Raw genomic sequence first — 57,671 nt, 5'->3', positions numbered from 1 at the left:
AACAAAATTTCAGAAGAGGGACAAAAAAAAGCGCCTCAGTCTCTAAACTGGAAATAGCCCGCGATAATTTTTTATCGCAACAGCTGTCCCTTACCGATGCACAATCAATTAAGTTCTGGCCAATATATCATAAATATCAGGAGGAGCTTAAAGCGGTACGCATATTAAAACGCTTAAATAATTCAAATGCCCAGGCTAACGGCACCGAGCAAATTGATAAGGAGCTATATTACGAAAATCAACTCCTCTCTATACGCAAACGCTACCGCGATGAATTTTTAAAGATACTGCCTGCCGAAAAGGTGAGCGAGCTTTATAAAAGCGAACGTGAATTTACCGATGAGTTGATAAAACAGCTCAGCGAACGTAGTGTACGCGCAGGTAATTAATTACTCTCCCTTAACATAAAGGGCTGTAAAGGTCATATATTTAACCTGCAGAACTTTACCTTTGCTCTTTAATTCCTTATATAGTATGTTAACCCTGCGCCAGCTTTTTCTTAACCACAATGCACAAACTACCGGTTTCCCTCTTTTACTTGAGTTTGAACGTGCGCAGGGGATCTATTTATACGATAAGGCAGGCACTCCGTTTATTGATCTGATATCAGGTATCGGGGTAAGTAACCTGGGGCACGGCAATCCGCAGATAATTAATGCCATAAAACAACAGGTTGATAAATATATGCACCTGATGGTGTACGGCGAATATGTGCAGGCACCGCAGGTACTATTCGCTCAAAAACTTACGCAAGTATTGCCTGATAATCTGCAATCTGTATACTTCACCAATTCAGGATCCGAAGCGGTTGAGGGGGCGCTGAAACTGGCCAAACGCTTTACCGGCAGGCAGCAGATCATTGCCTGCAAAAATTCCTATCACGGCAGCACACATGGTGCTTTAAGCGTAATGGGCAACGAGGAATTTAAGCAGGCGTATCGCCCGTTATTGCCGGGGATAAGCTTTATCAATTTTAATAATACCGCCGACCTGCAATATATCACTAAAGCAACAGCCGCAGTAATAATTGAAACTGTACAGGGCGAAGCGGGTATTCGCGTACCTGATGTGGCTTATATGCAGGCGCTGAGAGAACGCTGCACCGAAACCGGAACACTATTAATACTTGACGAAATACAAGCCGCATTTGGCCGTACAGGCACGTTATTCGCCTTTGAACATTTTAATATTGTACCTGATATACTCTTATTAGCCAAAGCGCTGGGGGGTGGTATGCCTGTAGGTGCATTCATAGCGTCGAATTATATGATGGATATGTTAAAAGAAAAGCCTATATTAGGGCATATTACAACATTTGGCGGGCATCCGGTTAGTTGCGCGGCAGGCTTAGCAGCTTTAGAGGTTTTACTCATCGGGCAATTACATCAGCAAGCAACCCAAAAGGAACAAATTTTTAAACAACAACTCACCCACCCCGCAATAAAAAACATACGCGGCAAAGGTCTTATGTTGGCTATTGAGTTCGAAAGCTTTGAACTGAATAAAAAAATAATCGACCGCTGTATACAAAATGGAGTAATTACCGACTGGTTCTTGCATTGCAGTAACTCAATGCGCATAGCGCCACCATTAATTATCACTGCTGAGGAAATCATAAAAGCATGCACCGTAATAACGGAGGCCATTGATTTTCATACACATGCACTGTAACTTTTAATTCAACCCGGTTTAAGGTTTGATATCTAACAAAAATATTACGATAAAATAACCATCGTCATTTTTTAGCGAGGTTAATTGGTATAATTTGTGCACTGTGATGCTTAGTTGTATAAATTATATCATACTGATTAAAAAAAATTCACTTATCTGGTCAGAAGTGCACACTTTTCGGGTCAGTAATGTTTTTTTAATCAGGCAATAATTACTACAATATTAACTATTAACAACTTCTTATCTACAACATGAAAATCGCCTATATTTCTACTTATCCACCGCGCGAATGCGGAATTGCTACTTTTAACCAAAACCTCATGCGTGCTATAAACGCAAACTTCCCTAACAGGAGCCTGCACGATGGTGGATATGTTGTTGCATTAAATGATTCTGAAAACCTGCAGGAGTATGAATATCCGGAAGATGTTAAATACGTTATACGACAAAATCACCAGAAAGACTATATAAGAGCCGCAAATTATATTAATACCAGTACAGTTGATGCCTGCATATTGGAGCATGAATTCGGCATTTACGGTGGCGAAAGCGGTATTTATATTTTACCGCTGATCAATCGTCTCGAGAAACCTTTGATATCCATACTACATACCATATTAAAAGAACCAAGCTATGTACAGCGAATTATTATTCGTGAAATTGCCGAGCAATCTTCTAAAATTGTGGTAATGAGTAAAAGGGCAGTAGAATTTTTAACTACTATATATGATATCCCGGCCGAAAAGATACAGATAATTGAGCATGGCGTACCTGATTTGGAAGCGCCGGAGGTTAATCCTGTAAATACGCTAAGTACATTTAAAAACCGCAAGGTAATGTTAACTTTTGGTTTGCTGAGCCGGAATAAAGGGTTGGAAACCGTAGTACGCGCATTGCCTAAAATTGTAGCCAAACACCCCGATGTAATGTATGTGGTGTTGGGTAACACACATCCGGGAGTAATAAAAAACTCCGGAGAAGAATATCGGGATCATTTAAAATCATTAGCGGCTGAATTAAAGGTTTCCCAGCATTTATCTTTTATAAACAAGTTTGTTACCGAAGATGAATTGATCAATTACCTTACTGCAGCTGAGGTGTATGTAACTCCTTATCTTAACGAGGCACAAATTACCAGCGGAACTTTATCTTATGCCGTTGGCGCCGGGGCGGCGGTAGTATCCACCCCATATTGGCATGCTACAGAATTGTTAGATAATAACCGCGGCAGATTATTCGACTTTAAAAATGCCGAAGCATTAGCCGATACCGTTAATGAATTATTGGATAATGATGAACTGCTTAATGAATTAAAGCAAAACGCCTATGAATATGGCCTGCATCTGCGCTGGCCGGTTATAGGTGCCGAATACATTAAAATTGCCCAGATAGCAGCCGCCACGCATGATTTTAGCGACAAGATATTAAAGAATAGCATAGTTGATCCTGAGATTTTGCCAAATTTTAGTTTGACCCATGTATTACGATTAACTGATGATACCGGCATTGTGCAGCATGCTAAATATGGTATTCCAAACTTAAAAGAAGGCTACTGCCTTGACGATAATGCCCGTGCGTTAATTATGGCATTAATGGCGTATCAGCGTAATAAAAGTAATGAGGCTTTTGAGTTATTACCAGTGTATTTAAGCTATATACACTACATGCAAACCGATGATGGTAATTTCCGTAACTTTTTAAGTTTCAACAGGCAATATCTTGATGAAGTGGGCTCCGAAGATTCCTTCGGGCGTACCATATGGTCATTAGGTTATTTGATAGGGTGCGCGGCAAGCAATTCTTATCGCGAGTTCGCCATGGAGATATTCCAAAAATCAATACCGCACTTTAAAGCTTTAAAACACTTAAGGGGGATGGCTAATACAGCAATAGGTTTAAGCTTGTATTTACAGGAGTATCCAACTGATGAAGGATTGGTGAACGAACTGGTAAGACTAACGCAGCCGTTAATTGATGCGTATGAAAATAATCATTCGGATGACTGGCATTGGTTTGAAGAAAAAATGACCTACGATAATGCCATATTACCTTTAGCGCTTTTGCATTCCTGCGAAATTACCGGCGATGAAAATGCAAAACGGATAGCATTAGAGAGTATGGCCTTTTTAGATAAGCTCACCCTGTCTAACGGTTATCTTAGCCCGGTTGGTAACGACGGATGGTATTACCGTGGGGGTACCTTCCCTACTTTTGACCAGCAGGCTATAGAAACAATGGCGATGGTATTGATGCATTTTCAGGCTTATCAGATATTCCGCAAGCCAAGGTATATTGAGAAAATGTTCCTGAGTTATAAATGGTTCCTGGGAGAGAACACGCTGCGTGCGCCATTATACGACCACGAAACAAAAGGATGTTGCGACGGCCTACTGCCAACAGGCATAAACCGTAATCAGGGTGCAGAGAGTACACTTGCATATTTAATATCTCATTTAACCGTGTTAAAGGCGTTTGAGCTGGAATATGAATATAATAAGGTAGCAACACAGGTAAAGGTTTGCTAAGTATGAAGGTGGCGGTTTTAGCCCCCGTTGCCTGGCGCACTCCGCCGAGGCATTACGGCCCTTGGGAACAGGTTGCATCAAACATAGCAGAAGGCTTGCTAAAACTGGGTGCAAATGTTACTCTTTTTGCCACAGGTGATTCTTTAACTGGTGGCAAACTGGAGTCTGTTTGTAGTATGGGTTACGAAGAAGACCGTACACAGGATGCGAAGGTACTGGAATGCCTGCACATCAGTCATTTAATGGAAATGGCTGATGAGTTTGATATCGTACATAACAACTTCGACTTTTTACCTCTTACTTATTCGGGACTTATTAAAACGCCTGTTATCACCACTATTCACGGTTTTTCATCGCCCCGCATCATTCCGGTTTATAAAAAGTATAATGATAAAGGTTATTATGTCTCTATCAGCAATGCCGACAGAAACCCTGAGTTGGATTATATGGCTACAGTTTACAACGGCTTAAACACTGCCGATTTTAAATTTACTGAGCAACCTAAAGATTACCTGCTATATTTTGGGCGCATACACCACGATAAAGGCACTGCAGAAGCCATTGCTATAGCCAAGAGGAGTAACAGAAAATTACTCATAGCAGGAATTATTCAAGACGATAGCTATTGGAGAGAAAAGATTGAGCCTGAACTGAATGATCAGATCCAATATATTGGCCATGCAGGTCCCGAAAAGCGCAATGAACTTTTAGGCAACGCAATTGCGCTACTCCACCCCATAAATTTTAACGAACCATTTGGAATGAGCGTAGCAGAGGCTATGCTTTGCGGCACCCCTGTTATCGCGTTTAATAAAGGATCGATGCCGGAGTTGATACAGCACCAAAAAACCGGCTTTTTAGTTAACACCATTGATGAAGCAGTAACTGCAGTTAACGACCTCAACAAAATCAATCGTAAAGATTGCTTTGAATGGGCCAATACGCAGTTCTCCGCAGAAAAAATGGTAGCGGACTATTATAAATTATATCGGCAAATATTAGCTTAAACGCCGTCCTGCTTTAACCTTTCCAGCAATTTATCAAGATCTACCTCGGCAAATGAAGTTGATGAATCGGATATACCGTAAGGGATGATCAGTTTATTATTATGAACTATAGCACCGCATGAGTATAAAACGTTAGGAACGTACCCCTCACGCTCGTCACTGTTAGGTGTTAATAAAGGCTCTTTTAACCTGCCTATTTCTACACCCGGGTCATCCAGTTTTAACAAGCTGGCACCAAGCACATAGCGCCGCATAGGCCCTACTCCGTGGGTAATTACTATCCAACCTTCTTTAGTTTCAATCGGCGAGCCGCAATTACCTATCTGTATGAATTCCCATGAAAATTTTGGCTGTTGCAATAATATCGGTTTTTCCCAGATGTTTATCTTATCTGAATACATGATGTAATTGTTACAACCATCAATACGCGATATCATTACATACTTACCGTTTATTTTGCGTGGAAACAGCGCCAGATTTTTATTTTGCGCGCCATCGCCGTATAAAGGCATTATCTTAAAATTATAAAAGTCGGTAGTTTGCAATAGCTTGGGCATAATAAGCGATCCGTCATACGCCGTATAGGTTGCATAATAAACAGATGTGCCGTCATCATCAGTAAACTGTACAAAGCGTGCATCCTCAATACCTTTACGTTCATACTCCGAGATAGGGAATATCACACGATCCGAGATATCAGTATCCAGCGAAAAAACTATCTCGTAGTACGAATCAGCCAGCCACAATACTTTATCATACTCCAACTTTTTAATGTCGCTCTCCTGCAGTTTCTGTGAGTCGATAATTATGCGCCGAAGATTTGAATATTCAAAATGGTGGTCGAGTTTTGATTCCAGCTCACTCAGCACGTCAATATTAATTTGTGTTACCGCAGCTTTATCAAAAAACAGCTTTTTATTATAAACAGCGTTGCGCACTACTTCGGCCTCGTCGATATAGCTACCTGCGGGCAACACGGTTATATTATTAAACTTATCAATTAACGCGCGGCGGAAAGTAATAGATGATATGTGGCCCTCGCCTACTGCCCTAAAACTAATAATTACCCTGCGTTCCCCATCTTCCAATTCAGTTTGATCCGGGTCTTCCACCACAGACGGGTTAAAAAAGGCTGCAGATTCTATGGAATATTCATGTGTAAAGTACGATCCTATTAATAGTTTACGATACACCGTAAGCGTATCAAAATCTATATTTAATTGCCCGAACAATGGTTTTAACTTGCTACAATGCCTGTTTAAAACCCGTGTTATATTACGATGCCTTTTTGAATATTCCTGCAGTAATGGCGATACTATACCAAAAGCTATATCTTCGCTTAAACTCATTACTTTTTGAATAACTTCCTTAGCTCTGTCGTTTCCGTTAAAAAAGAAACGAGCAATAACTCTTTTTGGATCAGGATTTACTCTTATTGGTTTTCGCTCTATAGAAAGTTTCATATAATCAATTACATTTATTCACTAACGCTATACGCAGTAAATTGATTTGGGCAAATTAAAAAACCTTTCACCAAACTGAAAGTAATTATTAATATATACGTAATTAAAAAGGCTATAAATCAATTTTCAGATTTTTTATGGATATTGTTATAGCTAAAAGGAGTATAAAGAAATTTAATTATAGCATACTCTTCCTCTTGACCAGATAAGCTTTTAAAATAGCGTTATAATCCTGATCAATATCTGTCTCAATTATATCAATATGATATTGCGCGCATTTCAATTCAAGTTGATGGCGGTAGTTGCGTAGTGCTTCGCGATAGCTATCGCGTATTTTATTAGGATGTACGCGCACCTCTTCTCCGGTTTCTATATCTATAAAATGATGCGGGCGGTTATCAAAATTAAATTCCAGTTCTTGTTGTTTACTGGTAACATTAAAAATAATTACCTCGTGCTTTTTATATTTAAGATGTTGTATAGCAGCAAACAGATCCTGCATTTTTTGCGGATCAAGGCTATTCTCCAGCATATCGCTGAAAATGATCACCATTGAGCGTTGGTGTATATCCGCTGCCAGATGATGCAGTACCTGTGCTATATTTGTAGTTACATTTTTAATCGGATTAGTGTATATGCGCTCTAATTCCGCAAACAAATAAAACAAGTGTTTAGTTGTTGACCGTGCAGGGCTCATCCAGTCCATCTTATCCGAAAACAAACACAGGCCAAAAGCATCCCTTTGCTTTTTAAACAGATACATTAATGAGGCAATGGCATATGCCGAAAATTGTAACTTGCTTAAACCTTCAGCCGGATAATTCATGGATGAGGAGGTGTCCAGCAGCAGGTAACAGCGCAGGTTAGTTTCCTCCTCATATTGCTTTACAAACAGCTTTTCGGTGCGGGCCAGTAATTTCCAGTCGATATTTTTTACCGACTCGCCGTTATTGTATAACCGATGTTCGGCAAACTCCACTGAAAAACCGTGAAAAGGACTTTGGTGCAACCCGGTAATAAAACCCTCAACTACCTGTCGGGCAAGCAGTTCAAGATTGGCCAGTTGCCGTATTTCCTGATCGGTATTTAATTGAGGCATATGCCAAGTTAGCAATTCGGTATATAAACTCCAATGCTTAATTATAACCCGGTATTTATTAAAACCGGGTATAAAAAGCTGCCTGTAAAATATGGTTAACGGTGTGCGTTTCTGCCTGTTTCAGGTACTGATTCAGGTAACCAAACTCCGCGTCAATACCTTTACTGATACGATAACCCAGAGCCACATAAGCCCAATTCTGGTCAAAAAAGTGTGTGTTTGTTTTATTTTTGTTTTGTACATTCACAAACACTTCGTTTTGCAGGGCAACAAAAGCTCCTTTTACAAAGTTTTCTTCGGCCTTAAACGGAATTACGCTTCTGGCAAAATACCTGAGTCGTTGCGAAAAGTAATGATCATTGCTGACGGCGGACGAATTCCCTTTATAGATCTGCTCTAACCGGAAACGATGCGCCAGCCCGATATTTTTGCTGATAGGATGCGAAACTATAAACTGCTCCCATGTACGGTTTTCCGGCCTGAAGGTTTTCTCCCCTCCGGCTCTGCCGTAAGATGCAACATATGCGTAACCTAAAGCTGCGGAGGTATTCTTACTAAAAAAATAATTTACCGAAGGGCGCAGCAATACGGTGTTTACATAATCGTAATGGTTTGCGGTTCGCAACTGCCCGTCAAAAGCAACGCCCCATTTTGGCGAAACCTTTTGGCTGTAAAAATATGCCGCCCAACCCGAGAATTGGTTTTCCTGAGCTGATGCGATAATGGGTAATAAAAAGGTAATAACAAGTAGTAGTAGGGGTTTTTTGTTCATGTTATATAAAATTGATGTTAAAAATTATTCTTTGAATTTCAGCAGCCTCCGTCTGCCGATGTCATAACTTAATCTGAAAGCTTCCTGATTACTGCTGTAACCGGGCGTTTGGTGCAGGCTCAGTACAAATTGCCCACGCAATCCCTTGTAAAGGAAAGGGGTGTAAATAATATCTAAACGGTTATACGTCTTTTTTTCATAATAAGCGTCGCCAAAAGTAATATGGTGCCCGTCGCCTTTGTAAAATTCATCGAACAGTGCAAAGCGTTTATAGCTTAGGTATGCATTGGCAACAAAACCCTTGGGTTTTTGAAAGCCATCTACACCGCGCACCCGTTCCAATGACAGCATGCCTCCAGCTTCAAAATTTAACGAATCCAGAAAGGTTTTATGACTAAAATTAAGGCCCAGTTTAACCTGTGCAGCGCCATTATCCTGTATATGATCGTCAGGAACAGGGATAGCGGGGCCAGCATCATGCAATAAAAAAAAGTAATGCGCCAAATAAAACGGACCGTTCAATACCGGTTGATATTTACCCGAAAATCCGAAAAGGAATTGCTCGCGATCAACATTGGTTTGGCGGCTTACCCAATCTATCCACACCGTTTCTGATACATGTTGATTATGAAAAGTGGTAAGTAAGCCTTCTATATTAGGACGAAAATAACGAAGTGTATCATTCAATAAAGCACGCGGATAATTGGTTAACAAACCTTCGCGCGGAAATTCACCCGCATTAAACAACCATTGTTTGCCCGTAAAGCTGTAATAGGCAACCGGGTTAACCCTTTTAAAAAACGGATTCCCGCCAAACTCATGCAATGCATTTACACCCACAATAAAATGGTTCAGGCTGTCCAGATTAAGGCCAACGTCAAGTGCCAGGCGTGTGCCCGAGTAGGTGTGCGATCGATTTATAAACTCCTTGTATTCACGGTTATCAAAAAAAACTGAGCCGTTAAAATGCACATCAACATCCTGCGCCATAGCAGCCGCAGATGTAAAAATAGCCAGTATTATAAAAACGTATATTTTTTTCAGCATTTGCAAATGGTTACTCTACTACAAAATTAATAAGCTGGTTATTTTTACCACCAACAAACGGATCGGTACGGATAGAAAAAAACAAATCGTACCGTGCACTTTTTTCTGGCGCGGTAACTATAAATTTATAATGCGCGGTTTCGCCGGGTTTTAATATTATATTATAAAAATCGTTTCCCGCTTTCTGCACTTCCATTAGTTTTTCGCGAATAAAAAAGCAAGCTTCAAGCCTTACTTTATGTCTCCTGGGCGAATTGCTGAAATTAATAGTAAATGGATAAGGGTTTGTAAAACTGAGGTCAAAAATTGTTTTTTGCCCCGGTGCTGATTTTATGCGGTAATTTGGCACGCTGAATTTTATTTTTTGATACGTACGCACATTGTCTACCCAGCCGCCATACCATGTACCGGCGGCAGTAATAATAGTATCAGTAGTTATACCCGGCTCCCATCCCTGCAAAACATAATAAGCTCTTTTGTGCTGTAAACTATCTTCAATAGGCCATATATCATATTGTGTACGGCGGTAATAGCGCGAATCATATGCAAATCCCTTTACCGTATTATTATAAAAATTATACTTGGATGGGTTTTGAAACCCTTCGTTAAATATCACATAATTATTGCCCGCTTTGGTATAGATAGCCTTAGCCCAATCGCTAAAGCCAAAATAACTCTTTATAGCTCCGGCCTGTTTTATAGCAGGCAATCCGCTTATAATACATAGGCGTAACAAAACAATTAATATGGTATTAGCTATCGCCAGTTTAATAAACCAGCCGGACAATTCTTCAGATCGCTGAAGATGGATGAGTGCCAACATAGCCAGCGGTACATAAGCGATAAGCGTCCAGTGGAGTTGTACCTCGCCTTTAAAGGAGGTGAGGAAGAAAAAAAACAAGATCCCTATACTGTTAAACAGCAGAGCGCGTATAAATGCATCTTTAACCTTTGTGGTAAAACCCTTATAAAATACAAACCAGCCAATAAGCGGACCGGCCATTAGCAACTGCCCCAGGGGATATTGATAAGAATAAGAAAGATCGTATTTCTCTGACGATCTCTCGCTCAAATGATAGGCAACAGAGGGGTATCCGTGGTTCATTTGCCATAATATATGGGGGATGTAAAGCACAAACGCCAACATCACAATACCCCAAAAAGAACGGCGCTTTAATAACTTCAGGTTTGATATTAAAGTAAAACCAACCAACAAAATACCGTGATACTTACTGTATAGCAGGCACGCTACTACTACCCCTAATATTAAGGTGAGCAATAAGCTGTCCTTTTCTATATATTGCTGATAAAAGAACAGGAAAAGTACCGTAAACAGTAATAATGGCGAATCGGGAGTAGTGGTAAAACCATAGATATGAAATACCAATATACCCGAGCAAACCAATATAAAACTGATGGCGGTTACGCTGTACCTTTTCAACATCAGCCACATTACGTATAACGATGCCGAACTGCTTAACACCGTAAGCAGGCGCAATCCCAATTCGTTATGTAAAATACTATAGCCTGCTTTTATGAATACCGCAACCATAGGCGGATGATCAAAATACCCCCATGCTAAAAACCGGGAGTATACCCAGTAATAGGCCTCATCGGCATGTAGTTCTAATGTTGCGGCCTGTGCTATGTTAAATACCGTCCAGCAGAACAGGAAAAGCCATACCGGCTTATCATTACGAACGTTATTACTTACACTATTTCCAACCATTTATCCGCATATAAAACGCAAAGGTAAAATAAAACAGGCAAGCCTGTAGCCGATTTAAAACGCTTTGCTATTTTTATAAACTCAATGCATTAATTGAATTTTAACATGATAAACAAAACCATAACAAACATTAAAAGCACGCGCCAACACCTGCTTGGGCTTATTGAAGGGTTAACTACCGAACAATTAAACAAAGTTCCGGAAGGTTTTAACAATAACATTGTATGGAACCTTGCCCATATGATCTCGGCACAACAGGGCATTTGTTACTTGCGTGCCGGTACAGAAATAGCTGTTGATGACAAGTACTTTAGCCCCTATCGCCCCGGCACAAAACCCGAGGGTTTTGTTGACAGCACGGAAATAGAAAACATTAAAACCTTATTGTTAAGCAGTGCAGATAAAATGGAAACCGATTATAATAACGGCATATTTGCTAATTATACCCCATGGATAGCACGGTACGGTGTTAATATTAATAACGCCGAGGATGCGATCAATTTTTTGCCTTTTCATGATGGCTTACATACCGGTTATATTATGGCGATCAAGAAATTTGTGTAGCAAATTACTAAGCACATAAAAAATGCCCGGTAAACCGGGCATTTTTTATTTAGATCGTTTTCATATCGCTTACACACCTAACAATAACCTTGTTGGGTCCTCAAGTAGTTGTTTTACTCTTACTAAAAAGCTAACCGACTCGCGGCCATCCACAATACGGTGATCGTATGACAAGGCCAGGTACATCATCGGGCGGATAACTACTTGTCCGTTTACAGCAACCGGGCGCTCAATAATATTATGCATACCCAATATAGCCGATTGTGGTGAGTTAATGATAGGTGTAGACAGCATAGAACCAAACACACCACCGTTGGTAATAGTGAATGTTCCGCCGGTCATTTCCTCAATACTCAGTTTATTTTCGCGGGCCTTACCTGCAAGCACCACAATGGCTTTTTCAATTTCGGCCAGGCTCATGCTTTCTGCATTGCGGATAACCGGAACCACCAATCCTTTGGGGGCGGATACCGCGATAGAAATATCAGCAAAGTTGCTGTATACCACTTCTTCACCTTCTATACGGGCGCCAACAGCAGGCCATTCTTTTAATGCTTCGGTAACGGCTTTAGTGAAGAACGACATAAAACCAAGACCAACACCGTGCTTATCTTTAAATTTCTCTTTGTATTTACTACGTAGTTCCATTATAGGCGCCATATCCACCTCATTAAAGGTGGTTAGCATTGCAGTTTCGTTTTTAACAGCCACTAAACGTTTAGCCACCGTTTTACGTAACGACGACATTTTTTCCCGGCGGTCGCTTCTCGGACCAGCGGGTTGAGCAGGTGCCGCAGGAGCAGCCGTCGGTTTAGGGCTCGCGGCTTTTGGCGCTTCGGCTTTAGCATTCAGCGCGTCACCTTTAGTAATTCTCCCGTCAACACCACTACCACTAACAGCTTTGGTATCAATGCCCTTCTCGGCTAATATTTTTGCAGCAGCAGGCGATGGTGTGCCCGATGCATAGGTAGTTCCTTTTGACGGACTGGTTTGCGGCGACTCGTTAGTTGCATCTGCAACTGATGTACCTGCAGGTGGTGCGCTTGGTGCAGCAGCTCCGCTACCTTCAATGGTGCATACCACAGCACCAATGGCTAAGGTATCCCCTTCTTTAGCTATAGTTTTAAGTGTACCTGCCTTTTCAGCTGTAAGTTCAAAAGTAGCTTTATCTGATTCCAGTTCGGCAATAGCTTCATCCATTTCAACAGCGTCACCGTCATTTTTTATCCAGCGTGATAAAGTAACTTCAGTGATCGATTCACCAACAGCAGGCACTTTTATCTCTAAAGAACTCGCTTCCGTGGCAGTATCTGCAGGAGTTTTTTCTTTTTCTTTTGCGGGTTCAGGTTTTGCCGCCGGGGCTGCATCAGCAGTCGCGGCAGGTGCTCCTTCGCCTTCTTCAATATTTGCCACCACAGCACCTATGGCTAAGGTATCTCCCTCGTTAGCTACTCTTTTTAAAGTACCTGCTTTCTCGGCAGTAAGTTCAAAAGTTGCCTTGTCTGATTCCAGTTCAGCTATCACTTCATCCATTTCCACATGGTCGCCTTCTTCTTTTTTCCAGGCAGACAGGGTTACTTCGGTAATGGATTCGCCTACCGGCGGAACTTTTATTTCTAAACTCATATGTTCAATTGTTGTGGTTTTATATTTTTCCCGGCTGTGAAATTAATTGAATTTTTCAAACCCGGATATTAAATGCCTTTAGCTTTTATTATCAATCTGCTCCGGCGTTTGCCATCTTTTCTGTTTCTCTTTTAATTTTTTCTTTTACCTGTTTACCGGCCGGTGTTTCAAATGCTTTGGTTACAATACGTAATTGCTGTGCCGCGTGTTGTTTTGCGAAACCGGTGGCAGTACTGCTGCCCTCTAAACGAGATATTACTGTTAATCTTAAATATTTATCATCGTGGAATTTACGGCATATATATGGCCATGCACCCATATTCTCAGGCTCTTCCTGTACCCAAATAAACTCGGTTGCTTTTTCGTATCGGGCCCTTACTTTTAAAATTTGCTGTACAGGTGTAGGATAAAGCTGCTCTACACGAACTATTGCTACATCCTTACGTTTATCTTCCTGTTGTTTTTGTAACAGGTCGTAATATATTTTACCGGTACAAAGCAGCACACGTTTTACCTTTTTAACATCAGCGTAACTATCATCTATCAGCTCGTGGAACTTACCATCGGTAAATTCCGTTAAAGGCGATACGCATTCTGCACTACGCAATAAGCTTTTTGGGGTGAAAACAATAAGCGGTTTACGGAAATCGCGATGCATTTGCCGGCGTAAAATATGAAAGAAGTTAGCCGGGGTTGTACAATTGGCTACCTGTATATTATCATCAGCGCAAAGTTCCAAAAAGCGTTCTACCCTTGCAGACGAATGCTCAGGCCCCTGCCCTTCATAACCATGCGGCAATAGCATCACTAACCCGTTGCCCCGCTGCCATTTGGTTTCGGCACTGGCTACATATTGGTCAACAATTATTTGCGCACCATTAAAAAAGTCGCCAAACTGGGCTTCCCAAATGGTAAGCGCGTTGGGGTTGGCTAAAGCATAACCGTACTCAAATCCTAAAACACCATACTCTGATAACAGTGAATTGTAAATGCTAAGCCTGGCGTTGGCGTTAATGGTTTCTAAAGGGGTGTATTCATCTTCCGAATCGGCAAGAGTAAGTACCGCGTGTCTATGCGAGAATGTACCCCGCTTAACATCCTCTCCGCTTAATCTAACCGGGAAACCATCTTTTAACAATGTACCGTAGGCAAGCAATTCGCCCATGGCCCAGTCAAATACCTGGGTTTTGTTCACCATATCATTACGATCCTGAAACAACTTTTCAATCTTCTTAAAAAATTGTTTATCAGCAGGTAAGGTGGTTATCTTATTTCCTATCTCTATTATTTCTTCTTTACTTACTGAAGTGTCAACCGAGGTGATCAGTTCTTTATGCTTCGCTATGTGCAGACCTTTCCAGGCGCCTTCAAACATGGCAATGGTCTCGGTAAAGCGCTCTTCTGATTTTGACTGATCCAGCATTACCTGTAATTCCTGGCGAAATTCCTTCTCCATTTTTTTAGCCAGCCCGGCATCAACACTGCCCTCATCTACCAATTTCTGGTTATAAATTTTCAGCGGGTTGGGATGTGCTTCAATGGCTTTATATAGCAAAGGCTGTGTAAACTTAGGCTCATCCGCCTCGTTATGGCCGTATCTGCGGTAACATAAAATATCAATAAACACATCAGCATTAAACTCCTGACGGTATTCCATGGCCAGATTTATTACATATACCAAAGCTTCCACATCGTCGCCGTTAACATGAAAAACAGGCGCAAGTACTGTTTTAGCTACGTCAGTACAATATGTACTGGAACGGGCATCCTTATAGTTGGTGGTAAAACCTATCTGATTATTAATAATCAGATGTACGGTACCGCCAGTGCGGTAACCGTCCAGTTTTTCCATTTGCAACACTTCGTAAACTATTCCCTGTCCTGCAACTGAAGCATCGCCGTGTATTAATATCGGGGCAATTTTAGAATGATCGCCATTATATTTAAAATCAATTTTTGATCGGGTCAACCCTTCTACAACCGGGTCAACCGCTTCTAAATGCGAAGGGTTAGGACATAGGCTAAGGTGAACCTTTTTACCTTTGGCAGTTTCAATATCCGTTGAGAACCCAAGGTGGTACTTTACATCGCCGCCAAATGGTGATTCTGAATCAAAATTCTTTCCTTCAAACTCCGAGAAAACTTCTTTGTAAGTTTTCTCCATGATATTAGTAAGCACATTTAAACGGCCACGGTGCGCCATACCTATAATAAACTCTTCGATACCCAGATCTGATCCGGTTTTTATAACAGAATCAAGCGCGGGTATAAGTGCCTCAGCTCCTTCTAATGAGAAACGCTTTTGCCCTAAGAATTTAGTGCCCAAAAAGTTCTCAAAAAGCACTGCTTCATTCAGCTTTTTCAGGATCACCTTTTTTTCATCAATGCTGAAAGAAGGTGTGTTACGGCGGCTTTCCATCCGCTCCTCAAACCATTTAATTTTAATGGGGTTGCGCATGTAACGGTATTCGGCACCTATCGATCCGCAATAGGTGTCTTCTAATAATTTCCGGATATCGCGCAAAGTAGCGGTACCCAGGCCAACCTCAACACCGGCATTGAATACCGTATCCATGTCGCTTTCGCTTAAGCCGAATGTTTCCAGCTCCTTACCGGGATAATACTTCCGGCGCTCGCGTACCGGATTGGTTTTGGTGAATAAATGACCTCGTGTACGGTAGCCATTTATCATGTTAAGTACGTTAATTTCCTTAATAAAATGCTCCGGGGTGTCACTAACTGCAGCTGCGGCAGGTTGTGAATCTTTGCCAAAATCAAAGCCCTCAAAAAACTTCTGCCATCCAAAATCCACCGATTCAGGGTCTTGCTGGTAGGCTTCATATAGGGAGTTGATGTAGGATGCGTTGCCGCTGTTAATATAATTCATGCGATCCATGAGAAAACCAATCTTTAAAACGGTACAAAACTAAGCATAATAGTAGAATATGCCGAAAATATATGCTATTACTTTCAATCACTTTTATATAGAATGACAGTTAGTAGATATAGTTTTAAAAAATGGCAATTAACAGCTACGTCCTTGCATATAACAAATTACATTTATTATATTTAGCTATAATAAAATATAGTGAACAATCATCCTAAAACTTTACCTGTAACGGAAACCGTATGTGCTTCTTGCGGAAATTTGGTTAATAATAAATTTTGCGCTGTTTGCGGCGAAAAACAAGTAGAAAAACACGATTTTGCCTTAAAGCATTACCTGGAAGAATCGTTAGAGGGTTTCACACACTTCGATAATAAATTTTTCAGATCAGCCAAACTGCTGATAACCCGGCCCGGCCTGCTCAGCACCTATTATTCAGAGGGACGACGGGTTAATTATATCAAACCCTTTCAGTTTTTTTTAATATGCAACTTGCTTTTCTTTTTGCTGGCGGGTAAGCTTAATACTTTTTCAAGGCCCTTTTCCACTTATTATTCCTTTGCTCCTTATAATACTTTTGGCACCCGCCCGCTTATTAATAGCATGGCGCATGATGAAAATTCGCTTATAAACATGGCCACGACATTTAATGAACGGATGGGCACCGAATCAAAGATCTATATCGTTATTTTCATTCCGGTTTTTGCTGCGGTATGCGCACTGCTTTTTATCAAAAAGAAGAAGTACTTTACGGAAAACCTTATATTTTCGACACATTTTTTTTCCTTTTTGCTGTTATTTTATTTGTTGTTTACCCTTTTAGTAGGAAAACCATTTTACTGGATAATTCACGGTAATTTTTCGGCCATGTTTGATACTGTTGCCAGTATTTTAAGCTTACTGATACTTGGTGTATATTTTGGTATAGCAGCACGTCGTTTTTATGGAGTCAGTAATTGGTATACCGCATTTTGCTCTGTACTTGTTATGGTCATATTTACAATTACGCTAATTGCTTACCGTATGGCACTGTTTTACATGGTTATATATACCATGCATACCACCTGAATATAACACACAAAAATATTTAAGAAAATTTCTGTTAACTGTTAAACTAAATAAACAATAGATAGTCTATACACAAAATGCTACCCAAACCCTATATTCATCTATGAAAAAACACTGAAGTTTATTGTTATAATGCTCTATTTATATAAGGTAGATTTTTGATAAGCTTACCCGGTTGTATTTTATACAATTGTGTGAGCTTATTTAATTAGCAGGCAATCTAAATAAACAAGCAACATCACTTTTCAATTATAAAACCAAACAGATTTACCTGTTAATGTTTATGCAATAGCTTTTGCAGAAAAGTACGCACGTATCCTAACCCTTCAAAAAGGATGGCCAGCAGGCCAATTATAACAGTAAATTGTTCAAAAGGGTTCATTACACAAAGGTATATAATACATAAACGCTTATTGCAAGATTTTGTTACGTTAGCTAACTGTTTCTGTGGCTTTTTTTATTTCAGGGCTTGCTGGCAACCAGGTAGTTATATAATCGCTTTTTGTATCTAACTGATCTGATGGCTTTGCAGCATTAAAAAAACGGTTGCTTTTATTATCGTTACCAACTCCTGCAATAAAGGCCCAGTTACCCCAATTACTTGCCGGCGAATAATCTATCAGCTTTTCCTCAAAATAAAGTGCGCCTTTTGTCCAGTCAACCTGCAAATCGTGGGTTAAGTAAGCAGCTACTGCCTGCCTGCTGTAATTGGTAATATATCCGGTGGCATTTAGCTGGTGCATAGCGGCATCAATAAACGGCACGCCCGTTTTCCCGCTTTTCCATTGCTCAAATAGTTCATCCTGATTTTCGGCCGCCTCTGGTGCTTCTGCGCTGAAACCTTGCGACCTGAAGAATTTCTGCCCATGTTTTTTAAACATAAAACGAAAGTAATCGCGCCACAATAACTCCAGCATTAATGGATCGGTATGGTTACTGGGGTGTCGGTTATGATATTTAACCACCTCCCAGTAAACCTGGCGAGGGGATACGCAACCAATAGCCAGTAAAGGCGACAACCCTGACGAATTAAACACGGCACCCCGTACATTCTTTTGATTGTTACTTTCCTGATCGGCAAAAAACTGGTGTAATTCCTGTAAGGCAACAGTTTCCCCACCTTTAAATTTAACTACAGCACGCGGGTCATCAACCGGCTCGGGTACACCTAATTCCTCTAGAGTAGGTAGTTTACCGGCATCTTTTATTTCCGGAGAGTTAATTTCATCAGGTGCGGGTGTGCAGGGCCTAACCATACTATCACGTTCTACCTTTTTTTTAAAGGTCACAAAGCTATCGGGAATATCCTTTATCGGGAAAGGCAGATCCTCTTTATGATAAAGTGTATGCCCTATAAAATGCTTCAGATTAAGCTGCAATTTCCACAAAGCTGTTTCCACCCTTTCAGATACAGCTGTTTCTTCGGGGGCAACTTCTCGGTGATGGTATACTTCGCTTATTTGGTATTCTTCAGCAAGTGCCGGCAATATTTCGGCAGGATCGCCAATGCGGATAATCAGGTCAGACCCATACGCTCTTAAGTTTTTACGAAGATCAGCTACCGCCTGCAGTAAGAACCTCACACGGAAACTTCCCGTTTTTAATATTCCTGAAAAACCAGTTGTGAAGTAATACGGATCGAAACAATAAACCGGTAAAACTTTATCAGCCTTGCGTATTGCTTCTGATAATATTTCGTTATCATGTATACGCAAATCATTCCTAAACCAAACCAGTATCGTCTTTTCACTCATATGAACAATCTAACCCAAACTTATTTGGGGTAGCCACAAAAATGCTAAATATTTACTTTTTATACGTGTATCAGTCCAATATTTGACATCGTGCCAACATTTACGGATGTTTTTGCCAATAATTTTAACAAACACAACCAAATATACTCTGTTTTACGCGTAAAATAAGCATAGGTTACAGGCGTTAATAATACATAAGCATGATATTTGCTTATTTAAAAAAACGTACTTTTATATTGCAAATCATATATATTATGGCAACCATACAGTCAATTCAAAAGGCTTACATAGATCATGTATTAACCCAGGGCGAGCAGCCAAAGTCGGTTTATGTATTCGCTAAAAAAAATAAAATGACCGAAGAGGACTTTTATCAATTTTTTGGCTCCTTTGACGCGGTAGAGCAAACCGTTTGGGCGGATATTACTAAAACCACCATTGCAGAAATAAAAACGCAGGAGATATGGATGCAGTACTCTGCCCGCGAAAAAGCACTTTCATTTTTCTATAGCTTTTTTGAATTATTAAAGCGTAATCGCAGTTTTGCTATATACAGCATAAAAAAGCACAGTGGTTTAGGCACGCCAAAAGTATTATATACTACTAAAGATATTTTTGAAGAATTTGCCGCTGAAATACTTAATGAAGGCATTGAATCGGGAGAAATATCCGATCGTAAGTTTTTTGCCAAACGTTATAAGGATGCTTTGTGGATACAATTTGGCTTTGTGTTAAATTTTTGGATAAATGATAACTCCGCCGCTTTTGAACAAACTGATGAAGCGATAGAAAAAGGGGTTAACGTAACCTTTGATCTTTTCCAACGTTCGCCAATAGATAACTTGTTTGAATACGGTAAATTTTTGGCAAAGAATGGCGGCATAAAAGAGAAAATGGGATTTTAGCTACCCCCGCTTCTTCTTTAACTTGCCATCATTTAATTTATAAAATTACATTTAACTTGAGCAAAAGCACATCCGCAACTGTTACCGGTAAACATTACTTAGATACAAATCTGGCAGCTATTGCCGTAATATTTGACATGGACGGCACTTTAATTGATAACACCCCTTTTCATTATAAAGCCTGGGAGTTATTGTTTAAAAAACATGATCTGGGTACTTTATCACGCGAAAAATATTTAAATGAAATAAGCGGGGTACCTATATCAACCACCGTAAACCGCCTTTTTGGTGATATTTATGACGAGTCTGCAATAACTGCACTGGTGCATGAAAAGCAACTACTTTATCAGCAGGAATTTAAACCTTACTTACAACCTGTAAACGGTTTAGAAAATTTTCTTGCCGACTTAAAAAATGCCGGTATTAAAATGGCGGTGGCTACCTCGTCAGACATGGCCGATGTTAATTTTATTTTTAACGGCATTCCGTTAAAGCAATATTTTGATATTATAATTACCGGTGACAGGGTAAGCCGGCCTAAGCCCGATCCGCAGATATTTTTAAAAGCGGCAGAAGAATTAAACACTCCGCCACAAAAATGTGTGGTGTTCGAAGATTCCGTTTCGGGACTTAAAGCAGCCAACAGCGCTAACATGAAAGTAGTAGGCATTACTACGGCCCACCCTGCCAATGTAGTAAGCCAGATGGCAAACCTGGTAATAAATGATTACGCCGATATTAATGTACATAAACTGACCGCTTTATTTGATTGACAGGAGATGAGCGATAACACCCCGAAAGAACAAAATAGTATACCTACCAGCAAGGTGGAACGTAGTGCCAGGTTTGTAAAAACAGGTTTTAAAATAGGCGGCAACTATATAAAACATTATTCCAAAAAACTATTCAATCCGGATATGGATAAATCTGAATTGAATGAGGATAACGCAACAGATATATACCAATCGTTGAGTGAATTAAAAGGCAGCGCGTTAAAGGTGGCACAAATGCTTAGTATGGATAAAAACCTGCTGCCGCAGGCTTATGTAGATAAATTTACACAGTCGCAATATAACGCGCCTCCGCTGTCAGGGCCTCTTATTGTGCAAACCTTTCGTAAATATTTCGGTAAAAACCCCGATCAGATCTACGATAAATTCAACATCCGTTCCAATAATGCTGCTTCCATAGGTCAAGTGCATCAGGCGGAGATGGATGGTAAAAAGCTGGCCGTTAAAATACAATACCCCGGTGTGGGCGATTCTATCTCCTCTGACTTAAAACTGGTAAAACCATTCGCCTTCCGGATGCTGGGTATGAGCGAAAAAGAACTGGATGTTTATATGCGCGAGGTGGAAGAGCGCTTACTGGAAGAAACTGATTACGAACTGGAGGTGCGCCGTTCTATTGAATTTTCGGAGGCGTGCGCCAATCTGAACAATATTGTTTTTCCTAAATATTATCCTGAACTGTCCAGCAAGCGAATAATTACTATGGATTGGCTGGATGGACTTCATTTGCGGGAATTTTTACAAACCAACCCGTCACAGCAATTACGCGATCAGATAGGTCAGGCTTTGTGGGATTTTTATAATTATCAGCAGCACGAACTGCGTGCCGTACACGCCGACCCGCACCCAGGTAATTTTTTAATAACACCAAAAGGCAAGTTGGGCGTTATCGATTTTGGGTGTATCAAAGAAATGCCTGATGATTTTTATTATCCGTTTTTCTCGCTTACCTCTACAAACCTGTTCGACAACAGGGACGAAACCATAAAAGCATTCCGTGAACTGGAAATGATAATGCCAAACGACAGCCCTGCACAGATCGACTTTTATTACACCATGTATAAACAAATGATAAGCCTGTTTGCTCAACCTTACATTACCGATCATTTTGATTTTGGAGAAAAATTATTTTTCGATGAACTATTCGGCTTTGGTGAAAAGGTGGCCAAAATGCCCGAATTTAAACAGGCACGTGGCGTAAAGCACTTTATTTATGTAAACCGTACTAATTTTGGTTTATATAACATATTACACGAGCTAAAAGCCCGGGTAAAAACAGATACCTATAAGCCACATGTTGCGGTAGCCTCGTAGTCAACATTAAGCACAGTAAAACACCCTGCGGTTTGCTTTGTTGCACCTAACATGAAAGTGTTACTTGCCGGTGCTAACGGATACATAGGCAGACGCCTTATCCCTATTTTGCTTGAACAGGGCCACGAAGTGGTTTGCCTGGTTCGCGATAAGCGGCGCTTTCATGATCAGAATGATTACAGCGAAAAGGTAACTTTATTAACCGGCGACCTGCTTCGCGAAAAAACGATTGAAGAGTTTCCGGAAGATATTGATGCTGCTTATTATCTTGTGCACTCCATGTCGCAGGCGGCCGACTTTGCCGCGCTTGAAGCCTTATCGGCCCATAATTTTACCGAAGTTTTAAATCACACTAATTGTAAACAGCTTATTTACTTAAGCGGAATTGTAAATGATGTCGATCTGTCTAAGCATTTACTTTCGCGCCGCCATGTAGAGGATGTGCTTAAGGAAGGTAAGGCGGCATTAACCGTATTAAGAGCAGCCATTATTATAGGTTCCGGCAGTTCCTCGTTCGAGATCATCCGCGATCTTACGGAAAAGCTCCCCATCATGACCGTGCCCCGGTGGGTAAATACAAAGTGTCAGCCTATCGGCATACGCGATGTATTGGGCTATCTGGAGGGGGTAATTCTTAACCAAAAAGCTTTTAACAGAACATTTGACATTGGCGGGCCAGATATACTCACCTTTAAGCAAATGATGCTTACTTACGCCAAGGTGCGTGGTTTAAAACGTCATATTATCACTATACCATTTTTATCGCCAAAAATATCTTCATACTGGCTGTATTTTGTTACTTCTACCAGTTATTCGCTTGCGCAAAGTTTGGTGGATAGTATGAAGAATGAAACCATCATGAAGGATCATGCTATTGACGAAGTGGTAAAACGCGATTGCCTCTCCTACGAAGAAGCCTTAAAGCTGGCTTTCGAAAAAATTGAACAGAACTCCATTATCTCCAGTTGGAAAGATGCCTTGAATAACGGGTATCTCACGGCAGAATTTATGGATCAGATAAAAGTACCTCAGCAGGGAACGCTCGAGTATAAAGTAAAACACCCCTTTAAACGCGATAGCGAGGATGTTTTAAAAAACATTATGGCCATAGGTGGTAAGCGTGGCTGGTATTATTGGGACTGGATATGGAATATACGCGGATTTTTAGATAAGGTTTTTGGAGGGGTTGGCTCCCGAAGAGGCCGTACCAGCAGTGTGAACATAGCTGCAGGCGACGTAATTGATTTTTGGCGGGTACTGCTGGCAGATAAATTGAATAAACGACTGCTGCTATATGCCGAAATGAAACTCCCCGGCGAAGCATGGTTGGAATTTAAAATAATTGAACATCATAATAAAACATTCTTAAGCCAGATAGCTACCTTCAGGCCTAAAGGTTTATGGGGACGCATGTATTGGTATTTAATGTGGCCCTTCCATTTATTTATATTTAACGGGATGGCCCGCGAGATTGTTAATTTCGGCAATGGCGAAAAGAAATAAGATATAATATATATGAATAAAGGCATATTAATAACCGGCGGTTCGGGTTTATTAGGACGCGAGCTTACTGCGCTCCTATTAAGCAAAGGTTACACCGTGAATCATTTAAGCCGGACACCCGGAAAAATAGCGCAGGTTAAAACTTATTTGTGGGATATTAAAAAAGGGGAGATTGACGAAGCCTGCCTGGATGGTGTAGAAACCATTATTCATTTGGCAGGTGCAGGCATAGCTGATAAACGTTGGACCGATGAACGAAAGAAGCTGTTAATAGAGAGCCGTACCAAATCTATCGGCCTTATTTATGACCTGATGAAGAGAAAACCCAACCATGTTAACACTGTTATTTCAGCATCGGCTACAGGATATTACAGCGACCGCGGCGACGAGTTACTAACCGAACGATCTGCTCCGGCACATGATTTTTTGGGCTCCTGCTGCGTAGCCTGGGAAAAAGCTGTGGACCAAGGTGAGGCCCTGGGCCTAAGGGTAGTTAAATTTCGCACCGGCGTGGTACTTACCAAAGATGGCGGCGCATTACCCCAACTGGCATTGCCCGTAAAATTCGGTGCAGGCTCGCCCTTAGGCAGCGGTAAACAATGGATTCCGTGGATACATCACCGTGATGTAATTGCAATGTATTTGTACGGCCTGCAAAATCAAAGTTTAAAGGGTGTATTTAATATGGTTGCTCCGCAACCGGTAACTAACCAGCAGATGACTAAAGCGGTTGCTCGTCAATTGCATAAACCGATGTGGTTGCCCAATGTGCCTGCCTTTATATTAAAACTTATTTTTGGGGAAATGGCTACCGTAGTATTAGGCAGCACCCGGGTATCAGCTAAAAAAATTGAAGACACCGGCTTTAAATTTACCTTTCCCGATATTAGCGCAGCCTTAAAAGCGATATATGAATAAAGATACTGTTACTGTTTTTTGGTTCCGCCGCGATCTGCGGCTTGATGATAACGCCGGACTATACCACGCCCTTAAAAGTGGCAATCCTGTTCTACCCGTCTTTATTTTCGACAAAGAGATCCTCGATAAATTAGAAGATAAAGATGATGCACGTGTTACTTTTATTTATAATACCATTGAGGATATTAACACACAGCTGCACAAACACCACAGCAGTTTGCAAGTAATGTATGATACCCCGGAACATGCCTTTAGCAAATTGATAAAAGAATATAATATAACATCGGTTTACACCAACAATGATTACGAACCTTATGCAAAAGAACGCGATGATGCTATAAAAAAACTACTGTCAGGGCATCAAATCGACTTTAAGAGTTTTAAAGATCAGGTAATCTTCGAAAAAGATGAAGTGGTGAAAGATGATGGCAACCCTTACACAGTTTTTACTCCGTATAGCCGTAAATGGAAACAAAAGTTAAATCCATTTTATCTTAAATCCTATCCTGTTAAAAAATATCTTAAAAACCTGCTGCATGTTGAGGCTGAAAATTTACCGGAGTTAAAAACAATGGGCTTTACAGAAAGTAACCTCTCCTTTCCATCAAAAAACTATGAAAAATTTATTGATCATTACGCGCGCGACAGAGACTTTCCCGCAGTAAATGGCACCTCGCATATTGGTTTACATTTACGATTTGGAACAGTAAGTATACGCCAATGTGCCACTGATGCCAATAAAGCACATGAAAAAACATGGCTTAATGAGTTAATATGGCGTGAGTTTTATATGATGGTATTGCATCATTTTCCGCATACTGCAAAAAACTCTTTTAAACCTGAATACGACCGCATTAAGTGGATAAACAATGAGGAACAATTTAAAGCATGGTGCGAGGGGCGTACCGGTTACCCGCTTGTTGATGCAGGTATGCGGGAATTAAATGCAACCGGTTATATGCATAACCGCGTGCGTATGGTAGTTGCCAGTTTTTTAAGTAAGGATCTGCTGATAGACTGGCGCTGGGGCGAAAATTATTTTGCCCGCAAACTGCTTGATTACGAAATGGCCAGTAATGTGGGCGGCTGGCAATGGGCAGCCGGTTCCGGTACCGATGCCGCGCCTTATTTCCGCATTTTTAATCCCGAATCGCAGCTTAAAAAGTTTGACCCCGAATTAAAATATGTAAAAAAATGGGTTCCGGAATATGCTGATTTCAGCGTATATCCTAAACCCATTGTAGACCATTCATTCGCACGCGAACGTTGTTTAAAAGCTTTTAAAGCAGCTCTTAACAAATAATTTATTGGTTAGTTACCTCGGTTATCTGAAACTCAAACCGCAGGCAGCTATGCACCGGGACGGTACCTGTAATTCCGTAGCCCAACCGGGATGGTACTAAAAGTGAAATAGAAGTACCCTCAGTAGCATAATTTTCTAAACCCTCTCTCACACCTGCAACTAAATCCGCCGGAGAAAAAGACGCGGCTTCGGTTTTAGAAGCATCATCAAATACCACATTATTTAAATAGGTACCTGTATAGGTTGTAGTTATAGTTGAAAGATCGGTAATTATACCCTCTGCGCCGGTGCCGGGCACTAATACCTTATAATATAAACCAGTATTGGTTTTTGTATAACCACTTAAGCTATTAGCTTTCATGTAGTTTTGTATCACCATATCATCATAAACCTGCTGATCGTCTATCACATGTACATAATAATCAAGGCATTGGTTACCGGCAATACGGTTGTTGGTGTTTTCAACGCTACCGGTACCGTAACCATTTGTGCCATACGCCAAATGCGACGGGATAAGCACCCGCATGCTGGCGTCACGATATTTTAACAGGTTATGTATAGCTGTTTGCAAACCTTTTGGTAAATTATCCTGTGCTATGTGGCCCAGGTAATCATCAAAATGGTTAGTAATAGTATCAGTAGATACATACTTGCCGTCAAAAGTGCGCAGGGTGTAAACAAAAGATATACGATCCGAATATTCCAAAGGCACGCCATTGCCACCATTAATTATCTTGTAATACATTCCGGAAGTATCGCCACCGGTAGTATCGCGGCTTAAACCGGTAATGGAATTCGCGCTTATATAGTTTTGAATCTGGGTTTCATCGTATTCTTTAATATCCGGGTCTATACCGTTTTTTTTACACGCGGTTAAACCCGTTGCGGCAATCAGTAAAAAAGTAAAAATCTTTTGTTTCATCTATATTAATTAGTTACATCTAAAAGTTGTATATTAAAATCAACCACCGAGTTTGCTGGCAAACCTATAGAGGGTTGATCAAAGGGTCCATACGCATAACGTGACGGTATTAACAATCGTACCGTTCCGCCCTTTTTTATTTTTGGTATGCCTAACTGCCAGCCTTTTATCACCTCGCTTAAGGCGAATGTAGGATGAAAATTATTGCTTTGAGTAAATACCGTATCGGCTCCTAATATTTTACCGGTATAATCAACCGTAACACGCGTGGAATTGGTAAAAAGATCGTTGCCGCTGCCTGGCGCTATCACTACATAATAAACACCTGTTGTATCAATCCGTTTGGCTTCATCGGCCAATCCTGGCGTCGCAGCAATATAATCGGCAATTATTTGATCATCTTTAGCAGCCTGTGCTCTATAATTCGCTACCTCATCATACCCTTTTTTACAGGAGCACAATCCAACTACACACCATAAAATAAGCAGTAACCTGTTCATGCTGTTATAAACGGCAAATTTATTGTTTTATAATTCAAAAAAGGCAGCTTAACATTTTTTAACAAATAGCGGAGAGAAAAAATTGGCGTCAGGGCTTATAGTTAACGGTGAGTTGATTTATTTTTTTCAGCATATCTGTTAAATATTGCTTGTCTGCCTCGCTGATGTGCGCATTAAGGTAATTATTAAACTGTTTAACCACATCTTTAGCAAGTTGGCGCTTTTCTTTTCCCAATTCAGTCAGGTAAATTTTTACAGAACGCTTATCTCCTTTATTAGACTCCCTGTATATCAATCCGTTCTTTTCGAGCTGATTAAGCATACGCGACAGGCTTGTTGATTTAAGGCCAAGCAATGCCGCCGCGTGTGATACCGTAGTACCCTCAACATCATCAATATTAATAAGTAAATAGCCTATTGACTGAGTTATACCAAATTCTGTAACTAACTGATTATAGCGGTTAGCAACTGTTTGCCAAACAATTTTTAAAAAATAATCAATCGTCTCCTGATGTTTTACACTGCTTCGCATAACGCAACAAACATAATACTTTTTACCTACGTTAGTACATTCCGGTTTATACTGCTAAAGCAATATTTACCAGCCCATAGCCGTATCATCCCCCCGGGGATCTGCGCCCGCCTGGTAATACCCCCATTTGGTTTTCAGTATCCCGTCTACCCGCCCTATTGGGCCGCGCACTACTATTTTATAGCCTTTTTCCTCGAGGTCGGCAACTGTAAGCGTATCTAAAGCGTCCTTTTCTACATATATCTGATCCGGAAGCCATTGGTGATGAAAACGTTTCGCTGCTACCGCCTGTTGCATGCTTTTATCAAATTCAACAACATTTAATATGGTTTGAAAAACTGATGTAATAATAGTTGCCCCGCCCGGTGTACCTACTACCATAAACAACTTTCCATTTTTTTCAACAATAGTCGGCGTCATTGATGACAGCATACGTTTACCCGGTTGTATACTATTAGCCTTACCGCCAACCAGGCCAAACATGTTAGGCACACCTGGTTTTGAACTAAAATCATCCATCTCGTTATTCAGCAAAAAGCCTGCACCCGCAACAAATATCTTCGATCCAAACGAGTCATTAAGTGTTGTGGTAATAGATACGGCGTTACCATGATGGTCAACAATGGAATAATGCGTAGTTTGATCACTCTCGTGCCCTACAAACACACCGGGTTGTATACTGGTGCTGGGAGTTGCCGCGCTCCAGCTAAATGAATTCATTCGTTTAATTATATAAGCTGAATCTAACAGGCTATCTACAGGTACGTCATAAAAATCAGGATCGCCTAAATACTTCGACCTATCGGCATACACTCTGCGTTCAGCCTCAGTAACTAACTGAACTGTGGAGTCGCTGTTATGACCCCATCGTTGCAAAGGGTAATTCTCAACTGATTTTAATAGTTGCACCAGTGCTATGCCTCCGCTTGATGGTGGTGGCATGGTAATTATTTTATATTCTTTGTACTTCCCTGTGATAGGTTTTCGCCAAATCGCATGATAATTTTGCAAATCTGCTTTAGTTATAAGTCCGCCTCCTTTTTGCATTTCTGCCACTACCTTATCCGCCACCGCGCCGCTATAAAAACCGTCCCGTTCTTTATCCCTTATCAGTTCTAATGTGTTACCCAGATCTTTTTGTATCAACAGGTCCCCCTCTTTCCAGTCAGTTTCCTTTAACAGATAATTTTTACCCGGGTTAGCCTTTATAAAAACATCGTGATTACTGTTCAAATCATTAGCCAGATGCGCTGTTATTTTAAATCCGTTATTTGCCAGATCAATGGCGGGTTGTACCAATTCGGCCCATTTTAACCTGCCATACTTTTTATGTGCCTCTATCATCCCATCAACGGAGCCCGGTATACCCGATGCCTGATGGGTATACAGGCTCATATCAGGTATCACGTTTCCGGCACTATCCAGGTACATATTGGTACTTGCGCCCTGCGGCGCTTTTTCTCTAAAATCGAGCGTATTGGTATTGCCTTGTGCATCTCTGTAAACCATAAAGCCACCCCCGCCGATATTTCCGGCCTCGGGCAGTGTTACAGCCAGCGCAAACTGTACGGCTACCGCGGCATCAACCGCATTACCACCCTTTTTCAGGATCTCCAAACCAGCTTTCGCCGCATCGGGATAAGCACAAACTACCACTCCATTATGATATTCGCCACTAATATTTTGGCCCAACTCTCCCTGTGTACAGCCAATGCCAAAACACAGTATGGCAGCAACAAAAGTTATTTTATAACAGATATAATGCTTATTCATTATTTATATTTTTGCCAATTTAAATGTTTTGCAACTAAAATTCCACAAGAAATTGAGAGTTTACTACTCTTGAAAATCAATGATATAGAGGCTTTTTTAAGGTTAATCTTTTTTAAACGAGCATAAAACGCTAATTATGCCGTTATTAGCAAAACTACATTTATGAAAAAGTTCACCTTTGTCACACTAATTTTAACATCCTTTTTACTGATCTCGAAACGTTCAGACGCTCAGGATTATCAAACAGCCGTAGGCTTAAAATTCGGCGGATTTGAGAACGGGCCATCCGTAAAGTATTTCACCCAAAGCAATGTTGCCCTTGAGGGTATATTAGGGATACGCGATCATGGTTTGGTCATCACGGGTTTATATGAGATCCATCAGGAAGCTTTCAACGTCCCTTTACTTAAATTTTATTATGGCTTTGGTGCACATATTGGTTCAGTAGGTCGTGGAAATTATAAACGATTTAACGGCGACGACCAATATTACGGCAACAGTCACATTTTATTAGGTGGTGACGCAACTTTAGGTTTGGAATATACCCTTCCGGATGCACCCATTGCTATAAGTCTTGATTTAAATCCCAGGCTTGAACTGGCAACCGGTCCCTTCTTTGATCTTGCGCCGGGCCTTGGCTTAAAGTACACTTTTAAATAAAGTTCTACTTTACTATAATTATTTTTTTAGCATACACCTTTTGCCCCAAATTTACCTTTAACAGGTAAGTGCCGGGCAATTGGTTAGTTACATTTAATACAGTACTGAAGTTACCGGCACTTATAGCTTGCGATTGCTGATATAGTACAGTTCCCGCAGTATTCACTAAAGACAATTTGAGTAAGCCCGCGTCTTTAGCAACAAAAACCACGTTTATTTTATCATTTGCAGGTACAGGGAATATAGTTAAACCAATATCTGTAGACTGATCGGGATTCTTCGCTATTAACGCGTAAGAGTAACTATCCGATGTGGCAACACAGCCACCGTTCAATACTACCTGCACGATATAATTACCGCTTTGCAAGGGTGTATAGCTTTGGCCGGTTGCTCCCGGTATTACTACACCATCTAATAACCACTGGTTGTTTGCAGCAAAACTGGAATTTAATATTTCGCCGTTTTGGGTAATAACCGGTGTACTTAATTGCACAGGTTGCCTGGCTGCTGAAGGGCAACCGGCACTTTTAATATGCATGTCATAAAAATAATAATAGAAGTTTTTATAATAGGTGGTATCACTGGTATTAGTACCGGATATGGCATTGTTAGAAGCAATGCTAAATATGTTACCAATATTGAAAGGATAACCGCTTACACCACCATTATTACGATAAATGGTAGCATTTTCATAAGTTGGAGTTATGGTATATTTTCCCGCTGCCGGAAGTAATAAATTAAGGTTATAAACCTCCCCCTGATCCGCAGGATCATCAACCAACGCCCCCGCCTGAGGATTACTGCGTGTAGCAGCAACATTTAACGTTACTGATGATACCACCTCTCCGTTATCCGCTGTAACGGTGAATGTTATTTTACCGGGGTTGCCGATATATAAACGCGCTGTTTCTATAACAACGGGTACTTTAGTAGTTACAATTACCGAAGGTGTGAACTGATTATACCCACCCGTGCTGAAAACATTCTTATTGACCGGCCCTACATTTCCGCTAAAGTCATTGAGCCCTGCATAATAGGTATTGTTAACCGGGGCATCTGGCACAAGTGCTGGTGAACCATAGGTAAATGGCAAAGCATCCGCAAGGTTTTTATACCAAAATAACTGCCCGTCTCCGGCACCTGTTAACTGATATAGTTGGGTATTGGTACAATAATAAGCCGAAAGATCGCTTATCTGTGGCGGTGAGCTTATACTGATAACTGCCGATGTTTGATCATTTATTGAAATAGGATCGCCGGATAAATGGGTTTGGGCTGTTATACTATAGCTTGCTCCTGCAACAGTGTTGAATTTTTCAGTAAAGGTAAAATCCACCTCATCCAAAGGATCAATGGAAGCTTTATAAACTTCATTAAAAGTAACAACGGTATTATTTGCGCTGGTAACCGTTACCGTTACCGGGATGTTGCTTATAGGAGCACTGCCGAAATTTTTGAGCCTGACTACTGGGGCAGTGGCAACGGCACATAGCGGCCCCGTTTCGGTATTAACAATTTCAGTTACACCGGCATCAGCTAACGGTTTTAAAAACTGCACACGGTAATCTTCCGTCTCACCCTTTGCATAGCTTCCGCAAGCAGTGATTGATGCAGTATCTGTAGTTTCGGTTAGTACTACCCGCAGCAAGCCAAAATTACCGGGAGTAACCGTTAAAGGCACTGTAATGTTGCCGGTAAAGGTACCGTTCCCATTTATAACGCCGCTGGTAGCAACCAATTCGTTGTTATTAAAAACACCATCGGCATTCCAATCTATAAATATTTTTGCGGCTTTATTAAAATTAGCACCACAAGTACCAAACGCGATGCTGAATGGATATGTTTTTGCCTGTTCCAGCTGTAAGGTAAGGCTTGTAAAATCGGAATACCCGGCGCAACCTGCCGCCGGAGTATTATTTACATTAGCCATGGTAAAATTAGTTATTTTGGAATCAGCTGTGGATGTTGGAGCCGACGCGCAATACGCCGCACCACCTATGCCGGTAGCGATAATGGAATACGGCTGGCTACCCGATTTTAGCGTCCCTTTATGGCTGATGGTTATGGTATATGTTTTACCCGGAATGGCATTCGCAATATAAACCTGTTCTATATTATCACGGATATTATCGCCTGTAGTTGCCGGAGCAGAAGGGTTGTCCGGATTTAATACCCAGGGGGTATATGTAATTGTACTATCGCTTACGCGGATATCAAGGTCATTAACCAATTTTGGTACGCGACTATTAATAACACCTTCGGTTGTTGGTGTACCCTCCGGATCTGTCCATGATATGCTTACCGATAACGGCCCATTACCTGATGCAGTTACCTTAAATGTTTTAACCTCGCCCTGCTGCAATACATTTTCACTGATAAGGCTTTTATCTTTATTATCGGTTATAGCCTGGGCAGCTGCACGCATGTTAAGCAGTCCCCATCCATAAATGTAATCAGGACCTACGTTACCAGCATCAAAGGCTGTATGGCATGCCAAACCCTTTAGAGTTGCAGCACGCATAAAAGTGCCATTATTTTTTTGCGCATAATATTCCTGCAACAAGTATAAAGAGCCCGCTACATTTGGCGATGACATGGACGTACCTGAAAGCCTTAAATAAGAAGTCGGACTATTAACACCCGTAGATAACACATTCTCACCGTCGCCCACAATATCCGGTTTTATTCGGCCATCGTCCGTAGGGCCCCAACTGCTGAAGTAAGAGATGGCTACATCCTGCCGATTAACCGGTCCGTTGGGCAAAGGCCCAACAGAACCTACGGTAAGTATATTTTTGGCATTGCCGGTAGTGCTTATAATATCATAACCACTGTTATCGCTTATAGTAGCCGGGCGTGCGCCTTTATTTATTATGGTTGCATTATTCCGACTACTGTATCCATAATACGTTTGACCTACTGCAGGGCCATTGCTGGCACGACTATTACCCGCAGATTCCACAATCAGGTAATAGGGCGCGTTATAAGCTATCTTATCCCATGATTGCACCCGCGAATCATAAAAACCGAAGTTATAATCTACTGAGTCACCCGGAAGGCCATACCATTCCCATCTTGTTTGGTCTGGGTTGTACTCCCATCCCGCAACATCACCATAGGAGTGATTAGATATCAGCAGACCCGCGGCCGCGCCGCTCATTTCAGATACATCATTATTAAAATCCCAGGCAAGTAATGTCGAAGCATTAAAAGCCATTCCCTTTGCAGGATCATACACCCCTTTTGCTATCATGGTACCTGCCACATGTGTGGAGTGGTCAAGTATTGATGCGTTATCTTTTGCTGTAATAGTTTTTCCGGCAAATTCAACATGCTGCTGGTATACTTGGCCGCCATCCCATATGGCCAGTTTATTAGCCAAAAAACTGCTGGAACCCGAAAGATTTAACCCTAAAGCGCCACCAGGTTGTACCGTATTAGTACCCGTTGTGGCTGCTGCAATTGTATTGTTATGAGTAGTGATGTAAACCGGAAACCCTAACGCGTTTACCCCCTGCAGCACAATTATATTACCATTTGGTGTTACCCTGAGGGTATCCCATCCATAAGTGGGCGCTAAAGAAAATGCTTTTTGCTTATTGATTAAAAAAATCCGTTGCGAATTCAGAGAAATTTGATCCAAATTTTCTGTCTGCCTGGAATTAACTAAAGGAACCTGGCCAAATGCAGTTGTTACGCAGCATAAAAAAAACAGTTTAAAAAAAAATGCCGCGTAAAATTTCTTCATAAATATGGATTATATTGATATAACAAGTTTCCGTATTTAAAAGCGAATTATAAAATAACTGGCTTAAATTTTGCATCTTTTAATATAAATTCTTTTATACGTCAACAAAAACCTTCCGGTTATAATATAGAGCAATAAATTCCATTTTTATAAACCTATAATTAAAATTCTCAATTACCCATATCGGGGAATAAATTACCCATATAGGGGAATTTAATTCTCACTATAAAACACTTCTATTTATAGTTTTTTCCATAAAAAGGCAAACCGTTTGCGTTATTAATTCGTATTTGGTGTGAACTGATTAAATTCATTAATAAATAGCTGATTTTATTGCATTTGCATTATTTTTGCTATTTTTTCTGGTAAGTGAAATATATTAACCCCTTTTAAACTTTTCTATTGAAAACACATTTACGCCGATATTTAATTCTTGTAATTTCCATCTACTTTTTTTTCATACAAAAAGGGGTTGCTCAAACGGTGACTTTTACCGATGCAAATACTCCAGCAAATGGCATTTCTTCGAATAGTTTAATAAGTGGTACTAACAACGCGGTCTTATACGGTGTGAAAATTTCCGCTGCAGGATCGGATCTAAATATTGGTGTCTTTCATTTTACAGCAACAACGTCAGGATTTTTTACAAATGGGCGATTATATCGTACAACAGGTAGCACTTTCTCAGGTGCAGTTCAGGTAGGTACTTTCAATTTCGGCACATCAATTGACATATACTCTAGCCAAACCATTAGCGCTGGGCAAAGCGCTACCTTCTTTTTAGTTGGTGATTTTACAACTGGAAGTGCAAGTCTTCCGTCTAATTTTCAAGTTAATTTAGCAAGTAATGCTGTAGTGCAATATTACCCAAGCATATCAACAGGAGCAAATTTGCCCGGAGTAAATTTTTCTTTAGCAAATATTAATTACACTTTAACTAGTGCGAATTCAGCAGGAAATGGAATAACACAGGGCACATTAACACCCGGGCAAGCAGGTATTGTCTTTTTTGGTTTTGGGGTAAGCACAAATGCAAGTGCCACAGTAAGCGGATTTAATTTATATAACACCAATTCTTCAAGCGCGGCTCAGGCATATTTTAATAATGGTAAGATATACCGGTCAAGCTCCAGCACTTTTTCTTTAGCCACAGCCACACAAATAACGAGCGCTACCGTTAGTTTTGGGTATAATTCCGCTACGGGCATAAGTATCTCCGGTTTAAACGAATCCTTTACCAATGGAGCATCACCCGTATATTATTTTATTGTTGGCGATTTTAATAATGGGTATTATGGTACAGTTCCGGCTACATCCCAGTTTAGCCTTTTAACCTCGCAAACCAATTCTATAGTTCAAAGCAGTCCGTTAAGTGCTAATTTACCTGCAGGTAGTAATATCAACGGAAGTAATTTTTCACTAGCGCTACCAACACTTACCATTACAGGTTTAAATAGTGCGACAACAAATAATATAACTACTGTTGTAAATCCGGGCGATGTGCAGCAGGCATTTTTTGGCTTTAAAATCACCGTTAGCGGTATTATAACTATTAATAACATCAATGTGGATTTTCCGGCTGGAAGCAACGGCACTTATTTTGCCAATGCAAAATTGTACTACTCAACTGATGATGTATTTTCACCCACAACCGACACGCAAATTGGCACAGTAGCTTTAAATGGGGGTAATGTAGCCATAACCGATGTTGCACAAACCATAACTAACACTTCGCGAAGTTATTTTCTGGCTATGGATGTAAACACTTTTAATAACTCCAGCAGTCCGTCATCAGTTTATTTCCGATTTGCCTCCGGGCAAGGGCAGCCTGCTTTTATACAATCCTCACCTTATACCACCTTTAACACATATAATGTAACCGGAGCCACTTTAACCATGCCCCCCAACAGTACCTTTATATGGACGGGAAACGCCAACAATACCAATTTCAATAACAATAGCAATTGGGCAAATTATGGTTATCCAACCAGTACATCTAATATAACTATTCCAGGTGGTCGTACTTATTATCCAGTACTCACTGCAAATACATCTACAGGTTCTATAACCTTTAGTGGTATTAATCCAAAAATCACCATTAACTCTGGCTATACACTTAGCCCCGGAGGCGGCATCACAGTTACAGCTAACGCAACACCTTCAATTTTAGGACCAGGGGCGGTAAGCTCTGCCTCAAATATAGTTACCAATGCCGGTTCAATACTTACTTTATCTGCACCTGTTACATTAACATCGACCGGTGCAGTTACTAACGCCGGAACTATTAATGTTTCTTCTTCTGCGCTAACCGTTGCAGGTGCTTCAACAAATTCGGGTACCATTAACCATACAGGTACCGCAGCGCTTACATTTTCGGGCACACTGGATAATACCGGTACCATAGCACAATCGGGCGGCGGAACTTTTACGGCCACCGGAGCTTTTACTAATACCGGAGGTACTGTAACACAGTCAGGAGCTGGAAATCTGAATTTTGGCAGTACTGTTAATAACTCCGGCACTATTTCACAAAACAGTACCGGTACAATTACTACCACCGGAACATTTACAAACAGCGGAACGGTAACGCAAGCAGCTGGCGGCAACTTAAATTTTGCAGCAGTAACTAATACCGGAAATATCTTGCAATCAGGTTCAGGCACCATAGCCGCATCTGGTACTGTAAATAATAATTCGAGCGGTACTATAACGCTCGGGGGTGGGTCAAACACCTTTGCCGCACTTACTAATAACACCAGCGGAACGGTAACATTAGGCTCGGGCGATGTAACGTTTAGCGGTACACTTAACAATAAAAATGTTTTTAATGCCGGATCCGGCACAATTGATTTGAATGCTAATTTAACCAATACAGGTACTTTTACCTTAAGTAGTGGCGAATTGGATATGGGAGGGGGTACATTTAATAATACCAATAATGGAGTATTTATAAGTGGTAGTGGTTTAGTAAATTTTGACCGTACTAATAATCAAAATATCAATAATAATAACTCATCTACTCCTGTTACTTTTAACAAAATAACTTTCAGTAACACTGGTGGATCAACCAAGACCAAAACACTTGCAGGCACCGGCAGCGGCTTTATTTTAAGCAGCACAGGCATACTCACCATGTCAGGTAAAACAACCTTGGCAGCCGGCGGTATACTTACCCTCAAATCCGATGCTGATGGTTCGGCTACGATTGCTGAGATCCCATCCACTGCAAGTATTACAGGCGATGTTAAAGTAGAGCGATATATATCAGGCGATCCTGCCAATAATAACTACAGGGGATACAGAATGTTATCATCGCCGGTATATTCCGGTACTGTAGGCCTTAATAATGTGTATAGTTTAGATTACTTAAGAGGTGTTGTTTATTTATCGGGAACAACAGGTATAAGTGGTGGATTTGATGGAGGAGTAAATCCAACCATTTATTTATATCGTGAAAATTTGGCACCTAATGGTACTTCCTTTATATCCGGTAATTACCGGGGTGTAAATAACATCATCAATACTCCCCGTTATGACATAGGAGTTGATAATGATGGTACAAAAAATATCCCTGTGGGTAATGGTTATTTATTCTTCTTTAGGGGTAATACTGCGGCGGGCTCAACCCTTCCTGCATCTCCGGCTACCTTTACAGCCACGGGAACATTAAACCAGGGAACTATCAAGGTGAGGGATTGGTTCACTCCCGATCAAGATACCTTGTCTTATACTACTTCTACCTCAAATTCGGCTGTACGCGGGTACAATTTAGTTGGTAACCCTTATGCAAGTTCAATAGACTGGGATAAGATCTATTCTTTATCAACTGCAGATTCCACAGTTAATATTTCGCCTGTAATTTATGTTTATGATGCACTTACAAAGGCTTATGCCACCTATATTGCGGGCCACGGTGGCATTGGCTCTCATGATTCAACAGCTAACATCATTCCCAGCGGCCAAGGCTTTTTTGTTCGTGCAAATAAGCAAGATAGCAACAGTTCAGGTGCGTCATTAACCTTTACCGAATCTGCTAAAGTTTCAACTCAGATACCCCGGGCTAACTTGCTACTATCTACCTCAGCACCGCAGCCTGCCGAAGATCTTCAATACATACGTCTGCGCTTGAAAAAAGATTCGGTAAATAACGATGGTACCGTAGTATTTTTTAAAAGCAATGCTAACCCCGCTTATATAAAATATGAGGATGCTCTTTATTTGAAAGGAAACAGTTTGGTTAATATATCCACACTGTCAAGCGATAATCTTTCATTGGCCATCAATCAGCTTTCGTTACCTAAAAAAACCACAGAAATTATTCCGCTTAATATTACCATTACCAGCAGCGGCCTATACCAGCTAAATATACCTGAGTTTAAAAATATACCTAAACTGTACGATGTTTGGTTGATGGATGCTTATAAAAAAGATTCGCTTGATATACGGGCTAACAATACGTATAACTTTAATGCCAGTACAAGTGATAAAGCAAGTTTCGGTTCCAATCGGTTTAGTTTAGTGATCAAACAAAACCCAGCCTATCAATTAAAGCTTCTTGATTTTAGTGCTGCCAAAATAACCACTGGTGCACAATTATCATGGATAACCGAAAACGAAAGTAATTCAACCGATTTTACAGTGCAAAGAAGTACCGACAATGGTAAAACATTTGAAGTGGTAGGCAGCATCGCCTCTAATGATAAAGGCAACTATAATATAATAGACCATGATCCGGTTAAAGGTTTAAATATTTACCGTTTAAAACAGGATGATATTAATGGTTCCATCAGCTACTCAAAGCCGGTTAGCCTGATGTATGCCGATCTTTCTGACAACATCACGGTAGATAACATGAAAGTATATCCTAATCCGGTAAGTACAACCGTTAACGTTTCTATAGTTCCGGACGCTGAAACCGCTTCGTACACCATAAAAATAGTGAACGGGTTGGGTACATTGGTAAAAACGGCTACATCAACCCAACCTACCTGGCAGGATAATGTAAGCGACCTGTTACCGGGCACCTACTTTGTACAGGTAATAAACAACAACACAAAGCATGTTGTAGGTAATAGTAAATTTGTAAAATTGTAAATATGAAAAGATCAGTGAGTATGAAAATTTATAAGTACGGGAGTATATTATTCCTTTTTTTATTAACTAATATGAACGCCTTTTGCCAGGATGATTGCGATGGTCCGGGCGGTCCACCACCAGATCCTGATAGTCCTCCTGATACAAGTTATACCCCATGCGATGTTCCTTTAGATACCTGGGTATATATATTAGTTATTGCCGCAGTTATTTTTGGAACTTATCACTTATACCGCAAACAAAAAGCCCTTTCTGTTTAGTACAGAAAAGGCTTCCGGTAAATTTATATTAAATTCTTAATTATTTACTATCTGGTGTCAGCTGCAATTGCTTAATGATGCCGTCGACCACTTTAGGCACATCATTCATGGTTCTTTTAGGGTTATGTAGCTCCCCTACGCCATATCCGCGCCAAACAATGTCATTAGTTCTGGTATCAATAAGATCAATAATAATAGTACCCTCTTTATAATGCACTTTTTGTGCATAGCCGTAAGATCCGGGCCAGCCAAAACCATAATAATAAGGGCGATACCACCCATAACCATAGCCCCAGGCGCCATAATACGGAGAGTAGTATTCCATTTTAGTGCCACGGCCGGTAACAGTTGTATAGCTTACTAAAAGATCAGGATTATTTGCCTGCATAACAAGCCCTTTATCAATTAAAGCTTGCTTAGCGGCTTCCTGAATTCTTCCGTTTCCTATTTCATCGAGCGGACGCCAATGTTTGCCGCGCTTTTCGCGAACAGGCGCCAATGCAAAGGTGTGATAATTGCTTAGATTGGTTTTATTGGCAGCCGCTGTGTAATAATTGTAGCTGCTACAGGCCGACAGTATCGATACAAACATTACCGTCAGCATTAAATAAACATATTTTCTCATGATATCCCCTCTTATATGTACAGTATTAGACGTATGTATTTAATAATGGTTTAACGCAATAACTAAAAATGTACAAATAAATTCAAGATAAATATTTACCTACTATTGGCATACGCCTGCCCATGCCAAATGCCTTAGGCGACACACGCAGTATAGGCGGCGTCTGGTAGCGTTTATGTTCCGAAATATTTACCAGCCTTATTACCTTCCGCACCACCTCTTCATCAAAGCCCATTTTTATGATCTCTGCCGATGAACAACGATTTTCAATATACTCAGCCAGTATAGCGTCAAGTATGTCGTATTCCGGTAACGAGTCGGTATCTTTTTGGTTCGGTCTAAGTTCTGCTGATGGTGGTTTCGTAATGGTATTAACAGGAATGATCTCACGCTCGCGGTTAATATAACGTGCCAACTCAAAAACATGCGTTTTAAATACATCGCCGATAACCGAAATACCACCACACATATCACCATATAAGGTTCCATATCCCACTGCTGCCTCGCTTTTATTTGAAGTATTAAGCAGTATATAACCAAATTTATTACACATTGCCATCAACAGAACGGCCCTGCTGCGCGATTGTATATTCTCTTCAGCTATATTAAAAGGCAGGTTATTAAATTGCGGATACAGCGATTCTTCAAATGCCTCGGTTATTTTACTGATAGCGATCACCTCGTGTTTACAGCCCAAATTTTTCACAAGGTCTTCGGCATCCTTTAAGGAGTGTTCACTGGAGAAACGCGAGGGTAATAACACGGCCATCACGTTCATGGGGCCTAAAGCTTCGGCCGCCAGGGCGCAAACTACCGCGGAATCAATTCCGCCGGAAAGCCCAAGGATGGCCTGCTTAAATCCGGATTTATTGAAATAATCCTTTATCCCTAACAACAGAGCATTATGTATTTGTTCAATATCACTTTGCTTCTCTGTTCTTAAAGTGGATGTATGTTCAAAAGATATCGCCCCGTCATCACTGAGGGTGTAGTAAGCCACATGCTCCTCAAAGTAAGGCAATTCATCTATCAGCTTTCCTGTGTTATCAAATACGAGCGAACCACCGTCAAATATAAGTTCAGTTTGCGCGCCAACATGGTTCACATACAATAAAGGCAATTTATACCTCCCGGCGTTATCACTTAAAATATCAATCCGCTCCTCGTCATGGTTATAAGCAAATGGCGATGCCGCTATATTGATCATCACATCAGGCTGCTGTTTTATCAGCATATCCATGGGTCGTGTAATATACAAGGGGTTTTCTACGGTATTCCACAAATCCTCGCAAATGGTAAGTGCAATACGCTTGCCTTTGAAATCGATACAATTGAATTCCATTGATGGTTCAAAATATCGGTATTCGTCAAAAACATCATAATTTGGTAACAATGCCTTATTAACAATAGCTTTCACTTTTCCATCTTCAATAAAATAAGCCGAGTTATTCAGGTCCTTGCCTTCCGGATTATTATTGGGTGTTGGCAAACCAATTATACAGGCAATATCTATACACTCAGCTGCTATGGTTTTAGCTGCTTCTGCACAAAGGTTGATAAACTCCTTAAATTCCAGAAAATCGCGCGCGGGATAGCCGCTCACACATAACTCGGCAAAAACAATAAGATCGGCTCCATTTTGCTTAGCTGCATGTATATGACTGATAATTTTATTCGTGTTCGACTCGAAGTTACCAATATGATAATTAAGTTGGGCCAGGGCGATCTTCATAGTATATAGATTGGTATTGCTTATGTGCTAATGCAAATAAAAAAATTATTTTTGCTAAAACGCCAAAAATGATCTCTTATTCTGCTAAATCAAGTCTAATATATCTAAGTTTTTTAAGCATACTGTTTGCAGCCTGTAATAATCACAAAAAAATCGATGTGAGTAACATACCTGTCAATGTAAAAATTGTGCGGTTTGATCATGATTTTGATGATATGCGCAAAAAACCAATGGATCAGCAAGCGGTATTTTTACAAAAAAAGTACGGAGTGTTTTACCAGGATTTTATTGAACGAATTTTAAAACTGGGCAGCACACAGGATACTGCATATTTTAGTCTGCTAAGGCAAGTGTTTGCAGGGGCCGCTTATAATGATCTTAAACACGATGTTGATTCGGTATATCCTGATATGGATAAACAAAACGCCGAACTTACCGATGCCTTCAGGCGGATAAAGTATTATTACCCGCAAAAAAAACTACCAAAGGTTTATACCTACCTGTCGGGTTTTCAGGCGCAAACATCTATAGGTGACGGCTACTTTGCTATCGGGCTGGACCTTTTCCTGGGAGCAAACTCCCGCTTTTACCCGGCGTTGACCGAAAACTTTCCTCACTATATTTCGCGCAGATTTACTCCTGACAATATTACGCCAAGAGTAATTGAAGGCATGGCCCGCGAAGATATGTTTCCCGAAGATGAAGAAAACCGCTCACTACTCTCCAAAATGATATACAATGGCAAGATCATGTATTTTATGGATCAGATACTGCCCGACGTGCCTGACTCTACCAAGATAGGTTATACTGATAAACAGTTGCAATGGTGCAACACTTTTAAAGGTAATATCTGGGATTTTTTTATCGGGGAGAATTTACTCTATGAAAGCGATTATCAAAAAATACAAAAATACTTGACCGAAGCACCCTTTACACCGGGATTGGGTGAAAATAATGAGTCGGCACCTAAACTGGCTGTATGGACAGGCTGGCAAATTGTGCGGCAATATATGAGCAGAAATCCAACGGTTACCTTGCCGCAATTAATGCGTGACGGGGATGCTCAAAAAATACTGAACGAAGCTAAATACCGGCCAAAGAACCAAAGGGAAGAATAACAAAAGGCGCCTGTAGCTAATACCACGGGCGCCTTTAATTATATTTTTAATAATTCCTTAATCTTTCAGGATAGCAAAAACAGTTCTTAATGCTAAAATGATAGCCAAAACAAATATTGCATTTGATACGGCTGAAGCTAGCTTAAAATCGGCAAAGCGAAGATAAGCACCCACTAAACCAATTGCTATAGCAACTACTAAAGATTTGTAATGAGACTCCGAATTAGCATTTTCCATTGATTCCATAATACGCTTTTTTATTTACCTGCAAAAATATAAATGTTTACCGAAAAAGCCGCAAAGTTTAGCTTTTAAAATATTATTTCTTACTCCAGCCCTGTGGCAGATTTTCTTCTATTTCTATATTCTCAAACTCAGCGCTTGCCCTTGATCCAACCACTTTAGCCCATGCAGCCATTTTGCTTATCCCTTCCTGCAAACTTACATTTTTGCTTTTGCCAAATACACCGGCCGCTTTTGAGTGGTCGCTATGGGCGTGCATCACTTCTTTGCGGGCTTCCAGGTGCGTAACAATTGGCTCAACACCAAGTTCTTTAGCTACTACCTGCACTAACTCGTTAACCGTGTACGGTTTATCAGCTCCTACATTAAAAACTTCATTATAAGCTGCGGGAACGTTAACGCAATTAGCAATGTGCGGCGCAACATCATCAATATAACTGAATGCACGTGTTTGCTCGCCGTCACCAAAAATGGTCATAGGTTTTTGCTGCATTATCTGGTTCATAAATATACCGATCACGTTACGATATTTATCGCCGATGTTCTGGTTTTCGCCATACACATTGTGCGGGCGGAAAATAACATAATTTAAGCCAAACATGTGTTTTGCAGCTTTAAGGTCCATTTCTACCGCATATTTAGCCACACCATATGGGTCTTCGGGCTGCGGTACCATGCTTTCTATCATAGGTAACTGACCTGCACCATACACCGCTATTGATGAGGTGAACACAAAACATTTAACCTTGTATAAAACCGAAAGGTTTATAAGATTGACCGAACCGATCAGGTTATTATTGTAGTTGAAGCGGCGTATAAAATGCGACAATCCCTCGGCAGCATATGCAGCCAAATGGTATACATAATCAAATTGATGTTCAGCAAATAATTGCTCCAGCAGGGGCACATCGTTTATTGACCCTTTAATAAATTCAACTCCGGCAGGCACGTGGTCTTCAAAGCCTCCGCTAAGGTCGTCAAGTACAATAACTTTATGTCCGAGGTTTAAACAATGTTTGGCTACATGTGAACCAATAAAACCTGCTCCTCCGGTTACCAATGATGTGATCATGTTTGTTTATGTGTCTAAGTTTTTATACCAAATATCTGAAAAATACTTCGCTGTAATTTATTAAATTTTTATTAATGTAGCGCAACAGGTTGTGCCATTAATGCAGCGGCTTGCAAAAACCACGCGGCATGCGGTATCCACTGTTCTGTCCATCGCCACTCGTTGCCTTCTGCTTCGGTTTTAAAATCAATACCTGATCCGTCACCGTTACCATCCTTCCCGGTAATACCATTTGAAATACCCCCTCGTTCTGATCCGTGCCCAAAATTTGACTGCATATAAGGCACGTTGTTTTTTCCGAAACCATATACAAAACACATGTTGTATGGGTTGCAGCCCATTATCCAATCCATTTGCTGCTCGGCAAATTTAGCGAGTGGTAAATTAACCCCCCAATTAGCATTACCGGGGTAAACCAGTCTCCCGCCTGCTATTGCTGCCGAAGCTAAAGATCCCAGGCGTGCGTTCTCGCCCTGCCACCACCACCCGGTCTCATTATCATGAGGGATAAAAAAACCATCCTGCACTTTTCCTTTATACATAAAACTTTGCCGCGCATATCCAAACGGATTATCTACATTATGGGTCACTTTTAAATTATAATCAAGCGCGCGTTTTATGACATCGAGTGCAACGTTCCTGTGAGGGGCATCCTGCTCCTTATCTAAATATCTTACAAGCGCCAAAACCGGCAATCCGGCGTCCGAGGCGTGCCAATACGGGCGACCGTGATGATTGGCTAAAAAGTAACCCTCTGCGCTCATTCGTCCTGCAAGGTTATTTACCCGTTTACGTGCTTCATTCTTATACATTTCCTCACCCGTAGCTATCCATAGTTCGGTAGCTGCCATCAGTGCGCAATAGTCGTCTATAATATTTTCTTTCCCATCATCATCATATTTGGTGTTATTAACCAACAGGTGGGCAAAGGCGCGTTTTGCACCGTCCAGGTATTGCTTTGAGGTAAATTTGCCATGCTTTTTCCATTGCGATATACGGGCAAGCGCGGCAATGGCCATCCCTCCTCCTTCGCGGAACGCGCACTGATATTGATTGGTGGTAACACTGTTAGCCAGCAAGCCAACTACTCTGCGTGCATTAGGATCCTTATTAAAATAACTAAACACGATCATATAAAAATAACCGGAATCGCTTAGCGCACGCATCATATAGTCGGCTCCATATAGTGCCTCATTATCTAATGAATCCTTAAGTTTCCATTTAGCAAGCAGTTGTGGTATAGCTTCGGAAGCGCTCACCATTGACCAGGTAACAAATGGGGTTTGCTGTGGAGACATATAATTGGCATAGGCCAGGTGCGAAAAATATTTACTTACGTCGCCTGACGCATCACACCAGCCGCCACGCATATCTACCGTTTTATCACTCCCGAATAATTTCAATTTAGCATCGGCAGAAAGTTCCTGCGGAGTATTTGCACGTTGTTTATTGTAATAATGAATTATTGAGGAAAGGGTTTGTTTTGCTACCGCATTCTCCCTTACCTTAAAAGTATACGAGGTATATGTTTCACCATCCTGTTTAAAGCTTAATTGGTAATTCCCATTTGTATTAAATGAAGAAAAATCGGCCTGATAGAATACTTTACCCGGTGCCCATTCGGTGATAACCTGCGGGTCGGCTAAAGTTCCGGTGAATACAACATTCCCGTTTGTGATATTTATCAGGGTAAATTTTATAGGCGTAACCGGTTTTACGTCAAAACGGACAACTGCTGTTTTTGGGCCGTTACTATCAAAAGCTATTTGATTAATATATATCACCGGTTTGGCAAGCAAGTGCCCTGCGGGCAATAACAGACAAATAAGTAACAAGCAATGGTAAAGATATTTCATATGGATATTAACTTTTTAAAGATCTATTTTTTAGCAGCCCAAAATATGGCGTTTCTGAAAATAGTGGTATATACCGGGTTGTTAAAAAGTATGGGAGAATGCCCCATAAATATATAAACGTTGCGCGCCTTAACATGAGGGTTAGTCCATATCACCGGGTGATCACCGCCCATTTTAATATCGTAATCGGGTGTGTACGTATTTTCATCAACCCCGGCTAACACATGTACATTAGGGCGGGGGCTTTTGTCATAGGTATACCATTCTTCCTTTTTTATCACGAAACTTTTGGGTACGCCCTTCATAACCGGATGGGTGCTGTCCTCTACGTTAACAGTAGCCTGCGCAAAATCTGCTATATAATTTTTGTAAACTATACCTCCCATAAACCACGAAAACCATTGCCACATGGGGTAACCATCAAACTCGCCCAATAGTGTAGCATGGTGGAAACCTATCCAACCACCCTTTCCTTTGCTAATATAATCTTTAAAGGCGGCAGCAGCTTCGGTTTTCCAGCCATACGGAGGGTAATCCAGTTGAATGAACAGATCATACTTTGCCAGGAAAGCGGTGTTAATATTATCCGTGTTTTGTATATAGTCAATGGTAAAACCGCTATCAGCAGCTAATTTATCAAGCCAGATTCGTGCTGCTTTGGAGTATTCGATATGATGACCACCGTTTTCGTAAAGTGCTAGTACCCTAAATGCAGTCTTTTTAGAATTACCTTGCGCTTTAGCATTAGCACTTATAATAAAAAGAGATAGGACCAGGAGGAAGAGTATCTTTTTCATAAGAAATCCGGTGAGATACAGATTTCCTCCTAAAATAGTTAATTTATCAAAAACATCAACCTTTTATTGCCCAAACTGATACCGAACCGGCTTTAACATAAAAATCGGCACTACCATCATCACCGATGATCACCTCTTCAGTATGTTTCGCTAAATGATCGACAAATACTTTGCCGGCATGTCCTTGGCCCAAGTTCATATGTTTGGTTGAATCTTCGTTATTACTCAGCAAAACCGCGAACCCCGAACCGGGATGTTCATCGTCACCGCTTCTTGTCCACCCAATACAGTTAGGATCATCAAAATAATCGGTTTGTATGCCATAAGCCAGGTGCTTGCGGACATAAAGCAATCGCTCTAACTCAGCACATGGCGCCAGTATTATCTCATGTTCGTTGCCATCCTCACCTGTATCTTTATATTTTGCACCGTACATATCGGCATAAAAAACACAAGGGTAACCTTGCTCCCTTAACAATATTAGTGCATAAGCTAAGGGTTTAAACCAAAATTCCACCACCGCCTCCAGGGCCTGCAGGGGTTGGGTGTCATGGTTTTCAACCAGTGTAACAGCCAACTCCGGGTTAACAGCCAGTAATGAATTCTCGAATATTTTAGTAAGGTCATAATCTTTTCCCTCTACAGATGCCGTATGGAAATTATGATGCAAAGGCGCGTCGAATAAAGACATACGGCCTTCTGTTGCTTCGATGTATTGTTGCAGTAGTCCCACCTCCTGACTCCAATACTCCCCAACGGTAAAAAATTCCTTTTTTAACTCCCCGCGCATATGGTCAAGCCATTCGTTATAAAAGTTAAAAGACATATGTTTAATGGCATCCAGCCGCATGCCATCAAACTTAACTGTTTCGTGAAACCATTTACCCCATGCTTTCAATTCGTCTCTTACTGCAGGATTCCGGGTTTCAATATCTGCCAGCATCAGGTAATCAAAGTTTCCCTTTTCATCACCTATTACCTCTTCCCATCCGTCACCAAAATTATTTTGGATCTTAAATATAGCGGTCTCATTTGTGGCGGCATCATAGTCCACGCCTGAAAAACACTCGTGGTTCCACTTAAATTGTGAATATTTTCCATTACGCCCTGTAAAAGGGAACTTCGTAAAAGCCTCAATTTCGTAAGGCTCACTAATAAACTCGTTACGATTTTCAGGGTCTACCTTACGTACGGTCACCTTTTCTGTTTCCTCTGCACCGCCCATATGGTTAAGTACTACATCTACATAAATATTTAACCCGGCATTCTTAGCTGTTGTTACAGCATCCAAAAGTTGGTCGCGGGTACCGTATTTTGTGCGTACGCTTTCCCGTTGATCAAATTCTCCAAGATCGTACAGATCGTAACTGTCATATCCTACTGAAATGCCTCCTGTTGTACCCTTATGCGCAGGTGGCAACCATACGGCATCAATTCCCGCCTGTTTAAGTTTTTCTGCTTCGTTTTTTAAATGCGTCCATAAACTGCCATCGGCAGGATAATACCATTCAAAAAACTGCATCATCGTATAATTTTCCATTTATTTTAGGGCACAAATATGCCATTTAAGCTCATACAACTAACTACTTAACTTTAGGTTTTTGTAAGGCGTAAATAAATATTTAATTTCATATTGCCACATATGCTTTTTTAGCAATTATTTAAAATTCAAATGGAACCTTCTGTTTTTATATATCTGCAGTTTTTGCGCGATAATTTATTGCATTTACCCGGGGTGACAGAACGGTTGTGTTTTGAAACGCCCGCATTTTATGTAAATAATAAACTATTTTGCCGCATTAAAGAGGATGGCGAAACCCTGGTGATAAACACCCTTGAACGTGATAAATGGCTAAGGCATAACTCCAATATATATTACGTTACTGACCATTATCTCAATTACAGCTATATGCTTATACATTTGGATAAGGCTGACCCGGATGAATTGAAACAATTGCTGTTTACTGCCTGGAGCAATAGGGCAACTAAAAAACTAATAAAACAATATGAGGGTAATTTTACTTAACTAATAAGGCACTAAAAGCCTGAACAATTTGTAAACAAAAATAAAAATAAACATGGGCTTATTAAGATTTATAGTGGTAGGTGCAGCCATAGGATATGGTATAAATTACATCACCAAAAAAGGACCGGACGGACGATCAATACTTGACGACATAACTGAAGAAGCTCCTGAATGGTTTGATAAAGCAAAAGAATTTGCAACCCAAACGGTAGAGCAGGTGGTTGAACAAGTGCAGCAACCTAAAAGCGGTTACTAAAAAACCGATTTAAAAAAATTTCCGTAGCTCCTGATAATTCAGGGGCTTTTTTTATGAAAAAAATTCATTCAGGCTGTGCTAAATCGAAATAATTTAAGTGTTGATTAAACCTTTATTAATTAAAATTTAAGTGCACGTTTATTACAATTAAATTATCCCGACACTCATTTTACCAATAAAATATAATTATATATTTACCTGAAAACTGTCTGAATTTTGGATCATTTACATACATTAAAAGATAGCATAGCGCTTTGCGGTCCGGAGTGTGGCCCTTCAAAAACAGCACTTGCACAACACGCATCCTTTTCCGAACAGTTTACAGATTTTTTTACCAAAATATTTAACACTAACGATTGGCCGCCCCGCTGGCATTGCGGTACCTGGACTGATTTTCATGGCTGGCTGTATATACTTTCTGATGTTGGCATATGGGCATCGTACTTTGCAATTCCCATACTCATACTTCGGCTTTTAAGAAAACGCAAGGATATCCCTTTCCATAAGATATTTTTATTGTTTGTAGCCTTTATTATGCTTTGCGGCCTTACACACCTCATGGATGCCATCATATTTTGGTGGCCTGCCTACCGTATAGGTGCATTGCTAAGGTTTGCTACTGCCGTAGTTTCCGCAACAACAGTATACGCTTTATATAAAATATTACCTTCTGTATTTAATCTCCGATCAGTTAGCGAGTTGGAAGCAGAGATAGAGAAACGCCGTATAGTGGAAGAAAAACTGGCCAAAAGCGAATTTTTATTATCTGAAGCCGGGCGAATAAGCCGGGTGGGCGGGTGGGAAACCGAATTGCCCGAGAATAAAAGAACGTGGTCAAAAACTGTATTTGACATATTTGAACTGCCTTATAACCATAACATAGATGATTACGATACCGTAAATCATTTTCCGGAACAGTACGGAAAATTATTGGCTATATCATTGGACGAAGCTAAAAACGAAGGTAAAAAGTGGGATCATGAGTTGTTGCTGCAAACAGCTAAAAATAACATGATTTGGGTGCGTTCTACCGGGGAGCCACAATATGATGAGCAGGGTAAAATTGTAAAATTGCGCGGCATAATGATGGATATTAACCGTTATAAGTTAAATGAACTGGCACTCAATAAGTCATTAGAACTTACCACACAAAACAACCATCAGCTAAAAAACTTTACACACATCCTATCTCATAATATCCGCAATCATGCCAGCAATATGGCGCTTATATCCTCATTGGTTGATCTGAATAACATGGACAAGAGCAATGCGGAACTTTTTGAGAAGATGAGCAAGGTATCTGCCGCTTTGAACAGCACCCTCGAAGATCTGTCAGAAGCGATCAAGATAAAGGAAAATATTATCAGCTCAGATGTGGTGAATTTTAAGGTAATTACAGATAAAGCCCTGGAGATATTTGAATCTGACCTTAAACAAATGAATGCCGGCTTCACTACCGATTTTAAAGTACAGGAGGTGAATTTCCCGCGCATTTATTTAGAGAGCATCCTTGTTAATCTTATATCAAACAGTATTAAGTACAGCCGGCCGGATGTACAGCTGGTTATCACTTTGAGAACATATAAAAACAAAGACAGGAAAACAGTTTTCGAGTGTGAGGATAATGGCCTCGGGATCGATCTTAAGCTGCATGGCAATAAAATATTCGGACTGTATAAAACCTTTCATGACCGGATAGATGCTCATGGCGTTGGGCTGTTCCTGGTAAAAACACAGGTAGAATCGCAAAAAGGGCAAATTAAAGTGGAAAGTATGCCTGGTAAGGGCTCAAAATTTAAAATAATTTTTAATGAATAAAATAAGTATAGCCTGTGTAGTTGATGATGACGAGATCTACACATTTACGGTTAGGCGTATAATTGACCGATCAGCAATTGCTGAAAAAACCATATTTTTTCATAACGGGCAGGCTGCACTCGATTTTTTAATAGAGAACCTGGAAAAACACAACGAATTACCTGACCTGATACTGCTTGATCTGAATATGCCGGTGCTTGACGGTTGGCAGTTTTTAGATGAGTTTGCACTGCTTAAACCTCGTTTAAATAAAAAAATAACAGTTTATATAGTGAGCTCCTCAATTGATGAAGATGATTATAACCGGGCCAAGGCTATAGAAATAGTTACCGATTTTATTGTAAAACCTTTAACGGTTGATCACCTTAAGGATATACTATTTCAGTTACAGGTGTAATGGCACTAAGCAAACAAATTTTCAACTTTATTTCTTTATTTGTTAGCTTTACTTATAGTGTTTATCTAACAAATAAAGTGGTTAAGCTAAGGAAGTTTTATATTTTTTTTATTCTGCTATTTCCCTTTGCTGTTTTTGCACAAAATGGCGCCACTCATTTTGAGCATGGTTTAAGCTGGGCAGAGGTCAAACAGAAGGCTAAAAAAGAACACAAATATATCTACCTTGATTGCTTTACTACTTGGTGTGGCCCGTGTAAATACGTGACAAATACAATTTTTCCTCAACCAAAGGTGGGAAATTTCTTTAACAAAAATTTTTTAACAGTTAAGGTACAATTTGATAAAACAAATGAGGATAATGAAGAGGTTAGAAGTTGGTATTTGGATGCTGCTAACTTAGCCAAAGATTATTCCATAAACGCTTATCCAACTTTCCTTGTTTTTTCGCCAGACGGAGAGATGGTTCAAAAGATAGTCGGTGCCGGAGAAGCCGATGACTTCATAAGTTTCGCTAATAAAGCACTAAATCCCAAAACGCAATATTCCAGTTTACTTAAAAAATACAATGCAGGTAATAGGGAACCTGAAGTTTTAAAAGCACTTACTGTTGCTGTAGCAACCGCCAATGAAGTAAACTTAATGAATAAGATCGCGACAGAGTATCTGGAAACACAAAAAGATCTGTACACAAAACCCAATATTAAATTTATTGAAAATTATACGACAAATAGTAAAAGTAAGGGGTTTGAGATAGCACTTAAAAATCCTCAGAAAATTGACTCAGTAATGGGCGCAGGTACAGCGTACAAAATATTATCGGATATAATAATTAGTGAAGAGATTACACCCATTGCAAGGCAAAAAGAGAAAAATGTAGATTTCGATGCGCTTGCAGTTAAGCTTAAAACCAAATATCCGTCAATCGATTTTACACAATATATTAAATTGACTCAAATCAGGTATTATCAGCGACAGGAGAATTGGAATAATTTCAGAATATCTGTATCACAATATTTAAACAAATATGCCTCCTATATTACCCCCAATGAATTAAATGAATTTGCATGGGATGTTTTCGAAGGCTGTAGCGATCCCGCTTGTATTACCGAAGCGTTATTATGGAGCAAACAAAGTGTCGAAAAAACTGGCGGTAAAGACGCAATGCTGTTAGATACTTATGCTAATTTACTGCATAAAAGCGGTGATACAAAAGAAGCTATAAAAACCGAACGGCAAGCCATTAATTTAGTTTTAGCCAATGAAAAACCTGCTTACCAGGCAACTATTGATAAAATGATAAAAGGTGAAAAAACTTGGTGATATTTTAGGTCCCCATCCCTATATATAAAACATACGGCGACTCGTACCAATCTAATGACAGGATAAGTTAAGTTTTACTGGACTGGTAATTTACCAAGTCCAGATGAGAACATTTTAAATTTATCTGTTACATTTCCAACTATTTATACTAAAAAACCGAACCGTTAAGTAGCGAATTGTACATCATTTGCGTAACACTTATATACACTACAAAAAAATACAATTATGATGAAAAACTTTAAGCAAGCTTTTAAAAGATGGGCAGGCATAGTCGGGATGATGTGTTTGCTGGGCATAGCGCTAACTTCCTGTATAAAGGATAATAATGATAATATCCCGCAACAGCCAATAGCGCTGTTATCTGTTATTAATGCTTCGCCAGATTCACCACCACTTAATTTTGCGCTTGATAACAGCCGCGCAAATAACCAACCTATTTACTATGGCGGCGGATTAGATTATTTACAGGCTTATACAGGCAAGCGTAATGCTACTTTTGTAAATGCGAGCAGCGGCCAGTTATATAAAACAGATACTTTAACCTTAAAAGCAGATACTTATTATTCACTTTTCCTGACCAATGTAGCAGCTAACCCTGAATATTTATTACTGACAGATTCTATAAGTCGCCCGGCGTCAGGGATGGCTACAGTACGACTTGTTAATGTTAGTCCGGATGCGCCCGCGGTTGATCTTGCTATACAAGGGGGTGATGTAATTGCATCTAATAAAGCATACAAAGGTCACTCTGCCTTTGTACCCGTAGCAGGTAATAAAACTTACACATTTGAAATAAGGCAGGCAGGAACCTCCAACGTGTTGGCTACCACATCAAACATTACTGTTAACAGCAACTCGGTTTATACGGTATGGTTACAAGGTTTGTCGGCAGCTACTGATGATAAAAAGCTGACCGCCAAAGTACAAAATAATGTATATTTCTATTGATACCGGTTTAGTGATCTGATAGATAAGTTTTCAATAGCAAAGCCCCCGATGATCATCGGGGGCTTTTATTTTTATTCCAGATACCGGTTAAACCAAAGGTTATCAGCATTAATTATGTTAGCATACAAATGGTGCATTATTTAACTAATGCTTATCTTTATTTAAAAACAGAGCTGATGAAACGGGGCGCTCCACATTCGAATACATTAGTATATACCCGAACAACTGTTTACCATATTAAATTATAATGATCATGAAAAAAATTTACATATGCGGATTATTTTTATTGCTCGCAGGTTTTAGTGCAAATGCGCAAACATCCCCTAAGGAAATGACAATCACGCCGGGGCCGGGTAATCCGTGGGCAAGCGGTGAACTAATACAGCCGGATGCATTAGTAGCTCAAATAAATTCCGCTTCTGCTAAAACACCGCCTATTTTTAATATAGGCGCGGTTGAGGATATTAAGGGTGCCACACATATTGGCGCAGTTGGCAATACCGAAAACCTTTTAAAATTCAAGAAAGCGTTGGCTGATCTGCCTAAAGGAACCGAAGTAGTCATCTATTGCGGATGTTGTCCTTTTGCCAAATGCCCGAATATACGTCCGGCTTATAATGAGTTGAAAACTATGGGCTTTACCCATATTAAATTGTTGAACCTGCCCAATAATTTGCAAACTAACTGGATAGCTAAAGGTTATCCGTTAGCTAAATAGGTGTACATAAAAAAGGTGCGGACTGTTGATCTGCACCTTTTTTGTTTGATATATCTGCGCCTACCAAAAGAATGAATACAGGGCTACTATTATACCAAGTACCAAAACTGCACCTGCGGTAAATGCTCTTGAAGTTTTAAACATAGATGCATCAATTTCCAAACCTTGGGTTTTAATTCCCCTTGCCTGGTCAATTTTTGATATAATAATCATACCTACAACACATAATATAAATACAAAGCCCATACGGTCAATAAAAGGGATCTCGTAAAGCTTGGTTACCTTATCATCCTGCAGGGCAATTTTTGAGAAACCATACGGCGATAAAAAGCTGAGATCCATAAAGCGCGGCAACAATTTAAAGAACACGGAGAATATAAAACCGCCAATTGTTGCAAACAATGCTGCGTTAGATGTCGCCTTTTTCCAAAAGAAACCCAAAATGAACATGGCAAATATCCCCGGTGATACAAAGCCGGTATATTCCTGTATATACTGAAAACCCTGCTTACCTTCGCCCATTAACGTTTCGCCAACTATCAGCGATAAAACAACACCCAATAACATAGCTACCACTACAGCGTATTTTCCTAAAATCACCAACTGCTTGTCTGTAGCATCAGGCTTGATGGCTTTTTTGTAAATATCTAAGGTAAATATGGTGGATATACTATTTGCTTTACCGGCAAGTGAAGCCACAATGGCCGCGGTAAGCGCCGCAAACGACAACCCCTTTAAACCGGATGGCAGCAAATTTAAAAGTGACGGGTAGGCCTTATTTACATCAAGCACTCCTTTTGAACTGAGCATCTCCTGATGAAACATCCCTTTTTGATATAGCAGATAGGCGGCAATACCCGGCAATACCACTATTACCGGCATTAGCAATTTTAAAAATGCAGCAAATAAAATCCCTCCCCGGGCAGTTTTTAAATTGGCACCTAATGCCCGCTGTGTAATGTACTGGTTACATCCCCAGTAATTAAGATTAACTATCCACATACCGCCAATTAATACAGACAGACCGGGCAGATCCATATAATTTGGATTGTCCTTTTTAAATATCATATTGAAATGGTCGCTCGCTTCAGATCGCATTATATGAAAGCCATTCAGCAACCCGGTAGTACCTGATTTTTCACTGATCAGGTTAAGCGCCAGATAAGTGGCCACCAATCCGCCCAGGATCAATACAAACACCTGTATCACATCGGTATAACCGATAACCTTCATCCCCCCTAAAGTGATAAAAATGGCAAATAACGCGAGCCCCACTATACAGTATATTATATTGATATCTGATATACCGGATATAGCCAGTGCACCCAGGTAAAGGATAGACATAAGATTTACCACTATGTACAGCAACAACCAAAATATAGCCATAACCATAGCCACCGTACCATTATACCGCTGGTGAAGAAACTGCGGCATGGTAAATATTTTATTTTTAAGATAGATGGGGATAAAAAAAACAGCTACTACAATTAATGTAGCTGCGGCCATCCACTCATAAGCGGATATAGCCAAACCCATTTTAAAGCCGGAGCCGCTCATCCCTATCATTTGCTCGGCAGAGATGTTTGAGGCGATAAGCGATGCACCAATAGCCCACCAGGTTAAGGAACCTTCTGCCAGGAAATAATCTTTTGAGGTAGCATCAGCGTTATGTTTACGCCGGTATATCCAATAACCATATAAGGATACGATTATAAAATAAACGAAAAATACGGCATAATCGCCCGTGGAGAGAGTTTTCATTTAGCTTCCCGGTTTAATAAATTGGTTTATGATTTTGAAATGCTAATTATACGTTATATATAACGATTTATCAAGTTTTCCAGATATTCTTGTTTACCGCTTATAGTTGCAGGTTCGCCGTTATCAGCAGCGTATGTACGCAGATCTTCTAAAGATAATTTACCATCTTCAAAATCTTTACCTGCTCCGCTATCAAATGAGGCGTAACGTTCTTTTCTTATTTTATTGTAGTCAGATTTTTGCAGTATACTATCAGCTATGATCAGCGCTCTCGCAAACACATCCATACCACCTATATGTGCATAAAACAGATCGGCCGGGTCGGTAGAGTTACGTCGTATCTTGGCGTCAAAATTTATCCCTCCACCTTTAAACCCACCTGCCTTTAGTATAATAAGCATATATTCTGTTACCTCGGTTATATCATTCGGGAACTGATCGGTATCCCATCCGTTCTGCATATCGCCCCGGTTAGCATCAATTGATCCTAATAAGCCGGCATCCGCAGCTACCTGCAATTCATGCTGAAAGGTGTGCCCAGCCAAAGTTGCATGGTTAACTTCCAGATTAAGTTTAAAATCGTCCATCAGGTCATACCTTTGCAAAAAACCTAATACAGTAGCCGCGTCATAATCGTATTGATGTTTGGTTGGCTCGCAAGGCTTAGGTTCGATAAAGAAAGAACCCTTAAAACCTTGTTTACGGGCATAATCCTTAGCGGTATGTAAAAAGCGTGCAAAATGTTCCTGCTCGCGTTTCATATCGGTATTTAACAGGCTCATATAACCTTCGCGACCACCCCAGAAAACGTAATTCTCGCCGCCTAATGCAATGGTGGCATCAATGGCTGCCTTTACCTGTGCGCCTGCATGTGCCAGTACATGAAAATCAGGATTGGTTGAGGCCCCGTTCATATATCTGCGGTTACTGAATAAGTTTGAAGTACCCCAAAGTAGTTTCACCCCGCTATCCGCCTGTTTTTGTTTAGCATAAGCAACCATTGTTTGCAAACGCCTGTCGTTTTCGTTTACATCGTTGGTATAATCCACCACATCTACATCATGGAAGCAATAGTAAGGTAAATTCATTTTAGTGATGAACTCAAAAGCGGCATCCATTTTATCTTTAGCGCGCTCCACGGCATCAGCCTTTATGTCCCAGGGGAAAATATGGGTAGGCTCGCCAAACGGATCGGCGCCATTACCGCAGAACGAGTGCCAATAAGCACAGGCAAAACGCATATGCTCTTTCATGGTTTTGCCTGCTACTATTTTATCGGCATCGTACCAGCTAAATGCCAGCGGGTTATCAGATTCCCGGCCTTCGTATTTTACTTGCCCTATACCTTTAAAAAATTCCTTTTCTCCTGTTACAATTGTCATATCCTTGGTTGTTTTTAGTGAAAATAATATGTCAGTAAAGTAATGTTATATATTTATTCTATAATCAGTTGCTTAATAAGCAGTTCTTTCCATTCGTTATATATGGCCTCTGTTTTATCGGATGATGCCGGCTCAATTAATTTCACAGGCTGCATATTGGTAAAC

Annotated in this window: 46 protein-coding genes (2 of these 46 cut by a window edge); 23 read left to right on the top strand and 23 right to left on the bottom strand. The window is 40.4% G+C overall.

Annotated features, from left to right (window positions below; genetic code table 11):
* The 4 genes from I5M19_RS14430 to I5M19_RS14415 all read left to right on the top strand — a co-directional run.
* Positions 1–389: the 3' portion of a hypothetical protein gene (locus I5M19_RS14430; RefSeq protein WP_200067067.1), read on the top strand. It extends 79 nt beyond the left edge of the window; 389 of the gene's 468 nt are visible here — the last part of the coding sequence; its start codon lies off the left edge, out of view; its stop codon occupies positions 387–389.
* Between the two features lie 85 nt (positions 390–474).
* Entirely contained in the window at positions 475–1,671 is a 1,197-nt protein-coding gene (locus I5M19_RS14425; protein ID WP_200067066.1) for an aspartate aminotransferase family protein, read from the top strand.
* A gap of 251 nt (positions 1,672–1,922) precedes the next feature.
* Positions 1,923–4,196, top strand: a complete 2,274-nt coding sequence (locus tag I5M19_RS14420) for a glycosyltransferase family 4 protein (protein WP_200067065.1) — start codon at positions 1,923–1,925, stop codon at positions 4,194–4,196.
* Positions 4,197–4,198: 2 nt separating this feature from the next.
* Positions 4,199–5,203, top strand: coding sequence for a glycosyltransferase family 4 protein (locus I5M19_RS14415; protein ID WP_200067064.1), 1,005 nt, complete (start codon positions 4,199–4,201; stop codon positions 5,201–5,203).
* Here the strand turns inward: I5M19_RS14415 and I5M19_RS14410 are convergent.
* The 5 genes from I5M19_RS14410 to I5M19_RS14390 form a co-directional block, all read right to left on the bottom strand.
* Positions 5,200–6,666, bottom strand: coding sequence for a glycoside hydrolase family 130 protein (locus I5M19_RS14410; protein ID WP_200067063.1), 1,467 nt, complete (start codon positions 6,664–6,666; stop codon positions 5,200–5,202). The genes I5M19_RS14415 and I5M19_RS14410 overlap by 4 nt on opposite strands.
* 178 nt (positions 6,667–6,844) lie before the next feature.
* On the bottom strand, positions 6,845–7,765 hold the full coding sequence (locus tag I5M19_RS14405; RefSeq protein ID WP_200067062.1) for a DUF58 domain-containing protein: 921 nt from the start codon (positions 7,763–7,765) through the stop codon (positions 6,845–6,847).
* Between the two features lie 58 nt (positions 7,766–7,823).
* Positions 7,824–8,537, bottom strand: coding sequence for a DUF2490 domain-containing protein (locus I5M19_RS14400; protein ID WP_200067061.1), 714 nt, complete (start codon positions 8,535–8,537; stop codon positions 7,824–7,826).
* Positions 8,538–8,561: 24 nt separating this feature from the next.
* Positions 8,562–9,584 (bottom strand): hypothetical protein, encoded by a 1,023-nt coding sequence (locus I5M19_RS14395; RefSeq protein ID WP_200067060.1) that lies wholly within the window; start codon positions 9,582–9,584, stop codon positions 8,562–8,564.
* A gap of 10 nt (positions 9,585–9,594) precedes the next feature.
* The gene (locus I5M19_RS14390; RefSeq protein ID WP_200067059.1) at positions 9,595–11,313 is read right to left on the bottom strand and encodes an ArnT family glycosyltransferase; all 1,719 of its coding nucleotides are present in this window, start codon (positions 11,311–11,313) and stop codon (positions 9,595–9,597) included.
* A 105-nt stretch (positions 11,314–11,418) separates the two neighbouring features.
* Here I5M19_RS14390 and I5M19_RS14385 point away from each other — a divergent pair, with 105 nt between their 5' ends.
* A complete protein-coding gene (locus I5M19_RS14385; protein WP_200067058.1) occupies positions 11,419–11,877 on the top strand; it encodes a DinB family protein in 459 nt (152 codons plus the stop codon).
* 69 nt (positions 11,878–11,946) lie between these two features.
* On the opposite strand, the gene odhB is transcribed toward I5M19_RS14385, so the two are convergent.
* Positions 11,947–13,503 (bottom strand): 2-oxoglutarate dehydrogenase complex dihydrolipoyllysine-residue succinyltransferase, encoded by a 1,557-nt coding sequence (gene odhB, locus I5M19_RS14380; protein ID WP_200067057.1) that lies wholly within the window; start codon positions 13,501–13,503, stop codon positions 11,947–11,949.
* A 91-nt stretch (positions 13,504–13,594) separates the two neighbouring features.
* Complete coding sequence (locus I5M19_RS14375) at positions 13,595–16,399, bottom strand: 2-oxoglutarate dehydrogenase E1 component (RefSeq protein ID WP_200067056.1); 2,805 nt, start codon at positions 16,397–16,399, stop codon at positions 13,595–13,597.
* 192 nt (positions 16,400–16,591) lie between these two features.
* Here I5M19_RS14375 and I5M19_RS14370 point away from each other — a divergent pair, with 192 nt between their 5' ends.
* Positions 16,592–17,458, top strand: a complete 867-nt coding sequence (locus tag I5M19_RS14370) for a DUF3667 domain-containing protein (protein ID WP_200067055.1) — start codon at positions 16,592–16,594, stop codon at positions 17,456–17,458.
* A gap of 431 nt (positions 17,459–17,889) precedes the next feature.
* Here the strand turns inward: I5M19_RS14370 and I5M19_RS14365 are convergent, their stop codons facing one another.
* Positions 17,890–19,212 (bottom strand): DASH family cryptochrome, encoded by a 1,323-nt coding sequence (locus tag I5M19_RS14365; protein WP_200067054.1) that lies wholly within the window; start codon positions 19,210–19,212, stop codon positions 17,890–17,892.
* Positions 19,213–19,466: 254 nt separating this feature from the next.
* On the opposite strand from I5M19_RS14365, the gene I5M19_RS14360 reads away from it, so the two are divergent.
* From I5M19_RS14360 to I5M19_RS14335, 6 genes are read left to right on the top strand one after another with little or no spacing between them, the layout of a single operon-like run.
* Entirely contained in the window at positions 19,467–20,117 is a 651-nt protein-coding gene (locus I5M19_RS14360; protein ID WP_200067053.1) for a TetR family transcriptional regulator C-terminal domain-containing protein, read from the top strand.
* Between the two features lie 56 nt (positions 20,118–20,173).
* Positions 20,174–20,890 carry an HAD family hydrolase gene (locus I5M19_RS14355; RefSeq protein WP_200067052.1) on the top strand — a complete coding sequence of 239 codons (717 nt, stop codon included), beginning with the start codon at positions 20,174–20,176 and terminating at the stop codon, positions 20,888–20,890.
* Between the two features lie 6 nt (positions 20,891–20,896).
* A complete protein-coding gene (locus I5M19_RS14350) occupies positions 20,897–22,222 on the top strand; it encodes an ABC1 kinase family protein (protein ID WP_200067051.1) in 1,326 nt (441 codons plus the stop codon).
* Positions 22,223–22,273: 51 nt separating this feature from the next.
* A complete protein-coding gene (locus I5M19_RS14345) occupies positions 22,274–23,725 on the top strand; it encodes an SDR family oxidoreductase (RefSeq protein ID WP_200067050.1) in 1,452 nt (483 codons plus the stop codon).
* 12 nt (positions 23,726–23,737) lie between these two features.
* Entirely contained in the window at positions 23,738–24,643 is a 906-nt protein-coding gene (locus I5M19_RS14340; protein WP_200067049.1) for a TIGR01777 family oxidoreductase, read from the top strand.
* Positions 24,636–25,946, top strand: coding sequence for a cryptochrome/photolyase family protein (locus tag I5M19_RS14335; RefSeq protein WP_200067048.1), 1,311 nt, complete (start codon positions 24,636–24,638; stop codon positions 25,944–25,946). The genes I5M19_RS14340 and I5M19_RS14335 overlap by 8 nt, the downstream gene beginning before the upstream one ends.
* Before the next feature lies 1 nt (position 25,947).
* Here the strand turns inward: I5M19_RS14335 and I5M19_RS14330 are convergent, their stop codons facing one another.
* The 4 genes from I5M19_RS14330 to ggt form a co-directional block, all read right to left on the bottom strand.
* Positions 25,948–26,868 carry an FKBP-type peptidyl-prolyl cis-trans isomerase gene (locus I5M19_RS14330; protein ID WP_200067047.1) on the bottom strand — a complete coding sequence of 307 codons (921 nt, stop codon included), beginning with the start codon at positions 26,866–26,868 and terminating at the stop codon, positions 25,948–25,950.
* 5 nt (positions 26,869–26,873) lie between these two features.
* A complete protein-coding gene (locus I5M19_RS14325) occupies positions 26,874–27,368 on the bottom strand; it encodes an FKBP-type peptidyl-prolyl cis-trans isomerase (protein WP_200067046.1) in 495 nt (164 codons plus the stop codon).
* Positions 27,369–27,456: 88 nt separating this feature from the next.
* Positions 27,457–27,900, bottom strand: coding sequence for a MarR family winged helix-turn-helix transcriptional regulator (locus I5M19_RS14320; protein WP_200067045.1), 444 nt, complete (start codon positions 27,898–27,900; stop codon positions 27,457–27,459).
* Positions 27,901–27,966: 66 nt separating this feature from the next.
* The gene (ggt, locus tag I5M19_RS14315) at positions 27,967–29,673 is read right to left on the bottom strand and encodes a gamma-glutamyltransferase (RefSeq protein ID WP_200067044.1); all 1,707 of its coding nucleotides are present in this window, start codon (positions 29,671–29,673) and stop codon (positions 27,967–27,969) included.
* 162 nt (positions 29,674–29,835) lie between these two features.
* Between ggt and I5M19_RS14310 the strand changes: the two genes are divergently transcribed.
* Positions 29,836–30,333 (top strand): hypothetical protein, encoded by a 498-nt coding sequence (locus tag I5M19_RS14310; RefSeq protein ID WP_200067043.1) that lies wholly within the window; start codon positions 29,836–29,838, stop codon positions 30,331–30,333.
* A 4-nt stretch (positions 30,334–30,337) separates the two neighbouring features.
* Here I5M19_RS14310 and I5M19_RS14305 read toward each other — a convergent pair whose 3' ends face one another.
* Positions 30,338–34,081 (bottom strand): S8 family serine peptidase, encoded by a 3,744-nt coding sequence (locus I5M19_RS14305; RefSeq protein WP_200067042.1) that lies wholly within the window; start codon positions 34,079–34,081, stop codon positions 30,338–30,340.
* Between the two features lie 402 nt (positions 34,082–34,483).
* On the opposite strand from I5M19_RS14305, the gene I5M19_RS14300 reads away from it, so the two are divergent.
* Both I5M19_RS14300 and I5M19_RS14295 read left to right on the top strand, forming a co-directional pair.
* Positions 34,484–39,175: a beta strand repeat-containing protein gene (locus I5M19_RS14300; RefSeq protein ID WP_214653069.1), complete on the top strand. Its 4,692-nt coding sequence runs from the start codon at positions 34,484–34,486 to the stop codon at positions 39,173–39,175.
* Between the two features lie 71 nt (positions 39,176–39,246).
* A complete protein-coding gene (locus I5M19_RS14295) occupies positions 39,247–39,435 on the top strand; it encodes a hypothetical protein (RefSeq protein ID WP_214653068.1) in 189 nt (62 codons plus the stop codon).
* A 40-nt stretch (positions 39,436–39,475) separates the two neighbouring features.
* Here the strand turns inward: I5M19_RS14295 and I5M19_RS14290 are convergent, their stop codons facing one another.
* Together I5M19_RS14290 and I5M19_RS14285 are read right to left on the bottom strand one after the other, a co-directional pair.
* Positions 39,476–40,060, bottom strand: coding sequence for a DUF4136 domain-containing protein (locus tag I5M19_RS14290; protein WP_200067039.1), 585 nt, complete (start codon positions 40,058–40,060; stop codon positions 39,476–39,478).
* A gap of 82 nt (positions 40,061–40,142) precedes the next feature.
* Positions 40,143–41,792, bottom strand: a complete 1,650-nt coding sequence (locus I5M19_RS14285; protein ID WP_200067038.1) for an NAD+ synthase — start codon at positions 41,790–41,792, stop codon at positions 40,143–40,145.
* 68 nt (positions 41,793–41,860) lie between these two features.
* Between I5M19_RS14285 and gldB the strand changes: the two genes are divergently transcribed.
* On the top strand, positions 41,861–42,910 hold the full coding sequence (gldB, locus tag I5M19_RS14280) for a gliding motility lipoprotein GldB (protein ID WP_200067037.1): 1,050 nt from the start codon (positions 41,861–41,863) through the stop codon (positions 42,908–42,910).
* Positions 42,911–42,967: 57 nt separating this feature from the next.
* On the opposite strand, the gene I5M19_RS14275 is transcribed toward gldB, so the two are convergent.
* The 5 genes from I5M19_RS14275 to I5M19_RS14255 all read right to left on the bottom strand — a co-directional run bounded on the left by I5M19_RS14275 (position 42,968) and on the right by I5M19_RS14255 (position 48,418).
* Positions 42,968–43,156 carry a hypothetical protein gene (locus tag I5M19_RS14275; protein ID WP_200067036.1) on the bottom strand — a complete coding sequence of 63 codons (189 nt, stop codon included), beginning with the start codon at positions 43,154–43,156 and terminating at the stop codon, positions 42,968–42,970.
* 73 nt (positions 43,157–43,229) lie between these two features.
* Entirely contained in the window at positions 43,230–44,225 is a 996-nt protein-coding gene (locus I5M19_RS14270) for an NAD-dependent epimerase/dehydratase family protein (RefSeq protein ID WP_200067035.1), read from the bottom strand.
* Between the two features lie 71 nt (positions 44,226–44,296).
* A complete protein-coding gene (locus I5M19_RS14265; protein ID WP_200067034.1) occupies positions 44,297–46,081 on the bottom strand; it encodes a glycoside hydrolase family 9 protein in 1,785 nt (594 codons plus the stop codon).
* A gap of 23 nt (positions 46,082–46,104) precedes the next feature.
* Positions 46,105–46,878 (bottom strand): ThuA domain-containing protein, encoded by a 774-nt coding sequence (locus tag I5M19_RS14260; protein ID WP_200067033.1) that lies wholly within the window; start codon positions 46,876–46,878, stop codon positions 46,105–46,107.
* Positions 46,879–46,933: 55 nt separating this feature from the next.
* Positions 46,934–48,418: an alpha-amylase gene (locus I5M19_RS14255; RefSeq protein WP_200067032.1), complete on the bottom strand. Its 1,485-nt coding sequence runs from the start codon at positions 48,416–48,418 to the stop codon at positions 46,934–46,936.
* 132 nt (positions 48,419–48,550) lie between these two features.
* On the opposite strand from I5M19_RS14255, the gene I5M19_RS14250 reads away from it, so the two are divergent.
* From I5M19_RS14250 to I5M19_RS14220, 7 genes are all read left to right on the top strand, one after another.
* The gene (locus I5M19_RS14250) at positions 48,551–48,904 is read left to right on the top strand and encodes an MmcQ/YjbR family DNA-binding protein (RefSeq protein WP_200067031.1); all 354 of its coding nucleotides are present in this window, start codon (positions 48,551–48,553) and stop codon (positions 48,902–48,904) included.
* A gap of 52 nt (positions 48,905–48,956) precedes the next feature.
* Positions 48,957–49,160 (top strand): YtxH domain-containing protein, encoded by a 204-nt coding sequence (locus tag I5M19_RS14245; RefSeq protein WP_200067030.1) that lies wholly within the window; start codon positions 48,957–48,959, stop codon positions 49,158–49,160.
* Between the two features lie 216 nt (positions 49,161–49,376).
* Positions 49,377–50,978 (top strand): sensor histidine kinase, encoded by a 1,602-nt coding sequence (locus tag I5M19_RS14240; protein WP_200067029.1) that lies wholly within the window; start codon positions 49,377–49,379, stop codon positions 50,976–50,978.
* Positions 50,971–51,375: a response regulator gene (locus tag I5M19_RS14235; protein ID WP_200067028.1), complete on the top strand. Its 405-nt coding sequence runs from the start codon at positions 50,971–50,973 to the stop codon at positions 51,373–51,375. The genes I5M19_RS14240 and I5M19_RS14235 overlap by 8 nt, the downstream gene beginning before the upstream one ends.
* Positions 51,375–52,697, top strand: a complete 1,323-nt coding sequence (locus tag I5M19_RS14230) for a thioredoxin family protein (RefSeq protein ID WP_200067027.1) — start codon at positions 51,375–51,377, stop codon at positions 52,695–52,697. The genes I5M19_RS14235 and I5M19_RS14230 overlap by 1 nt, the downstream gene beginning before the upstream one ends.
* A gap of 225 nt (positions 52,698–52,922) precedes the next feature.
* Positions 52,923–53,645 carry a DUF4397 domain-containing protein gene (locus I5M19_RS14225; RefSeq protein ID WP_200067026.1) on the top strand — a complete coding sequence of 241 codons (723 nt, stop codon included), beginning with the start codon at positions 52,923–52,925 and terminating at the stop codon, positions 53,643–53,645.
* A gap of 253 nt (positions 53,646–53,898) precedes the next feature.
* A complete protein-coding gene (locus tag I5M19_RS14220; RefSeq protein WP_200067025.1) occupies positions 53,899–54,363 on the top strand; it encodes a rhodanese-like domain-containing protein in 465 nt (154 codons plus the stop codon).
* A gap of 60 nt (positions 54,364–54,423) precedes the next feature.
* Here I5M19_RS14220 and I5M19_RS14215 read toward each other — a convergent pair whose 3' ends face one another.
* The 3 genes in view from I5M19_RS14215 to I5M19_RS14205 are tightly spaced (at most 53 nt apart) and all read right to left on the bottom strand, a layout consistent with a single transcriptional unit that may run on beyond the window.
* Positions 54,424–56,124 carry a sodium/sugar symporter gene (locus I5M19_RS14215; protein WP_200067024.1) on the bottom strand — a complete coding sequence of 567 codons (1,701 nt, stop codon included), beginning with the start codon at positions 56,122–56,124 and terminating at the stop codon, positions 54,424–54,426.
* Between the two features lie 53 nt (positions 56,125–56,177).
* Positions 56,178–57,506 carry a xylose isomerase gene (gene xylA / locus I5M19_RS14210; protein ID WP_200067023.1) on the bottom strand — a complete coding sequence of 443 codons (1,329 nt, stop codon included), beginning with the start codon at positions 57,504–57,506 and terminating at the stop codon, positions 56,178–56,180.
* Between the two features lie 53 nt (positions 57,507–57,559).
* Positions 57,560–57,671, bottom strand: partial view of a xylulokinase gene (locus I5M19_RS14205; protein ID WP_200067022.1) — the end only. The gene runs 1,373 nt beyond the window's last position; the window shows 112 of its 1,485 coding nt (coding positions 1,374–1,485); its start codon lies beyond the right edge, outside the window — the gene reads right to left on this strand; its stop codon occupies positions 57,560–57,562.

It is taken from the genome of Mucilaginibacter segetis, from assembly GCF_016522075.1.
Lineage (GTDB): Bacteria > Bacteroidota > Bacteroidia > Sphingobacteriales > Sphingobacteriaceae > Mucilaginibacter > Mucilaginibacter segetis.
Note: the sequence above shows the minus strand (reverse complement) of the source record. Positions and strands in the feature narration are given on the sequence as shown.

What these genes read in the sequence shown, in the direction of transcription:
- I5M19_RS14410 (WP_200067063.1), bottom strand. Translation starts at nt 6,666, where the DNA reads ATGAAACTTTCTATAGAGCGAAAACCAATAAGAGTAAATCCTGATCCA.
- I5M19_RS14285 (WP_200067038.1), bottom strand. Translation starts at nt 41,792, where the DNA reads ATGAAGATCGCCCTGGCCCAACTTAATTATCATATTGGTAACTTCGAG.
- I5M19_RS14345 (WP_200067050.1), top strand. Translation starts at nt 22,274, where the DNA reads ATGAAAGTGTTACTTGCCGGTGCTAACGGATACATAGGCAGACGCCTT.
- I5M19_RS14400 (WP_200067061.1), bottom strand. Translation starts at nt 8,537, where the DNA reads ATGAACAAAAAACCCCTACTACTACTTGTTATTACCTTTTTATTACCC.
- gldB (WP_200067037.1), top strand. Translation starts at nt 41,861, where the DNA reads ATGATCTCTTATTCTGCTAAATCAAGTCTAATATATCTAAGTTTTTTA.
- I5M19_RS14330 (WP_200067047.1), bottom strand. Translation starts at nt 26,868, where the DNA reads ATGAAACAAAAGATTTTTACTTTTTTACTGATTGCCGCAACGGGTTTA.
- I5M19_RS14325 (WP_200067046.1), bottom strand. Translation starts at nt 27,368, where the DNA reads ATGAACAGGTTACTGCTTATTTTATGGTGTGTAGTTGGATTGTGCTCC.
- I5M19_RS14290 (WP_200067039.1), bottom strand. Translation starts at nt 40,060, where the DNA reads ATGAGAAAATATGTTTATTTAATGCTGACGGTAATGTTTGTATCGATA.
- I5M19_RS14230 (WP_200067027.1), top strand. Translation starts at nt 51,375, where the DNA reads ATGGCACTAAGCAAACAAATTTTCAACTTTATTTCTTTATTTGTTAGC.
- I5M19_RS14365 (WP_200067054.1), bottom strand. Translation starts at nt 19,212, where the DNA reads ATGAGTGAAAAGACGATACTGGTTTGGTTTAGGAATGATTTGCGTATA.
- xylA (WP_200067023.1), bottom strand. Translation starts at nt 57,506, where the DNA reads ATGACAATTGTAACAGGAGAAAAGGAATTTTTTAAAGGTATAGGGCAA.
- I5M19_RS14245 (WP_200067030.1), top strand. Translation starts at nt 48,957, where the DNA reads ATGGGCTTATTAAGATTTATAGTGGTAGGTGCAGCCATAGGATATGGT.
- I5M19_RS14255 (WP_200067032.1), bottom strand. Translation starts at nt 48,418, where the DNA reads ATGGAAAATTATACGATGATGCAGTTTTTTGAATGGTATTATCCTGCC.
- I5M19_RS14275 (WP_200067036.1), bottom strand. Translation starts at nt 43,156, where the DNA reads ATGGAATCAATGGAAAATGCTAATTCGGAGTCTCATTACAAATCTTTA.
- I5M19_RS14310 (WP_200067043.1), top strand. Translation starts at nt 29,836, where the DNA reads ATGAAAAAGTTCACCTTTGTCACACTAATTTTAACATCCTTTTTACTG.
- odhB (WP_200067057.1), bottom strand. Translation starts at nt 13,503, where the DNA reads ATGAGTTTAGAAATAAAAGTTCCGCCGGTAGGCGAATCCATTACCGAA.
- I5M19_RS14405 (WP_200067062.1), bottom strand. Translation starts at nt 7,765, where the DNA reads ATGCCTCAATTAAATACCGATCAGGAAATACGGCAACTGGCCAATCTT.
- I5M19_RS14395 (WP_200067060.1), bottom strand. Translation starts at nt 9,584, where the DNA reads ATGCTGAAAAAAATATACGTTTTTATAATACTGGCTATTTTTACATCT.
- I5M19_RS14385 (WP_200067058.1), top strand. Translation starts at nt 11,419, where the DNA reads ATGATAAACAAAACCATAACAAACATTAAAAGCACGCGCCAACACCTG.
- I5M19_RS14305 (WP_200067042.1), bottom strand. Translation starts at nt 34,081, where the DNA reads ATGAAGAAATTTTACGCGGCATTTTTTTTTAAACTGTTTTTTTTATGC.
- I5M19_RS14295 (WP_214653068.1), top strand. Translation starts at nt 39,247, where the DNA reads ATGAACGCCTTTTGCCAGGATGATTGCGATGGTCCGGGCGGTCCACCA.
- I5M19_RS14265 (WP_200067034.1), bottom strand. Translation starts at nt 46,081, where the DNA reads ATGAAATATCTTTACCATTGCTTGTTACTTATTTGTCTGTTATTGCCC.
- I5M19_RS14220 (WP_200067025.1), top strand. Translation starts at nt 53,899, where the DNA reads ATGAAAAAAATTTACATATGCGGATTATTTTTATTGCTCGCAGGTTTT.
- I5M19_RS14235 (WP_200067028.1), top strand. Translation starts at nt 50,971, where the DNA reads ATGAATAAAATAAGTATAGCCTGTGTAGTTGATGATGACGAGATCTAC.
- I5M19_RS14335 (WP_200067048.1), top strand. Translation starts at nt 24,636, where the DNA reads ATGAATAAAGATACTGTTACTGTTTTTTGGTTCCGCCGCGATCTGCGG.
- I5M19_RS14320 (WP_200067045.1), bottom strand. Translation starts at nt 27,900, where the DNA reads ATGCGAAGCAGTGTAAAACATCAGGAGACGATTGATTATTTTTTAAAA.
- ggt (WP_200067044.1), bottom strand. Translation starts at nt 29,673, where the DNA reads ATGAATAAGCATTATATCTGTTATAAAATAACTTTTGTTGCTGCCATA.
- I5M19_RS14415 (WP_200067064.1), top strand. Translation starts at nt 4,199, where the DNA reads ATGAAGGTGGCGGTTTTAGCCCCCGTTGCCTGGCGCACTCCGCCGAGG.
- I5M19_RS14360 (WP_200067053.1), top strand. Translation starts at nt 19,467, where the DNA reads ATGGCAACCATACAGTCAATTCAAAAGGCTTACATAGATCATGTATTA.
- I5M19_RS14270 (WP_200067035.1), bottom strand. Translation starts at nt 44,225, where the DNA reads ATGATCACATCATTGGTAACCGGAGGAGCAGGTTTTATTGGTTCACAT.
- I5M19_RS14340 (WP_200067049.1), top strand. Translation starts at nt 23,738, where the DNA reads ATGAATAAAGGCATATTAATAACCGGCGGTTCGGGTTTATTAGGACGC.
- I5M19_RS14390 (WP_200067059.1), bottom strand. Translation starts at nt 11,313, where the DNA reads ATGGTTGGAAATAGTGTAAGTAATAACGTTCGTAATGATAAGCCGGTA.
- I5M19_RS14375 (WP_200067056.1), bottom strand. Translation starts at nt 16,399, where the DNA reads ATGGATCGCATGAATTATATTAACAGCGGCAACGCATCCTACATCAAC.
- I5M19_RS14225 (WP_200067026.1), top strand. Translation starts at nt 52,923, where the DNA reads ATGATGAAAAACTTTAAGCAAGCTTTTAAAAGATGGGCAGGCATAGTC.
- I5M19_RS14350 (WP_200067051.1), top strand. Translation starts at nt 20,897, where the DNA reads ATGAGCGATAACACCCCGAAAGAACAAAATAGTATACCTACCAGCAAG.
- I5M19_RS14420 (WP_200067065.1), top strand. Translation starts at nt 1,923, where the DNA reads ATGAAAATCGCCTATATTTCTACTTATCCACCGCGCGAATGCGGAATT.
- I5M19_RS14260 (WP_200067033.1), bottom strand. Translation starts at nt 46,878, where the DNA reads ATGAAAAAGATACTCTTCCTCCTGGTCCTATCTCTTTTTATTATAAGT.
- I5M19_RS14425 (WP_200067066.1), top strand. Translation starts at nt 475, where the DNA reads ATGTTAACCCTGCGCCAGCTTTTTCTTAACCACAATGCACAAACTACC.
- I5M19_RS14215 (WP_200067024.1), bottom strand. Translation starts at nt 56,124, where the DNA reads ATGAAAACTCTCTCCACGGGCGATTATGCCGTATTTTTCGTTTATTTT.
- I5M19_RS14250 (WP_200067031.1), top strand. Translation starts at nt 48,551, where the DNA reads ATGGAACCTTCTGTTTTTATATATCTGCAGTTTTTGCGCGATAATTTA.